The 57,671-nt window shown below is 65.8% G+C and carries 45 protein-coding genes (1 of these 45 running past the window's edge); 13 read left to right on the top strand and 32 right to left on the bottom strand.

The window, feature by feature from the left end:
- Positions 1 to 168: 168 nt before the first annotated feature.
- From CSC74_RS13030 to CSC74_RS13070, 10 genes are all read right to left on the bottom strand, one after another.
- The gene (locus CSC74_RS13030; protein WP_162314923.1) at positions 169 to 810 is read right to left on the bottom strand and encodes an AbiU2 domain-containing protein; all 642 of its coding nucleotides are present in this window, start codon (positions 808 to 810) and stop codon (positions 169 to 171) included.
- 130 nt (positions 811 to 940) lie between these two features.
- Entirely contained in the window at positions 941 to 1,201 is a 261-nt protein-coding gene (locus CSC74_RS13035; RefSeq protein ID WP_162314924.1) for a hypothetical protein, read from the bottom strand.
- A gap of 520 nt (positions 1,202 to 1,721) precedes the next feature.
- Positions 1,722 to 2,180, bottom strand: coding sequence for a hypothetical protein (locus tag CSC74_RS13040; RefSeq protein WP_162314925.1), 459 nt, complete (start codon positions 2,178 to 2,180; stop codon positions 1,722 to 1,724).
- A 74-nt stretch (positions 2,181 to 2,254) separates the two neighbouring features.
- On the bottom strand, positions 2,255 to 2,743 hold the full coding sequence (locus CSC74_RS13045) for an SgcJ/EcaC family oxidoreductase (RefSeq protein WP_162314926.1): 489 nt from the start codon (positions 2,741 to 2,743) through the stop codon (positions 2,255 to 2,257).
- 589 nt (positions 2,744 to 3,332) lie between these two features.
- The gene (locus CSC74_RS13050) at positions 3,333 to 3,680 is read right to left on the bottom strand and encodes a hypothetical protein (RefSeq protein WP_162314927.1); all 348 of its coding nucleotides are present in this window, start codon (positions 3,678 to 3,680) and stop codon (positions 3,333 to 3,335) included.
- Between the two features lie 616 nt (positions 3,681 to 4,296).
- The gene (locus CSC74_RS13055; RefSeq protein ID WP_162314928.1) at positions 4,297 to 4,593 is read right to left on the bottom strand and encodes a hypothetical protein; all 297 of its coding nucleotides are present in this window, start codon (positions 4,591 to 4,593) and stop codon (positions 4,297 to 4,299) included.
- Positions 4,594 to 4,650: 57 nt separating this feature from the next.
- Complete coding sequence (locus tag CSC74_RS17765; protein ID WP_425501463.1) at positions 4,651 to 4,956, bottom strand: DUF6980 family protein; 306 nt, start codon at positions 4,954 to 4,956, stop codon at positions 4,651 to 4,653.
- A gap of 700 nt (positions 4,957 to 5,656) precedes the next feature.
- A complete protein-coding gene (locus CSC74_RS13060; RefSeq protein ID WP_162314929.1) occupies positions 5,657 to 6,073 on the bottom strand; it encodes a hypothetical protein in 417 nt (138 codons plus the stop codon).
- A 554-nt stretch (positions 6,074 to 6,627) separates the two neighbouring features.
- Complete coding sequence (locus CSC74_RS13065; RefSeq protein ID WP_162314930.1) at positions 6,628 to 6,888, bottom strand: hypothetical protein; 261 nt, start codon at positions 6,886 to 6,888, stop codon at positions 6,628 to 6,630.
- A 972-nt stretch (positions 6,889 to 7,860) separates the two neighbouring features.
- Positions 7,861 to 8,163: a hypothetical protein gene (locus tag CSC74_RS13070; protein WP_162314931.1), complete on the bottom strand. Its 303-nt coding sequence runs from the start codon at positions 8,161 to 8,163 to the stop codon at positions 7,861 to 7,863.
- Between the two features lie 373 nt (positions 8,164 to 8,536).
- On the opposite strand from CSC74_RS13070, the gene CSC74_RS13075 reads away from it, so the two are divergent.
- From CSC74_RS13075 to CSC74_RS13090, 4 genes are all read left to right on the top strand, one after another.
- Positions 8,537 to 8,758 carry a SymE family type I addiction module toxin gene (locus CSC74_RS13075; protein WP_162314932.1) on the top strand — a complete coding sequence of 74 codons (222 nt, stop codon included), beginning with the start codon at positions 8,537 to 8,539 and terminating at the stop codon, positions 8,756 to 8,758.
- Positions 8,759 to 8,980: 222 nt separating this feature from the next.
- Entirely contained in the window at positions 8,981 to 9,991 is a 1,011-nt protein-coding gene (locus tag CSC74_RS13080) for an integron integrase (protein WP_162314933.1), read from the top strand.
- A gap of 195 nt (positions 9,992 to 10,186) precedes the next feature.
- Positions 10,187 to 18,946, top strand: a complete 8,760-nt coding sequence (locus tag CSC74_RS13085; protein ID WP_211369644.1) for a glycoside hydrolase family 94 protein — start codon at positions 10,187 to 10,189, stop codon at positions 18,944 to 18,946.
- Positions 18,946 to 19,164: a hypothetical protein gene (locus CSC74_RS13090; RefSeq protein WP_162314934.1), complete on the top strand. Its 219-nt coding sequence runs from the start codon at positions 18,946 to 18,948 to the stop codon at positions 19,162 to 19,164. The genes CSC74_RS13085 and CSC74_RS13090 overlap by 1 nt, the downstream gene beginning before the upstream one ends.
- Before the next feature lie 127 nt (positions 19,165 to 19,291).
- Here the strand turns inward: CSC74_RS13090 and CSC74_RS13095 are convergent, their stop codons facing one another.
- The 5 genes from CSC74_RS13095 to arfB form a co-directional block, all read right to left on the bottom strand.
- Positions 19,292 to 21,373: a TonB-dependent receptor family protein gene (locus tag CSC74_RS13095; RefSeq protein ID WP_211369645.1), complete on the bottom strand. Its 2,082-nt coding sequence runs from the start codon at positions 21,371 to 21,373 to the stop codon at positions 19,292 to 19,294.
- A 64-nt stretch (positions 21,374 to 21,437) separates the two neighbouring features.
- A complete protein-coding gene (locus CSC74_RS13100; protein WP_162314935.1) occupies positions 21,438 to 21,872 on the bottom strand; it encodes a DUF2946 family protein in 435 nt (144 codons plus the stop codon).
- A gap of 340 nt (positions 21,873 to 22,212) precedes the next feature.
- A complete protein-coding gene (dcp, locus tag CSC74_RS13105; RefSeq protein ID WP_162314936.1) occupies positions 22,213 to 24,360 on the bottom strand; it encodes a peptidyl-dipeptidase Dcp in 2,148 nt (715 codons plus the stop codon).
- A gap of 184 nt (positions 24,361 to 24,544) precedes the next feature.
- Complete coding sequence (locus tag CSC74_RS13110) at positions 24,545 to 25,105, bottom strand: lysophospholipid acyltransferase family protein (RefSeq protein ID WP_211369650.1); 561 nt, start codon at positions 25,103 to 25,105, stop codon at positions 24,545 to 24,547.
- Between the two features lie 38 nt (positions 25,106 to 25,143).
- Positions 25,144 to 25,578, bottom strand: a complete 435-nt coding sequence (gene arfB / locus CSC74_RS13115; RefSeq protein ID WP_162315095.1) for an alternative ribosome rescue aminoacyl-tRNA hydrolase ArfB — start codon at positions 25,576 to 25,578, stop codon at positions 25,144 to 25,146.
- 124 nt (positions 25,579 to 25,702) lie between these two features.
- Between arfB and CSC74_RS13120 the strand changes: the two genes are divergently transcribed.
- Positions 25,703 to 26,257, top strand: coding sequence for a DUF2059 domain-containing protein (locus CSC74_RS13120; RefSeq protein ID WP_162314938.1), 555 nt, complete (start codon positions 25,703 to 25,705; stop codon positions 26,255 to 26,257).
- A gap of 148 nt (positions 26,258 to 26,405) precedes the next feature.
- Here CSC74_RS13120 and ung read toward each other — a convergent pair whose 3' ends face one another.
- The 5 genes from ung to rhlB form a co-directional block, all read right to left on the bottom strand.
- A complete protein-coding gene (gene ung / locus CSC74_RS13125) occupies positions 26,406 to 27,140 on the bottom strand; it encodes a uracil-DNA glycosylase (protein WP_162314939.1) in 735 nt (244 codons plus the stop codon).
- Between the two features lie 99 nt (positions 27,141 to 27,239).
- On the bottom strand, positions 27,240 to 28,082 hold the full coding sequence (locus CSC74_RS13130; protein WP_162314940.1) for a response regulator: 843 nt from the start codon (positions 28,080 to 28,082) through the stop codon (positions 27,240 to 27,242).
- A gap of 10 nt (positions 28,083 to 28,092) precedes the next feature.
- Positions 28,093 to 29,043, bottom strand: a complete 951-nt coding sequence (ftsX, locus tag CSC74_RS13135; protein ID WP_162314941.1) for a permease-like cell division protein FtsX — start codon at positions 29,041 to 29,043, stop codon at positions 28,093 to 28,095.
- Positions 29,040 to 29,726 carry a cell division ATP-binding protein FtsE gene (gene ftsE, locus CSC74_RS13140; protein WP_162314942.1) on the bottom strand — a complete coding sequence of 229 codons (687 nt, stop codon included), beginning with the start codon at positions 29,724 to 29,726 and terminating at the stop codon, positions 29,040 to 29,042. Before ftsE ends, ftsX begins: the two co-directional genes overlap by 4 nt.
- A gap of 220 nt (positions 29,727 to 29,946) precedes the next feature.
- Positions 29,947 to 31,611, bottom strand: coding sequence for an ATP-dependent RNA helicase RhlB (rhlB, locus tag CSC74_RS13145; protein WP_162314943.1), 1,665 nt, complete (start codon positions 31,609 to 31,611; stop codon positions 29,947 to 29,949).
- A gap of 222 nt (positions 31,612 to 31,833) precedes the next feature.
- On the opposite strand from rhlB, the gene trxA reads away from it, so the two are divergent.
- Together trxA and rho are read left to right on the top strand one after the other, a co-directional pair.
- Positions 31,834 to 32,181, top strand: a complete 348-nt coding sequence (trxA, locus tag CSC74_RS13150; protein WP_162314944.1) for a thioredoxin TrxA — start codon at positions 31,834 to 31,836, stop codon at positions 32,179 to 32,181.
- A 271-nt stretch (positions 32,182 to 32,452) separates the two neighbouring features.
- On the top strand, positions 32,453 to 34,228 hold the full coding sequence (rho, locus tag CSC74_RS13155) for a transcription termination factor Rho (RefSeq protein WP_162314945.1): 1,776 nt from the start codon (positions 32,453 to 32,455) through the stop codon (positions 34,226 to 34,228).
- Positions 34,229 to 34,279: 51 nt separating this feature from the next.
- On the opposite strand, the gene CSC74_RS13160 is transcribed toward rho, so the two are convergent.
- Positions 34,280 to 36,265: a winged helix-turn-helix domain-containing protein gene (locus tag CSC74_RS13160; RefSeq protein WP_162314946.1), complete on the bottom strand. Its 1,986-nt coding sequence runs from the start codon at positions 36,263 to 36,265 to the stop codon at positions 34,280 to 34,282.
- Positions 36,266 to 36,540: 275 nt separating this feature from the next.
- On the opposite strand from CSC74_RS13160, the gene CSC74_RS13165 reads away from it, so the two are divergent.
- Both CSC74_RS13165 and CSC74_RS13170 read left to right on the top strand, forming a co-directional pair.
- Positions 36,541 to 38,298 carry a tetratricopeptide repeat protein gene (locus CSC74_RS13165; RefSeq protein ID WP_211369646.1) on the top strand — a complete coding sequence of 586 codons (1,758 nt, stop codon included), beginning with the start codon at positions 36,541 to 36,543 and terminating at the stop codon, positions 38,296 to 38,298.
- Positions 38,299 to 38,343: 45 nt separating this feature from the next.
- Positions 38,344 to 39,213 carry a DUF2306 domain-containing protein gene (locus CSC74_RS13170; RefSeq protein WP_162314948.1) on the top strand — a complete coding sequence of 290 codons (870 nt, stop codon included), beginning with the start codon at positions 38,344 to 38,346 and terminating at the stop codon, positions 39,211 to 39,213.
- Positions 39,214 to 39,353: 140 nt separating this feature from the next.
- Here the strand turns inward: CSC74_RS13170 and CSC74_RS13175 are convergent, their stop codons facing one another.
- Together CSC74_RS13175 and CSC74_RS13180 are read right to left on the bottom strand one after the other, a co-directional pair.
- Positions 39,354 to 41,159, bottom strand: coding sequence for an XVIPCD domain-containing protein (locus CSC74_RS13175; RefSeq protein WP_162314949.1), 1,806 nt, complete (start codon positions 41,157 to 41,159; stop codon positions 39,354 to 39,356).
- A gap of 302 nt (positions 41,160 to 41,461) precedes the next feature.
- On the bottom strand, positions 41,462 to 42,304 hold the full coding sequence (locus CSC74_RS13180) for an energy transducer TonB (RefSeq protein WP_246193253.1): 843 nt from the start codon (positions 42,302 to 42,304) through the stop codon (positions 41,462 to 41,464).
- 231 nt (positions 42,305 to 42,535) lie between these two features.
- Here CSC74_RS13180 and CSC74_RS13185 point away from each other — a divergent pair, with 231 nt between their 5' ends.
- A complete protein-coding gene (locus CSC74_RS13185) occupies positions 42,536 to 44,362 on the top strand; it encodes a monovalent cation:proton antiporter-2 (CPA2) family protein (RefSeq protein ID WP_162314951.1) in 1,827 nt (608 codons plus the stop codon).
- A gap of 221 nt (positions 44,363 to 44,583) precedes the next feature.
- On the opposite strand, the gene CSC74_RS13190 is transcribed toward CSC74_RS13185, so the two are convergent.
- Together CSC74_RS13190 and CSC74_RS13195 are read right to left on the bottom strand one after the other, a co-directional pair.
- Positions 44,584 to 47,871, bottom strand: a complete 3,288-nt coding sequence (locus CSC74_RS13190) for an ankyrin repeat domain-containing protein (RefSeq protein WP_162314952.1) — start codon at positions 47,869 to 47,871, stop codon at positions 44,584 to 44,586.
- Positions 47,864 to 48,136, bottom strand: coding sequence for a YcgL domain-containing protein (locus tag CSC74_RS13195; protein WP_162314953.1), 273 nt, complete (start codon positions 48,134 to 48,136; stop codon positions 47,864 to 47,866). The genes CSC74_RS13190 and CSC74_RS13195 overlap by 8 nt, the downstream gene beginning before the upstream one ends.
- A gap of 277 nt (positions 48,137 to 48,413) precedes the next feature.
- Here CSC74_RS13195 and CSC74_RS13200 point away from each other — a divergent pair, with 277 nt between their 5' ends.
- Genes CSC74_RS13200 through CSC74_RS13210 form a run of 3 tightly spaced genes read left to right on the top strand, consistent with a single transcriptional unit; the run spans position 48,414 to position 51,238 of the window.
- Positions 48,414 to 49,610, top strand: a complete 1,197-nt coding sequence (locus CSC74_RS13200) for a beta-ketoacyl-[acyl-carrier-protein] synthase family protein (RefSeq protein ID WP_162315096.1) — start codon at positions 48,414 to 48,416, stop codon at positions 49,608 to 49,610.
- Positions 49,607 to 50,404 (top strand): beta-ketoacyl synthase chain length factor, encoded by a 798-nt coding sequence (locus CSC74_RS13205; RefSeq protein ID WP_162314954.1) that lies wholly within the window; start codon positions 49,607 to 49,609, stop codon positions 50,402 to 50,404. Before CSC74_RS13200 ends, CSC74_RS13205 begins: the two co-directional genes overlap by 4 nt.
- Before the next feature lie 6 nt (positions 50,405 to 50,410).
- Positions 50,411 to 51,238, top strand: a complete 828-nt coding sequence (locus CSC74_RS13210; protein ID WP_162314955.1) for a glycosyltransferase family 2 protein — start codon at positions 50,411 to 50,413, stop codon at positions 51,236 to 51,238.
- A gap of 150 nt (positions 51,239 to 51,388) precedes the next feature.
- On the opposite strand, the gene fabG is transcribed toward CSC74_RS13210, so the two are convergent.
- The 7 genes from fabG to CSC74_RS13245 form a co-directional block, all read right to left on the bottom strand.
- Entirely contained in the window at positions 51,389 to 52,123 is a 735-nt protein-coding gene (gene fabG / locus CSC74_RS13215; protein WP_162314956.1) for a 3-oxoacyl-ACP reductase FabG, read from the bottom strand.
- A gap of 135 nt (positions 52,124 to 52,258) precedes the next feature.
- A complete protein-coding gene (locus tag CSC74_RS13220) occupies positions 52,259 to 52,699 on the bottom strand; it encodes a hotdog family protein (protein WP_162314957.1) in 441 nt (146 codons plus the stop codon).
- A 59-nt stretch (positions 52,700 to 52,758) separates the two neighbouring features.
- Positions 52,759 to 55,125: an MMPL family transporter gene (locus CSC74_RS13225; protein ID WP_162314958.1), complete on the bottom strand. Its 2,367-nt coding sequence runs from the start codon at positions 55,123 to 55,125 to the stop codon at positions 52,759 to 52,761.
- Positions 55,125 to 55,784, bottom strand: coding sequence for a LolA-related protein (locus CSC74_RS13230; protein ID WP_343037931.1), 660 nt, complete (start codon positions 55,782 to 55,784; stop codon positions 55,125 to 55,127). Before CSC74_RS13230 ends, CSC74_RS13225 begins: the two co-directional genes overlap by 1 nt.
- Positions 55,729 to 56,736, bottom strand: coding sequence for a lysophospholipid acyltransferase family protein (locus tag CSC74_RS13235; RefSeq protein ID WP_162314960.1), 1,008 nt, complete (start codon positions 56,734 to 56,736; stop codon positions 55,729 to 55,731). The genes CSC74_RS13230 and CSC74_RS13235 overlap by 56 nt, the downstream gene beginning before the upstream one ends.
- A gap of 13 nt (positions 56,737 to 56,749) precedes the next feature.
- Positions 56,750 to 57,043 (bottom strand): ApeI family dehydratase, encoded by a 294-nt coding sequence (locus tag CSC74_RS13240; protein WP_162314961.1) that lies wholly within the window; start codon positions 57,041 to 57,043, stop codon positions 56,750 to 56,752.
- 104 nt (positions 57,044 to 57,147) lie between these two features.
- On the bottom strand, positions 57,148 to 57,671 hold the 3' portion of the coding sequence (locus CSC74_RS13245) for a COG4648 family protein (RefSeq protein WP_162314962.1). It continues 223 nt past the right edge of the window; only the last 524 of its 747 coding nucleotides appear in the window; its start codon lies beyond the right edge, outside the window — the gene reads right to left on this strand; it ends in the stop codon at positions 57,148 to 57,150.

The following is a 57,671-nucleotide window of genomic DNA, read 5'->3' on the forward strand; positions in this document are numbered from 1 at the left end:
TCGTCATCGGCGAGCAAACCGATCGCGTGAAAGTTGAACACTATCCGGAGGCGACCCTAAACGCTGCGGCGGATTGGCCGAAGGAAGAACTACCGCAATATTGATTGCATTGCCGCCTAACGCCTGAATTAAGCCGACCCGCGAAGCGGGTTCGGCTTGAATGAATTGTTAGAGCGCACTCACCGGGGATGCAAGAAGCTCGAGCTTTTTGAGCTTTGCGACGAGCAGCCTGGCCCCACTCTCATCTACAAAGTCCTCATACATTACGGTTGTGTCCCGATAGTGCAGGTCGAGGCGATTCAGGACTTTGCGTAACGAAGCCAGCATGGTCTCAACACGCTCACGACTGACCCCACTCAGGGGATTGGACGCGCGGTCAGTAAGGTAGTCATGGTCCTGATGGGCAATGCGCTTGTTGCGATGCTCACGCGCAAATTCAGCCGCAGCCACGGCCTCGGCGCAAAGAGTCTCCACCTCCGCCTTGAGCGTAGGGTCACTAATCAAACTAGGCAGTGATTGGATGGTCAGGTTTTTCTTGTTACCGGTCTTGGGCGGGTCTGTCATCCTGGATATGCCGAGGAGGACGCTATCCCAAATTTCGTCTTGAATGATCTTGAAAAAGAGGCCTGCCATTCGGTTTAGTAGGTGAACGGTGTCACTATCCTTGCCAAAGAGCTGGCGGTATTGCTGCCAGACAATATGGAGCTCCATGAGCTTCCGGTAGAGCTGAAAGAACGCAGTGCCGAGATCTTCGCCCATGGAAGAGATGTAATCGTCTTTGACTTCTGCTTCAGTTCGCGTCGTGGTCATGTGTGCGCTCTAACGCCTGAGTTAAGCCGACCCGCAGCGGGGCGGCGACTGGATGCAATATAGCCGAAGGCCTGCAGTCAGGCGCCGCCCCGATGCGGGTTCGGCTTGAACGAATTGTTAGGCCTCAACGCTACCATGGCAGCTCCGCCCAGCTTTTTCCTTTCAGGTCGCGGTAGCGCCCAGAGAACTGACCGATGAAGTAGCTCAGGCTTGCTGCTGCGGCGGCAATCCAACAGATCACCATCAACCAAAAGCCTACACGGCCCGCGGCTTGCAGCCCGATGAAGTAAAGAGCAACACACAACCCGCCAAGCACAATTCCAGCGAGGCAGGCGACTGCAAAGACCAACCAGCTGCGCGGCTTACCAAGTTTTTGAATCAACGTTTGCATAATTGTTGGATTGAGGCCTAACGCCTGAGTTAAGCCGACCCGCAGCGGGGCGGCGACTGGATGCAAATATAGCCGAAGGCGTGCAGTCAGGCGCCGCCCCGATGTGGGTTCGGCTTGAACGAATTGTTAGGCGGCACCATCGGAACCTTCCGATCCAGATTTTCCGTCCCGTAACAGCCGGATAATTAGCTTTCCAGCGGTCAGATAGACGGCTAAAAAAATTAGAAGCAAGAACACGTAGTCAGTGAAATGAGCCGACATTTCAGCGATTGCGGGAATATCACGACGAGCTGCCCGATACGCAAGAGTAATCAAGACTAGAGCCGGGGCCATCCTCAGAAGAAGAGTAGAGAACATCTCTCTGTAACTGATCTTGTTGGTCGCCATACTCTTCTTGTGCCGCCTAACGCCTGAGTTAAGCCGACCCGCAGCGGGGTGGCGACTGGGTGCTAGCGTAGCGGAAAAGCACCCAGGCGGTGCCCCGATGCGGGTTCGGCTTGAACGAATTGTTAGGCCCCATCTACGGCTGGCACTCCGACCGAATAGACCTGACGGTGCCGGACTCTACGGCGATTTGCAGCCAGCAAGGAAAGTCCGACGTGGGGTAGTACTCCATGTAGCGGCCGTCCTCGCGCAGCGCCACCATAGGCTTGCCATAGAGCGCTTGCACCTTTGAGAACGGCTGCCCTGGGCATGCACCCTGCGGTGTGCAGTACTTTGGACTGGTGCTGAGAATCTCGCCAACTCGGCCGGCTTCGTCGAGCCAAACCGTAAAACCGGCATAGCGCATCTCGACAGGCAGGAAGTCGTCGGTTTGTCGCTCAGCAGACGGACTGCCAAGTACGGATTTGACGGAAGCCGCAGGTACGCCGAGCTCTATGCCGCCGAGGCTCAGCGCACTGTCAGGAACGATGGAGATCTCGGCGCCTGGCGCCAGAGTGCCCATAAGAATAAGTGAGATAGCCGCGCTGCTTGCCATGGGGCCTAACGCCTGAGTTAAGCCGAGCCGCGAAGCGGCTTCGGCTTGAACGAATTGTTATGCGTCACCCGCATCTAGTGAGCTGCCTGCTGTGTTTCGCGAGCGTCCGAAATGAGGTGACTGATTATTTGCCAATTGCCGTCAGTCTGTGCAAATACCCGCAGGTGGCTCGTGCGCCGCTGCCCAATCTCTTGTCCAGTGGGGTTGCGTTGTCCTTTGCGCTGCACCCGTGTGATAACCAGGGCGAGGTCTGGTTTGATAAAGCGGATGTCTTGAGCGACGGTCTCGCTGTCACCAGCCATGACAAAGGGCAGGGCAAACACCTCAGTTAGCAGCTTCTCAATTTCTACGCGGCCGACGCGACTCATGCCGAAGGCATTTGTCCAATCAGCGCTGTCCGAGTAGTCCTGTGCCGCCAATTTTGGATCTTTTATCTTCCAGGCAGCGTTCCAGTTCTCAATGGCGCGTTCGATTTCAGCCTGGTCAGGCGCCTGTTGATCTTCGGAGGCGCGTACGTTTGCCGTGCCGAGAAGAATGAGCAAGAAAAGCAACACGATTCTCATGGAATCTCCAGTGACGCATAACGCCTGAGTTAAGCCGACCCGTAGTGGGACGGTGATTGGGTGAAATTAGAACAGAAACCAGGCGCTTGAACGAAGCCAAGATGCGGGTTCGGCTTGAATGAATTGTTAGGTGCCATTGGGGCGAAGCTCTGAGAATCGCCCCAGCGCGAGCAGATATGACCAGCCAACTACAGCAAGCGAAATGAACGGTGCCCCGAACTCAAGCACTGCTTTGAGTGGCCCCATCGAGTAGATGTTGCCAGTCTTGATAGTGAAGGTATCTGCGTAGGCTTTGATCGCTATGGTTAGCAACACGAATAGTGATATGTACAAGACTCCAAAGAGCGTCGCATGACGAAAGGAGTGGCCAGCCGAGCAGGCGGCGCACCGAATTCTAGACGGCCAGCCTAAGATCACGCGTGAGTTGCGTATCTTTGCTCCACAAGACCTGCAGAAGAAGTTGGCCATGGCACCTAACGCCTGAGTTAAGCCGACCCGTAGCGGGGTGGCGACTGGGTGCTAGCGTAGCGGAAAAGCACCCAGGCGGTGCCCCGATGCGGGTTCGGCTTGAACGAATTGTTAGGCCTGCTCACGGGCTTTTGCCAAGCTGCTTGGACACCACAAATACCTGGACGCTACTCATTGAGCACTCCTCACTGGACGCGTTGCTGTGAGTTATTACCTCGATCATTCCACTAGCCTTAAGCCGAAACGTCACGCGATGGATCTGGCGGTACAGGTCTTTACCAATTTTCTGCTGCGCCAGAAGCTCAACATGAGTCTTGTTGAAATCTACAGCCGGGTTGTCGGTCAGACCAGCATTCTTTAGATGCACAAATGCCATGGTTGGTGCCCAGCTGTCTGGGGTAGAACATCCAAGGTCACGCGCATCAACGCTTGAGAGCGCAAGTAGGAGAAGGGCTGATCCGAGTTCCATGAATCTTCCTAAGCAGGCCTAACGCCTGAATTAAGCCGAGCCGCGAAGCGGCTTCGGCTTGAATGAATTGTTAGCCACCGGGCCGTACAAGCTGGACCACCGGCTTTTTATCAAGCTCCACCCGGACAACACTGGGGGGGAGGGCGACATTTTGTGAAACGCCAATAGCTACGCGCTGATAAGCCGAGCGAAGTTGCCCTTTATGGGCCGAGAAAGAAACCGAACGCACCCGATGATTGCATAGGTCCTCAACGACGGTCCCTTTGCCAGAGTACGTGTCGAACGCAACCGGAACAGAGAAGCGCCCCTTAGAGTCCGTTATCGCCAAGGCCGGGCCAGAGGGGCCGTCCCACTCCGACCACGAGATGCCAACCGACGCGCCGGACAGAGGTGCTCCGGCCTTATCAGTGACCTTGCCAGAGAATACAAAGAACTCTGAGGCGCACTTTGCGCTGGCAGGGTGCGCCGCTAGAAGGAGAACTGTGAGTGCGAGTGAATTTTTCACGGTGGCTAACGCCTGAGTTAAGCCGACCCGTAGCGGGGTGGCGACTGGGTGCTAGCGTAGCGGAAAAGCACCCAGGCGGCGCCCCGATGCGGGTTCGGCTTGAACGAATTGTTAGGCCGCAGGGCGACCCGCCCAAGCACTGAAGTCCTCAATGTCTGCAATGAATCCAATGACCTCGTCCCCAGAGCGCACAGAACTGACTCCTTGAATGTTGACGGTTTGCTGCAGATGCCAGGAAACAGTTTGGTCAAGATGATTTTTGTACACATGAGGCGGCTCGCCTTGAAGCGCAGCCTGCACGTCCTCGGGGCTAGGAAGTCTGAAGTAGCGCACTTGTACATCAATCGATCCGGTCGGAACGCCATCAATTTGGCATTGATAGGTAGCAATTGCGAGCCATCTATTCATGAGGCCTAACGCCTGAATTAAGCCGACCCGCGAAGCGGGTTCGGCTTGAATGAATTGTTAGGCACCGTACCACTCTCCTGTCCGGTAGCGGACTGGAAGATCAGGAGCGTCATCAGGATACTCGTAGCCCATGGCGCGCAGCTCATCGAACCAGCGGTCTCGTTTTGAATCCGGAAGCTTTGTGCCACACCAGGGGCAAAAGTGGATGTGGCTAACCGCCGGGGAGCCATGAATGATCAGGCCGTACTCATCAAACACGGCCGAGTAGTGAACGAGCGCGTCTGGGCACTCAAATGGATCAGGATGCTGATCGCATTGATGCGTCACTTGCCTCGTCATGACCCGACAGCAGTGTTCTTTCATTAGGTGCCTAACGTCTGAATTAAGCCGACCCGCGAAGCGGGTTCGGCTTGAATGACTTGTTATGCGGTAGATGCCCAGAAGGGTTGGAAACTAGCCAACACAACCGGGAACCACCGCCCCGTCGAAATACTACCAGCCTTTATGACCGGAGCTTTGGCAAGAACCCATCAGCCGAAGAACGGCCGAAGCCAAAGCCAATCGCAGCACCCAGATCAATCCGCCGACATCGAAGCGGCGGACGAATGGGCGTAATTAAGTTGGAAACAATTGTCCGGAGGCGACCCTGGACGATGCGGCGCATTAGCCGAAGGAAGAACTGCGGCAATATTGATCGCATTACCGCATAACGCCGGAATTAAGCCGAACCGCGAAGCGGTTTCGGCTTGAATGACTTGTTATGCGGTACTGGCCGAGTTGTCACCGAACCGCCCCCTTTTGCCGCCGTAGGCCGAACAGTATCAGCAACCTGGTCTGAGGGCATTAGCTTGAACCCGTGGCCCAAGGTGCGCCCGGAGCCAGCTAGGCGGACTGCGGGAATCACCCGCTGAGCGAGCAACTCTCAGACCCGGAACTTGCCGAAGCCGACGCTCGCAGCACGCATGAGCCGGACAAAAGAAGAAGCAGCGACTGCCCTGCCCCAGTAACCGCATAACGCTTGAATTAAGCCGACCCGCGAAGCGGGTTCGGCTTGAATGAATTGTTAGGCGTCATGCGGTGCTGGCGCCTGCTTGCAAACTGTTACCTCGTCTGCCCACCAACCACCCCGCTCATACGAGCAAAGCAGGAGATGGCCGCTTGCCGAAGAAACTTTCAGTACTTGGTTCTCAGGTGCTACGAAGTGCAGTGATACATCCTGCCCGATTAGGTCAGCCCAGGCGGCAGAGCCAGAAACGTCGAAGTCCGTAAGCTCGGCATCTGGCAGGAAGTGCGATGAGTCCTTGGTACCGATAGCGTACTGGACAGGCTCTCCAACCCAAGAAACAAAGAGTTCCCGGCCATCTTGGAAGGTCAGTGCGAGCTCTCCGCCAAAGTCATGAGTCTCGTCCCTCGCTGCCGCATCTACGGCAGACTCCTCGCCCTGAAAAAGTCTGTAACAGATCGCGGTGAGCTTGGACATGACGCCTAACGCCTGAGTTAAGCCGACCCGCAGCGGGGCGGCGACTGAATGCAAATATAGCCGAAGGCCTGCAGTCAGGCGCCGCCCCGATGCGGGTTCGGCTTGAACGAATTGTTAGATCGCGCCGCGACAATCCTTGCACGCCGATGCCTGATGCGTAGAACTACCAGCACAGCTAACGAACAGATAGCCAACCAAAGCGCGCCTGACACCCACAGACCCAAGTCAGTCGGAATGGGCCAACCATCGGGAGAGCCCTGAAGTGTCGGGTAGCCTTGATCCTCAAGCATCTCAAGGCCCACAACAGTAGGGAAATAGAGCAGCGCCCCTAGTGGCGGAAGAATACGGGCAACTCCCCAGAGAACAGCCAGCAATAACCCGCCGCCCAAGAGTGAGATGAGTGCTTGACGAGCAAAAGTTGCCATAGCGCGATCTAACGCCTGAGTTAAGCCGACCCGCAGCGGGGTGGCGACTGGGTGCTAGCGTAGCGGAAAAGCACCCAGGCGATGCCCCGATGCGGGTTCGGCTTGAACGAATTGTTAGGCCGCAGACGATTACGCGCGCCGCCGCCTAACCCGGATCACTGTAATGATGACGACCAATCCAATGGCTACCCAAATCAGCCCAAAGATTAGGTTGTAGAGCGGCTGTCCGAGCAAACCAAATAGAGCACGCTCGGTCGCACATTTGGCACCGCAATCAAGGATAGGAGCGGAGGGCTGGAGGAATAGTGTAATGGCGCCATAGCCGATCGCCACCAGGCCAAGAAATGTGCCGAATATCGTAATGAACCATGAAACGCGTTTTGCTTTCATGCGGCCTAACGCCTGAGTTAAGCCGACCCGCAGCGGGGTGGCGACTGGGTGCTAGCGTAGCGGAAAAGCACCCGGGCGACGCCACGATGCGGGTTCGGCTTGAACGAATTGTTAGGCCGCGCACCACTTACCGGCGCAACCCGTGTGACCTCAAAAGGTGTGGCGCGACCAGGAAAGGCAGTTGGCGGATAGTAGGCAACTCGGTACTCAAAATTGCCGAGGCAGGTATGAATAAACCATTGTTCGCTCCGGAGCCCGTTATTGCCAGTCACGACAGAGCCGACCTTTACGCGCTCAACGGCGCAAGACTCTTCGAAGTCAGCCTTGATGAGGCGCAGCCAGGATGCCTCCAACGTATTCGAAGCTTTAGCAGGCAATCCAACGCAGAGGAGCATCGCCGCAAGGGCCAACAGTTTGATGAAGTGCGTCATAGCGGCCTAACGCCTGAGTTAAGCCGACCCGCATCGGGGCGGCGACTGGGTGCTAGCGTAGCGGATAAGCACCCAGGCGGTGCCCCGATGCGGGTTCGGCTTGAACGAATTGTTAGGCGTGCGCTCTAGAGGTTGCCATGCCTCACGAAATCCAGAACACACGCCACCAAAGTAATGAGTCCTGCAGAAAGTAGAACGATTGAAGCTGCGGTTAAGAGCTTGTCGATGCGGCCTATATTGCGGAATTTCGATGGCGCCAAAAGGTGATAGACCCAAAATTGAGGTGCTCGCTGCCAAGGATTTATTTGCAGAGACTGATGTAATTCTGGCTGGCTTTGCTTGAGCCGATAGCCGAGCACACCAGCGATGATGGAAGAGCAAACCATAACTATCAGCGAGCTGATAAATAGTGTCATAGCACGCCTAACGCCTGAGCTAAGCCGACCCGCAGCGGGGTGGCGACTGGGTGCTAGCGTAGCGGATAAGCACCCAGGCGGTGCCCCGATGCGGGTTCGGCTTGAACGAATTGTTAGGACCCATGCTACTGGACCACACAGGTGCCATCCAAGAACTGAGCTACGAAAGCCTCTGGTCCGGTGTAGTGCTCAGGAGCCAGGGAAACGGAAAGAGAGCCGCCGTTGGAAAAGTGGATGGCCAACCCTTGGTCCGGAATGAGCGACACAGACTTTGCGGAGTTACCGACAAGAGAGCCTAGCGGCACAGAGCAGATGTGCTTGGTGAAGCTGCGAAAGGAACAGCCATCGAAACGCAGCCACATTGAGTCATCAGCTTCATCAACGGCAGTGACGCTCATGCCTACAAGATGATTGAGATAGCTACTCATGGGGCCTAACGCCTGAGTTAAGCCGACCCGCAGCGGGGTGGCGACTGGGTGCTAGCGTAGCGGAAAAGCACCCAGGCGACGCCCCGATGCGGGTTCGGCTTGAACGAATTGTTAGGCCCGTGCCCGAGATTTGACCGCAAGCCCATAGCCAGATAGATTTGCAGCAGGTGCTGAACACACCTTTCGTAGGCGGAAGCCGCTCCCGTAAGCCAAGCGGTTTTTTTGCGACCAGCGTTTGTGTCAATGGCCGGGTGGCGCGCAGCCATACAACACCCGAAAGGGGAAAGCTGCGGGCGGCCCTACGACCGTGTTCAAGCACCCGGCCGCCTCTCTGAACAGGAGGCGAAATTGAGCAAACTCGTAGGAGGCCGCAATGGCTGCAAATAAGAGAACGTTTCCGAAGCTGCGCTTTTTGACAGTTGGCTGTCAGTATTACGAGAGCCAGCGCAAAGACAAAGAATGCCGCACCCGACCACGACAAGTCCCATTCTTGCGTCTGAGTGGTGATTGGTTGCAAGCGGCAGGCTTTACGGTTGGCCAGAAAGCACGAGTGCAAGTGACTGACGACGGCATCATGATTGTTGCCGAAGAGTAAGCAAAACTATGCCGTGAACGGACAGATATCCGCTCACGGCATTCTGCTTTTTACGGGCCTAACTCTAAGTAGATCCCAAAAACGGGATATAGCGGGATGGTCTCTTTCCACAGCAGAGGCTGTCAATCAGATTAATCCTATCCCAAATCAAGAAGTTGCCCGATTTCCAGGACTGGGCACCAAGGGCAATGCTGCAGGCAACTAACGCATAAGCGAGTTGCTATGTCTTATCGCCCCAAGGATGCGGTGGTATCGGACGGTCAGGGCAAGGAAACACGGGCGCCCGGGTTGCTGGAGCGGGTTCGGGAGTGTTGCCGGGTACGGCACTACAGTTTGCGTACGGAGCGGGCTTACGTGGACTGGATCCGGCGTTTTGTGATGGCCAATGGCAAGCGCCATCCGCGGGACATGGGGGCGGTGGAGGTGGAGGCGTTCCTGTCACGGCTGGCGACGCAGGACGATGTGGCGGCCAGCACCCAGAACCAGGCGTTGTCGGCGCTGTTGTTCCTGTATCGCGAGGTGTTGGGCATCCAGTTGCCGTGGATGGAGTCGGTGGTGCGGGCCAAGCGTCCGCAGAAGATCCCGACGGTGCTGTCGCGTGCCGAGGTGACGCGCCTGTTGGCATTGATGGATGGGCAGGTCGCGCTGATGGCGTCGCTGTTGTACGGCACCGGCATGCGGCTGATGGAATGCGTGCGGTTGCGGGTCCAGGACGTGGGCTTCGACCGCAACGAGATCTGCGTTCGCAATGGCAAGGGCGGCAAGGACCGGCGGGTGCCGTTGCCGCGGCGGTTGCGCGAGCGCTTGCTGGAACAGGTCGAGCGCGTGCGGATCCTGCATGGCCAGGACCTGGCAGCGGGGGCCGGCGAGGTTTTCCTGCCGCATGCGCTGGCGCGCAAGTATCCGAACGCGGGGCGCGAGTTCTGCTGGCAATACGTGTTCCCTTCGCCACGCGAATCGAAGGATCCACGCAGCGGCATGACCCGGCGGCACCACGTGGATGAAGGCGTGCTGCAGCGCGCGGTCAAGGTCGCGCGGGACAAGGCCGGGATCGACAAGCCGGCCAGTTGCCATACCTTGCGGCATTCGTTCGCCACGCACCTGCTGGAATCGGGACAGGACATACGTACGGTGCAGGAGCTGATGGGGCACAAGGACGTGTCGACCACGCAGATCTATACCCACGTGCTGGGTCGCGGCGCCAATGGGGTGTTGAGTCCGCTGGATCATTGAAGGCCGAAGGAATCGGCGGAAGGAATGCGATCCGGTTTCGGTCCGGGTTTCATCGCTGATTGAATTTCGCGGGCGAGAGACGAAAGCGGCTTGGAAAATCTTCTTTAACCTTCCGCCAACGCCCGGCTTCACAAGCCACTTAGCCAACGGATGCAATGATTGCGATCCCCTTGGCTTCATGGCGACGGATTCGGAATGCCCACTGCCTGGCGGATCTTCGGTCGTTGGCTGCGCCTGCGCAGGCGCATCTGGCGTTGGCAGCGCGCAGCGACGCAGAAGCCGCTGCAATCGGAACCGCCGCTGCGCGCGCAGTTGTTCAGCGCCGAACAGATGGAACGGCACGGCAAGGCGCTGGCCCATGGGCATCGCCTGCACCTGCAGCCGCAGCCGGACCTGCTGCTGTCGCGGCTCAAGGAAAACGAAGGCCTGCTGGACGACGCCAACACCCTGCTCACGCGGATGGTCCAGGACGAGGTGCGGATCACCCCCGCGGGCGAATGGCTGCTGGACAACTACTACCTGATCGAGGAACAGGTCCGCACCGCGCGTCGGCACCTGCCGCGCAATTACAGTCGTGAACTGCCGTCGCTGGGCAAGGGGCCGTCGGCCGGGTTGCCGCGGGTCTACGACCTGGCCATGGAAGCGATCGCCCATGGCGACGGACGCGTGGATGCGGAGACGCTGAGCCGCTTCGTGGCCGCGTACCAGTCGGTCACGCCGTTGAAGCTGGGCGAATTGTGGGCGATCCCGATCATGCTGCGGCTGGCCCTGATCGAGAACCTGCGGCGCATGGCGGTGCGGGTCATGCGCGACGGCGTCGATCATCGCCTGGCCAGCGAATGGGCCCGCCTGCTCAACGACACCGCCGACAGCGATCCGAAGAACGTGGTGCTGGTGGTGGCGGATATGGCGCGTTCCGATCCGCCGCTGACCGGGGCCTTCGTGGCCGAGTTGACCCGGGGCATGCACGGACGCAGCGCGGTGCTGGCCATGCCGGCGAACTGGGTCGAGCAATGGGTGACCCACGGCGGTCACAGCATCGAGCAGTTGGTCCACGCCGAGAGCCAGCAGCAGGCATCGGACCAGGTGTCGATCAGCAACAGCATCGGCAGCCTGCGGTTCCTGGCCAACATGGACTGGCGCGAGTTCGTGGAGAGCATGAGCCTGGTCGACCGGACCCTGTGCGAGGATCCGGCCGGCACCTATGCGTCGATGGATTTCAGTACCCGTGATGCCTATCGGCACGTGGTGGAAAAAGTCGCCCGGCTCAGCGGCGCCGGCGAAATGGAAGTGGCGCGGTGCGTGCTGCAACTGGCGCAGGCGCATGCGATCACCCGCGGCACCCGCGCCCATGTCGGTTATTACCTGGTCGATGACGGCATCGCCGAGACCAAGGCCGCGACCGCCGGACTGGAGGGCGCGCGCAGACCGGTACGCCTGCGGCCAAGACGCATCCCGTTGCCTGCGTATCTTCTGCCTATCTGTCTGATCGCGGCCGGATTCACCTGGGCACTGGTCGCGGAAGCCAGTGCGGACCGGTTCGACTGGCGATGGCTGTGCCTGATCGGCGCGCTAGGGGTGATCGCCTTCAGCGAGCTGGGCATCGCCCTGATCAACTGGCTGGCGACCGTGCTGGTGCCGCCGCAACCGCTGCCGCGCATGGATTTTTCCGCAGGCATTCCGGCCAGCGCCATCACCCTGGTGGTGGTGCCGAGCATGATCGGCAACGTCCACGGCATCGATAGCCTGGTGGAAGGCCTGGAAGTGCGCTTCCTCGCCAACCGCGACCCGCACCTGCATTTCGCCCTGCTGACCGATTTCCTCGACGCGAAGGAACAGGTCCAGGCGAACGACCAGCCGCTGCTGGAGCACGCGGCGCAGCAGATCGAGCGCCTCAACGCGCGCTATGCGCCCGAAAGCAACGACCTGTTCTTCCTGTTCCACAGGCCGCGCCAGTGGAATCCGCGCGAAGGCGTGTGGATGGGCCACGAACGCAAGCGCGGCAAACTGGCCGCGCTCAACCGGATGCTGCGCGGCGGCGGCAGCGAAGCTTTCCTGCGGGTCGTCGGCAACACCGAAGCGCTGGCCAACGTGCGTTACGTGATTACCCTGGACACCGACACGCGGCTGCCGCGCGATGCGGCGCGCGAATTCGTCGGCACCCTGGCGCATCCGCTGAACCGGGCGCGCTTCGACGAAAAGCAGCGCCGGGTCACCCGCGGCTACGGCATCCTGCAGCCCAGCGTGGGCAGCAGCATGAGCGGGCGGATCGGTTCGCGTTACGCGCGCATGTTCGGCAGCGAGCCGGGCATCGATCCGTACACACGCACGGTATCGGACGTGTACCAGGACCTGTTCGGCGAAGGGTCCTTCGTCGGCAAGGGCATCTACGACCTGGATGCGTTCGAGCATGCGCTGGGGGACCGCTTCCCCGAGGACCGGATCCTCAGCCACGACCTGCTGGAAGGCTGCTATGCGCGCGCCGGGCTGGTCAGCGACGTGCGCCTGTACGAGGACTATCCCTCGCGTTACGTCGTGGACGTGAAGCGTCGCTACCGCTGGATCCGCGGCGACTGGCAATTGCTGCCTTGGCTGCTGCCGTGGGTGCCGCGCAAGGGCGGCGGGTTCGAACGCAGCACCCTGTCGTGGCTGTCGCGCGGCAAGCTGCTCGACAACCTGCGCCGCAGCCTGGTCCCGGCGGCGGCGACCGCGCTGTTCGTGATCGGCTGGGTGCTGGTGCCGCAAGCGCTGGCCTGGACGTCGTGGCTGCTGTGCCTGCTGTTGCTGCCGGTGCTGGTGCCGACCTTGCGCGATGTGTTCACCCGGCCGATGGACATGGCCCTGGAAACGCACCTGCTGCAGGTGCTGAAATCCAGCGGGCAGCAGCTGCAACGCGCTGCGGTGAACCTGGCCTGCCTGCCTTACGAGGCGTTCTTCAGCCTCGGCGCGATCGGGCGCACGTTGTGGCGGATGGCGATCAGCCGCCGCCACCTGTTGCAGTGGAATCCGTCCAGCGAGGTGGAGCGCAATCTGGGCAGCGGCAGCGGCGCCGAACTGCGCAGCATGTGGTTCGCGCCGGTATTCGCCGTCGTCATCGCGGCGGCGTTGTGGAAATCGAACCCGATGGCGCTGTGGGTGGCCATGCCCATCCTGGCTTTGTGGTTCGCATCGCCGGCGCTGATGGCCTGGCTGGGCCGGCCGCCGGGCCGGCGCCTGGCGCAACTGGCGCCGACGCAACTGGCTTTCCTCGGACGCCTGTCGCGGCGCACGTGGGCGTTCTTCGAGACTTGGGTCCGCGCCGAGGACCACTGGCTGCCGCCGGACAACATCCAGGAACACCCCGCCCTGGTCGTGGCGCGGCGCACCTCGCCGACCAACATTGGCCTGTCGCTGCTGGCCAACTTGTCGGCCTGGGACTTCGGCTACCTGCAGATGGGCGGGGTGATGGAACGCACCCAGCGGGTGTTCGCCACCCTGGAAAAACTGCCGCGGCACCGCGGGCATTTCTACAACTGGTACGACACCGAGACCCTGCAGCCGTTACCGCCGGGCTACATTTCCACGGTCGACAGCGGCAACCTGGCCGGGCACCTGTTGACCCTGCGCCAGGGATTGCTGGCGATGCCGGACGAACCGATCCTGGCACGGTCCACTTTCAACGGGCTGGACGACACCCTGGGCGTGCTGGAGGAGGCCCGGCGCGCGACGGGCGACGAGGCCGCCGAACTGACGGCCGCGCTCGCCGCTTTTCGCGAACGACTCGAGGCCGCGCGCGCGCAACCACCGGCCTCGCTGCAAGCGGCTGCGCGCATGCTGGCGTCGTTGCGAACGCAGGCCGACGCGATCGCAGCAGCGTGGCCGGCGCCGGAAGGAACCGCCGATTCCGGGATCGGGCCGCATTGGCCGGCTTCGCTGGCGGGCGCTTGCCGTTGCGCCTGCGAAGAACTGCTTTTCCTGGCGCCATCGCTTGCCGCCGGCACCGACGAAGGCGGCAGCGGATCCGCGCAAGCGGCGGCCGACGCACCCATGCCGACCCTGCGCGGGCAGAGCATGCAATCCGATGATGCGCTGGCGCGGGACCGCGCGCGCGCGCGGATCCAGGAACTCGAACGCCTGGCCCACGTCGCCGGCCAGTTCTCGCTGATGGAATACGACTTCCTCTACGACCGCGCCCGCCACTTGCTGTCGATCGGCTACAACGTGGACGAGCGCCGGCTGGATGCCGGCCATTACGACCTGCTTGCCTCCGAAGCGCGGCTGTGCAGTTTCGTCGCCATCGCCCAGGGGCAATTGCCGCAGGAAAGCTGGTTCGCGCTGGGTCGCCTGCTGACCGAAGTCGACGGCGACGCCACACTGCTGTCGTGGAGCGGCTCGATGTTCGAGTATCTGATGCCGCAGCTGGTGATGCCGAGCTACCCGGATACGCTGCTGGACCAGACCGCGCAGCATGCGGTGGAAGCGCAGATCGATTTCGGCGCGCGGCGTGGAGTGCCGTGGGGCATTTCCGAATCCGGCTACAACACCGTCGATGCGCGGATGAACTACCAGTACCGCGCCTTCGGCGTGCCCGGCCTGGGCCTGAAGCGCGGCCTGGGCCAGGACCTGGTGATCGCCCCCTACGCGACGATGATGGCGTTGATGGTGGCGCCGGAAGCGGCGTGCCAGAACTTGCAGCGGTTGAGCGCGCTGGGTTTCGGCGGGCGCTACGGCCTGTACGAAGCCATCGACTACACCCCGGGCCGGGTCCCGCGCGGGCAGGACCATGCGCTGGTGCGCTCGTTCATGGCCCACCACCAGGGCATGGGTTTCCTGGCCCTGGACTATCTGCTGGGCGACCAGCCGATGCAGAAGCGCTTCCTGGCCGATGCGCAATTCCAGGCCACGCTGCTGTTGCTGCAGGAACGCATCCCGCGCACCGGCGTGTTCCACCCGCACGAGGCCGAGGCCACCGGCGCACGGGTCGCGCCGGCGGCGGCGGAAACCCGCCTGCGCGTGTTCCGCAACCCCGATGCCGCGCGGCCGGCCGTGCAGATGCTGTCCAACGGCCGCTACCACGCCCTACTGACCAGCGCCGGCGGCGGCTACAGCCGCCTGCGCGACATGGCCGTGACCCGCTGGCGCGAAGACGGCACCCGCGACCATTGGGGCAGCTTCTGCTACCTGCGCGACGTCGACAGCGGCGAGTACTGGTCCGCCGCGCACCAGCCGACCTGCGTCCCGGTGGAGCAGTACGAGGCGATCTTCTCCGATGCCAAGGCCGAGTTCCGCGGGCGCAAGCACGGCTTCAACACGCACCTGGAAATCGCGATATCGGCCGAGGACGACATCGAGTTGCGCCGGCTCACGGTACGCAACCGTTCGCGGCGCACCCGCACCATCGAGATCACCACTTATGCCGAAGTGGTCCTGGCCTCGTCGATCTCCGACGAGATGCACCCGGCCTTCAGCAACCTGTTCGTGCAGACCGAGATCGCGCGCGACAAGCAGGCCTTGCTGTGCACCCGGCGCCCGCGCTCGCACGACGAAGTGCCGCCGTGGATGTTCCACCTGGTCGCCGCGCACGATGCCGACATCGATTCCATTTCCTACGAAACCGACCGCGCGCGCTTCCTCGGCCGCGGCAATACTCCGCGCGCGCCGCAGGCGCTGTCTTCGCTGCAGGCGTTGTCGGATTCGGCCGGTTCGGTGCTGGATCCGATCGTCGCGATCCGCTGCCGCATCACCCTGGCCCCGGAACAGACCGCGATGGTCGACATGGTCACCGGTGTCGGCGCCGATCGCGAGGACTGCGCCGCGTTGATCGACAAATACCGCGACCGGCGCCTGGCCGACCGCGTGTTCGACCTGGCCTGGACCCACAGCCAGGTGGTGCGCCGCCAGATCAACGCCTCGCAGGCCGACGCGCAGCTGTACGAGCGGCTGGCGGGATTGATGGTGTATGCGCACCCGTTATTGCGCGCCGACAGCGCGGTGCTGATGCAGAACCGGCGCGGGCAATCCGGGTTGTGGGGACATTCCATTTCCGGCGACCTGCCGATCGTGCTGCTGCAGATCGCCGATGCGGCCAACATCGAACTGGTCCGGCAGATGGTCCAGGCGCACGCCTACTGGCGCCTGAAGGGACTCAACGTGGACCTGGTGATCTGGAACGAGGACCAGGCCGGCTATCGCCAGCAGTTGCAGGAACAGATCCTGGGCCTGGTTTCGGCCGGACCGGAAGGCAACCTGCTGGACCGGCCGGGCGGCATCTTCGTGCGCCCGGCGCAGCAGATCTCGCAGGAGGACCGTGTGCTGCTGCAAACGGTGGCGCGGGTGATCGTCAGCGACCAGCGCGGCACCTTGGCCACGCAGATCGGCAAGCACATGCCGCCGGAGCGCAGCATCCCGCCGCTTTTCGCCGATGGCGCGCCGATGCTGGCGGAACCCGCGCCCGGCGATGGCGACGGTCTGTCCGGCCTGCCGGCGAAAGTGGAATCGGGCGACGACGATCCCTGGCCGTTCGAAGCAGTGGCCGACGAGTTCCTGTTCGACAACGGCACCGGCGCGTTCGCCGCCGACGGGCGCGAGTACGTGATCGTGATGGGCGAAGGCGCGCCGACGCCGGCACCCTGGTCCAACGTGATGGCCAATCCGAAACTGGGCTGCGTGGTCAGCGAAAGCGCGCCGGGCTATACCTGGTTCGAGAACGCGCACGAGTTCCGGCTCACGCCCTGGCACAACGATCCGGTCGCGGACACGGGCGGCGAGGCGTTCTACCTGCGCGACGAGGACAACGGCCGGGTCTGGTCGCCGATGCCCCTGCCCCGTCGCGGCACCGGCGCGTACCGCACCCGCCATGGCTTCGGTTACAGCGTGTACGAACACGTGGAAGACGGCATCGCCAGCGAACTGTGGGTATACGTGGCGCTGGAGGAGGCGGTGAAGTTCTCCGTGCTCAAGCTGCGCAACCTGTCCGGACGCGCGCGCAGGCTGTCGGCGACCGGCTATGTGGAATGGGTGCTGGGCGACATCAAGGCCAAGTCGCAGATGCACGTGGTCAGCGAACTGGACAACGCCAGCGGCGCGCTGACCGCGCGCAATCCCTACAACACCGAGTTCGGCGGACGCGTCGCCTTCTTCGACGCCGATGGCTCCGGCGCGGACGACGCGGGCATGGGCGATACACGCCCGCGCAGCTTCACCGCCGACCGCAGCGAATTCCTCGGCCGCAACGGCAGCCTCGCCGATCCGGCGGCGCTGAAGCGCGAAAAACTCTCCGGCAAGCTCGGCGTGGGCCTGGATCCATGCGCGGCGATCCAGTTGCCGGTGGACCTGGCCGATGGCCAGGCCGGCGAAGTGGTGTTCCGCCTGGGCGCGGGCGGCGACCCGCGCAGCGCCGTGCAACTGGCGCAGCGGATGAAGGGCAGCGCCGCCGCGCACGACGCGCTGGACAATGTGCGCATCCATTGGCTGGACGTCCTCGGCGCAGTGCGGGTGAAGACTCCGGACCCCGGCGTGGACGCGCTGGCCAACGGCTGGCTGCTGTACCAGACCCTCGCCTGCCGCTATGTCGCGCGCAGCGGCTATTACCAGTCCGGCGGCGCCTTTGGTTTCCGCGACCAGCTGCAGGACGTGATGGCCCTGGTGCATGCGAAGCCGGCGCTGACCCGCGAGCATCTGCTGCTCAGCGCCGCGCACCAGTTCCCGCAGGGCGACGTGATGCACTGGTGGCATCCGCCGCAGGGACGCGGCGTGCGCACGCGCTGTTCCGACGACTACCTGTGGCTGCCGCTGGCCGCCTGCCGCTACCTGCAGGTGACCAGTGACCTCGGCGTGCTGGACGAGAAGGTGCGCTACATCGAGGGACGGCCGGTCAATGCCGACGAGGAGTCGTACTACGACCTGCCGGTGGCTTCCAACCTGCAGCAGTCGTTCTACGACCATTGCGTGCTGGCGTTGAAGCGCGGCACCGAACTGCTGGGCGGACGCGGCCTGCCGCTGATCGGCACCGGCGACTGGAACGACGGCATGAACCGGGTGGGTGAAGCCGGCAAGGGCGAAAGCGTGTGGCTGGGTTTCTTCCTCTACGACGTGCTGGAACGCTTCGGCGACGTGGCGCTCGCGCGTGGCGACGAGGCATTCGCCACGTACTGCGCCGGGTCCGCGCAGAAGCTCCGCGACAACCTGGAAGCGCATGCGTGGGACGGCGAATGGTACCGGCGCGCCTGGTTCGACGACGGCACGCCGCTGGGTTCGAGCCAAAGCGACGAATGCCGGATCGATTCGATTTCGCAGAGCTGGTCGGTGCTGTCCGGCGCCGCCGACCCAACGCGTGCGCGGCAGGCGATGGCCTCGCTGGACAGACACCTGGTCAAGCGCGAAGCGGGCCTGATCCAGTTGCTGGAACCACCGTTCGACAAGACCACGCACGACCCCGGCTACATCCGCGGCTACGTGCCCGGCGTGCGCGAGAACGGCGGCCAGTACACGCATGCGGCGGTGTGGTCGGCGATGGCCTTCGCCCAGCTGGGCGATCGCGGCAAGGCCTGGGAACTGGCCGGCATGATCAACCCGATCCACCACGCCGAAGACGCTGCCGCGGCGCAGCTCTACAAGGTCGAACCGTACGTGCTCGCCGCCGACGTGTATGGCGTGGCGCCGCACGTGGGACGTGGCGGTTGGACCTGGTACACCGGTTCGGCCGGCTGGATGTATCGCCTGCTGACCGAATCGCTGCTCGGTTTGCATCGCGAAGGCGACCAGCTGTCGCTGAAGCCCTGCATCCCCGCCGACTGGACCGAATACAGATTGCACTACCGCTACGGCGGGAGCATGTACCTGATCACCGTCACCCAGGTCGACAGTGGCGAAGTGGTATTGAGCGTGGATGGCTTCGTGCAGAAGGGCCTGCGTTTCCAGTTGGTGGATGACGAATCCATCCATCACGTCGAGGCGACCTGGCCGAGGCCCGCCTGATGGACACACGCCTGCAACTGGAAGCCGAACTGGAGAACCTGGAGCGGATGCTGCCGCACTGGCGCGAGAAGCTGCGCCACGAGTCGCAGTTCTGGCCGCAGTTCGACGTGCTGGCCAAGGAAATCCTGGCCCGCGCCGATCCCGCGGACCGCGACTACGCGCAGCAGCGCCTCGACGCGATGCTGGCGAAGCATGGATTGAACCCCGACCGCGACTGACCGCAGCCGACGTAGGAGCGACGTGAGTCGCGAAGGCTGGATTCATAGACGCCTCTTTTACGACTCATGTCGCCCCCACCTGGTCTTCCCTTCGCGACTCACGTCGCTCCTACGCTTTGCCGGATCGTCAACGCATCCGCCACTCCACTCCCACATAGACCGAACGTCCATCGCCCGGCAGGAAATTCGCGCCGTCACGGCCACCCGCATCGGCCACCACGTTGGTGGTGGCGATCCATTTGCGGTCCTGCAGGTTGCGCGCATCCGCGAACCAACTCCACCGATCACCGATGCGGCCACCCAGCTTCAACCCGATCAAAGCGTGGCCCGGGGCACGGAAGCTGTTGGCGTGATCGACGTAATAATCATCGGGCGTCCATTCCAGGTTCGGCGTGGCGTAGAAGCGCCCGCTCGGTTGCCAGCGCAGTTCGGCACGCAGTTGTTGCGGCGGCACGCCGGCCAGCTCGTTGTCGCCATAAACCGGATCGTCGTCGAATTCGAAGTCGTTCCACAGATAGTTGGCGGACAACTTGAGCGCTGCGGCGAGCTGCCAGGCCAAACCGAATTCCAGGCCCTGGTGGATCGTGCGTTTCGCATTCACGGTCCCCAATGGGTTTCCTGCACCGTCCGTCAACGCCAGCAGCTCGTCGTCGACATGGGCGAGGTACAAGGCGAGATCGATCGAGAGGTCATCGCGCTGCGTGCGCAAGCCGAGTTCGACGGTGGTGGCGCGCTGCGCATCGACCTGGCTCACTCCCGGCCCGCCGGTCAGCTCGCCGAAGCTCGGCGGTTCCAGGCTGCGGCTCAGATTGCCGAAGAACCGTGTCTGTGGATCGAGCTGGTAAAGCACGCCGATCTTCGGGCTGAAACCCGAGTAGCCGACATCGAAGCTTTCATCGTTGCCGCCGGTGACGAGGAGGTCGCGTGAGCGACGTTCGGATCTGAGCGCCTGTGCGCCCAGCGACAGCGCCCATCGCTCATCCAGCCAGGCCTGGTTCTCGACATAGGCTTTCGCATTGCGCGCGCGTTGCTCGAACTTGTTGGTGCGCGCGCCTTCGCGGCCGGCGACATTGACGAAACGGTCGTCCTCCCCATCGCCCTGGGCCAGGGTAACGCCCGCAACCAGCAGGTTGCGACGACCGGCCAGCACGCCTTCTCCGCGCCAGCGCAGGTCGACGCCGTAGTCCTGCGTGTCCTGGTCCAGCACCTGGAAGATCGGATGGTGCAGCGACTTGTCCGAATGGAACGCGGAGAACACCAGGCGCTGTCCTTCGGCCGGTGCCCAGGCCAGCTTGCCGGCGATGCGGTCGAGGGTGAAATCGCGGCGCTGGTCCAGGGCGATGTTGCCTGCGGCAGCGCCCGCGGGATCGTCCAGCGACTGCGCGAGCGTGAGGTTTCCCGGCAGTTCCGAATGCGTGTCCACATGGGTGAGGTATACGCGGCCTTCCAGCGCATCGTTGAAGCGGAAACCCGCGTTGCCGGACAAGCGGTAGGTTTCCTGCCTGGCATGGTCGCGGTAACCGTCCTGGGCGAAACCGGTTGCGCTCAGGTATCCATCGGCGCGCTGGCCGGCGCCGGCCAGCGCGATCTGTCCGCGCGCATAGCCGAAGCTTCCACCTTCCAGTCGCACTTCCATCGCTGCCGCGTCGTAGCCGGTCGGCGAGACGAAATTGATCGCGCCACCCAGCGTGGCCGCACCGTACTCCAGTGCGTTGGCGCCGCGATAGACCTCGATGTAACGCGCCGACAGCGGCTCGACCGCCTGGAAATCGACCGCGCCGTCGGCCAGGTTCAAGGGACTGCCGTCCTGCAACAGGTCGATGCCGCGCCCATGGAAGGTGCGCTGGAGACCGGAGCCACGGATCGACAGCCGCGCCTCTTCCGCACCGAAACGCGACTGGACGAAAACGCCCGCGGCCTGGCCCAGCGCATCGGTCAGCGTGCCGACCCGGCCGCCACGGTAGGATTCGCCATCGACCATGCCGGCGCCGCCGGCACGCAGGTCCAGTCGAGCCTTGGCCTGTTCGAGATCTTCAACGGTCAGGGGACGCACGGCTTCGCCGATGACTTCGACCTTCTCGAGGGTCATGGTGTTTGCATCGGCGTCGGAAACATCGGCGGCAATAGCCGAAGCGAAGGGAAAGAGCGCGGCAAGCACGGCCACGGACAGGCGCGACGAACGCATCGCCGCACGAACGGAAATAGGCATGGGAACTCCAAAAGCGCAAGTAACGCGGCAGCGACGCCGCGCGTAGGGAATCAGGACTTGTGTTTCAGAGGGCGAGCGGTGGACCGCGGGAACCGAGTCCCGGGAAAACGGAGGAAGACCGGAAGGAAAGCGGCAGCGACGCGGGAACAAGGTTCGCCAGGACCCGCGGGAACAGCAGCGCAAGCGTCAGCAGCAACAACGCGGTGCCGGCGAGCAGCGTGCAATAGGCGCAGTCCGCGTCCATGCCGAAATGATCGGGCGCCGGTACCTTGCCGATGCTGGTGCTGGTGCTGGTGCTGGTGCTGCCGCCGCCCAGCCATGCGGCGACATCCACGCTTTTCAGGCCGGCGGCGGTGCAGATCCCGGTCAGTCCCGGCACCAGCTGCTGCAGCGAATCGCCTTGCGTCCAACGACTGATCGCCGGGGCGAACGCCATCAGCAGCACGGCGAGGAACGCCAGCCGGGACATGGATCGCTGGAAGGTGCGGTGGCGCAGCATGCCGCGGATTCTACCGCGGATGCGCCGCACATTCGTCTGTGGGAGGGGCGCTCTTCCAGTCGTAGGAGCGACGTGAGTCGCGAAGGAAACGCCCGTGGAGTTCGGCTTCGCGACTCACGTCGCTCCTACGCCAGATTGCCATGGCTGCGGCATGTAGAGCATCGGGACTGAAGCCCCTCCCACAGGGATCTAGTCGCGAGGGAAACGTCCATGAAGCCTGCCTTCGCGACTCACGTCGCTCCTACGCCAGGTTGCGCTGGCACAGGAACGAAAGACTCCGCAAAAAAACGGGATGGCTTCGCAGCCATCCCGTTCGTCGATCACGAGTCGTGTACAGCGATCATTTCAGGCCGCGATTCTCCAGCAGCGGCTCCACGCTGGGATCCTTGCCACGGAAATCGCGATACAGCGTGGCCAGGTCGACGGTGTTGCCGCGCGAGAGGATCTTGTCGCGGAAGATCTGCCCGTTCTCGGCGGTCATGCCGCCGTGCTCCTTGAACCATTCGAACGCGTCGTCATCCAGCACTTCCGACCAGAAGTAGGCGTAGTAGCCGGCCGAGTAGCCGCCGCCCCAGATGTGGTCGAAGTAGCTGCTGCGGTAGCGCGGCGGCACTTCGGCCAGGTCGACCTTGAACTTCTTCAGCGCCTCGGCCTCGAACTGGTCCACGTCCTGCAGCGGCGCATCGGCCGGCAGCGTGTGCCAGGCCAGGTCGAGCAGCGCGGCCGACAGGTATTCGGTGGTCGCGTAGCCGCTGTTGAACTTGCCGGCCTTCTTGATCTTGTCGACCAGCGCCTGCGGCATCGGCTCGCCGGTCTTGTAGTGCTTGGCGTAGTTGGCGAACACCTTCGGATCCTCGGCCCAGTGCTCGTTGAACTGCGACGGGAACTCGACGAAGTCGCGCGAAGTGCTGGTGCCGGCGATCGACGGATACTTCACCTTCGAGAACATGCCGTGCAGCGCGTGGCCGAACTCGTGGAACATGGTGGTGACGTCGTCGTAGCTCAGCAGCGCCGGCTGTCCTGCCGCCGGCTTGGTGAAGTTGCAGACGTTGTAGACGACGGGCTTGGCGCCGGTCAGGCCGTCCTGCTCGACGAACACGTCCATCCACGCGCCACCGGACTTGCTGTCGCGCTTGAAGTAGTCGGTGTAGAACAGGGCCAGCGAGCTGCCGTCCTTGTCGAACACTTCATACACCTTCATGTCCGGGTTGTAGGTCGGGATGTCCTTCCTTTCCTTGAAGGTGATGCCGTACATCTGCGTGGCCGCGTAGAACACGCCGTTGTGCAGCACGTTTTCCATCTCGAAGTACGGCTTGATCTGCGATTCGTCCAGGTCGAACTCGGCCTTGCGCACCTGTTCGGCGTAGAAATCCCAGTCCGAGGCCGCGAGCTTGAAACCGCCCTTCTGTTGATCGATGACGGCCTGCATCTTCGCCGCTTCGCCACGCGCCTTGGCGGTGGCCGCCGGCACGGTATCGGTCAGCAGCTTCAGCGCCTTGTCCGGGGTGATCGCCATCTGGTCGGCAAGGCTATAGGCGGCGTAAGTGTCGAAGCCGAGCAGCTTGGCCTTCTGCGCGCGCAGCTGGGCCAGGCGCTGGATGATCTTGCGGGTGTCGTTGGCGTCGCCGTGTTCGGTGCGGGTTTCCGAGGCTTCCAGCACCTTGGCGCGCAGCTCGCGATCCTTCAGCGAGGCCAGCACCGGCTGCTGGGTGGTGTTCTGCAATGCGAGCAGCCACTTGCCGTCGAGCTTGCGCGCGGCCGCATCCTGCGCGGCCGAGGCGATGTCGCCTTCCGACAAACCGTCGAGCTTGGCCTTGTCGTCGACGACCACCGCACCGGCGGCCGCGGCGGCGACCAGCTTGGTGTGGAATTCGGTCGACAGCGTGGTCTCTTCCACGTTGAACTTGCGCATCCGGTCCTTGTCGGCATCGGACAGCTGCGCGCCGGCGCGAACCAGTTCCTGGTAGTCGCGTTCGACCAGGCGCAGTTGCTCCGGATCGAGTTTCAGCGTGGCGCGGGCGTCGTAGACCGACTTCACGCGTGCGAAGAGTTTCGGATCCAGCGCGATCTCGTCCTGGTGCGCGGCCAGCTTGGGCGCGATCTCTTCCTGGATCTTCTGGCGTTCCGGATTGGTGTCGGCCTGGACCAGGCCGAAGAAGATGCGGGCGACGCGGTTGAGCGTCTCGCCGGTGCGTTCCTGGGCCTCGATGGTGTTCTCGAAGGTGGCCGGTTCCGGGTTGTCGGCGATCTTGCGCATCTCGGCGAGGTGCTGCTTCATGCCTTCCTCGAACGCGGGCAGGTAATCGCTGTCCTTGATCTTGTCGAACACCGGCGCGCCGAACGGCAGCGTGCTGGCGACCAGCAGCGGGTTCTCGGCGGCGGCGGGCGTGGCGGCGGGGGTAGTTTCGGTCACGGCTTCGGGTTTGTTTCCGGTGCAGGCCGCAAGGGCCAGGCTGATGGCGGCGGCGAGGACGACGGTACGCGACATTTAAGCTTTCCAGGGTCGGGGAACAAGCCGGCTACCCTAGCGCGATGGCGCCGCGAACGCATGTGTCGAAGATGCGAACCGATCCGCCATTCAGCAAAAAAGGGCCTGTCTGTGGGAGCGGCGTAAGCCGCGAAGCCTTATCGCATCACTTTCGCGGCTTACGCCGCTCCCACACCCCATCGCCTCAAGTCGTGCCGCGGTTGCGGCCTTGCCAGGGACGGTACCACTCGCGGATCCGGGCCATGTCGGCGGCGGCGTCATCGGTGGGGTGGAACACGTCGCCGATGCCGATGGTCTTCTCCGGATAGTGGAAGTAGGCCATCACGATGGGCACCTCGGCGGTACGCGCGATCTTCCAGAAACCGCTCTTCCACTTGTCCACGCGCTTGCGCGTGCCTTCCGGGGTCAGGGTGAACCAGATCCGGTCGAAGTCGCGGATGATCGCGACCGCCTGCTCCACCGTGCCCTGCGGCGAACTGCGGTTGACCGGGATCGCTCCCAGCCGGCGCAGCAGCGGTCCCAGCGGCCACCAGAACAACTGCGTCTTGCCCAGCACGCGGACTTCCAGGCCCAGCGCGATCTTCGCCGCCATGCCCCAGTATCCATCCCAGTTGGAGGAATGCGGGGCCACGATCAATACCGCCTTGGCCAGGTCGGGGATCGGGCCGACGACACGCCACCCGCCCAGCCTGAGCGCGGTGCGGCCGAGCCAGCGGGTGAAACGGTTGGGCTTCACCTGCGGCATGCGCGGCGGGATGGCCGGGATAACGTCTGTCGCCTCGCTCAATCGATGTCTCCCTTGGTCGAACGTCCCCGCTTGATTTCTCCGCGGCCGCGCTTGGCGTCGAGCCTGCGCAGTTTCGAGCCGTACGAGGGCTTGGTCGCGATGCGTTTCTTCGGCGCGACCAGGCCGGTGGCGATGAAGGCCGCGAGGCGCTCGCGCGCGTCCTGGCGGTTGCGGTCCTGGGTGCGGAAACGCTGCGCGTCGATCACCAGCACACCGTCGTCGGTGATGCGCCGGTCGCGCTTGGCCAGCAGGCGCTCGCGCACCGGTTCAGGAAGCGACGGCGAGCCGGCCAGGTCGAAACGCAACTCGACCGCGGTCGAAACCTTGTTGACGTTCTGCCCGCCGGCGCCACTGGCGCGCACGAAGCGTTCGACCAGTTCGGTGTCCGGTATCGTCAGCGCGGGTGTGATCTCGAGTGCGTCGCTCCCCATCGGCCAATTGTAGGCAATGCCGGCGTCGCTGGCATGCATGGGACTTCGGCGCACGCCGGTTTAACCGGTCGTTTACCAAAAGCTAGGCAAACTCCGCGCTCGCTCCACGCTTCCGGATTCCCGCATGTCCCACCGATCTCCGTTGCCGCGCCTGCTGCTGGCTGCCTGTCTGGCCCTGTCCGCCTTCGCCGCCACGGCCGCGCCGCCATCGGATGCCGACATCGAGCGGCTGCTGACCGCATCGCGCGCGCAGGGCATGCTCGACGCGATCCTGCCGCAGATGGAAGCCATGCAGAGCCAGCAGTTCGAGCGGATCACCGCCGGCAAGGACCTCAGCGCCGAGCAGAAGGCGGAGATCGAGCGACTGCACGCGCGCACCAGCGACATCCTGCGCCGCTCGCTGAGCTGGGAAGAAATGCGTCCCCTGTACATCGACGTGTACAAGAAGACCTTCACCCGCGAAGACGTCAGGGCCATGGCCAAGTTCTACGAGAGCCCGGCCGGCAAGTCGCTGCTGGACAAGACCCCGGCGCTGATGCAGAACCTGATGGGCGCCGTGCAACAGAAGGTGCTGCCGTTGCTGGAACAACTGAAGACCGAACTGGACACGGTAGCGGTGGAGCCGGTCAAGGCCCCCGAGGTCACCCCGCCCCAGCCGCGCAGGAAAAAGAAGAAATAGCCCCTCCCGTAGGAGCGGGCCTTGCCCGCGATGCCCTTGCCGTTGCATTCGTGGATCCGAGCTTGCTCGGATGCTCTTGATCTTCGCGGAAAGCATCCGGGCAAGCTCGGATCTACGAAACCACAAGCATCGTGGGTAAGGCCCGCTCCTACGCCCCGGAGGAAGTTCCCTTGGGAGACAGGCGCAATTCCGCCTTCGGCGGCAGCCGCCAGTCGATCGGCGCCTTGCCTTTCTGGGCGAGGAACTGGTTGGTCGCCGAAAAATGCCCGCAGCCCATGAACCCACGATGCGCCGACAGCGGCGAGGGATGCGGCGCGCGCAGCACGCGATGGCGGCGCGCGTCGATGACTTTGCCCTTGGCCTGCGCATAACTGCCCCACAGCAGGAACACCAGGTCCTCGCGCTGCGTCGCCAGCGTTTCGATCGCATGGTCGGTGAAGCCTTCCCAGCCCTTGCCCTGGTGCGCCCCGGCGCGGCCTTCCTCGACCGTCAGCACCGAGTTCAGCAGCAGCACGCCCTGCCGCGCCCACGGCAGCAGGCAGCCGTGGTCCGGACGGGCGATGCCCAGGTCGCTTTGGATTTCCTTGAAGATGTTGTCCAGCGATGGCGGAACCGGCACGCCCGGCAATACCGAGAAACACAGGCCGTGCGCCTGTCCCGCGCCGTGGTACGGATCCTGGCCCAGGATCACCACTTTCACTTCGTCGAACGGAGTCGCATCGAACGCGGCGAAGATCTGCGGGCCCGGCGGGAAGATCCGCGCGCCGGCCTGCTTGCGCTGGCGCAGGAACGCGGAGAGCTCGCGCATCTCCGGACGCTGCAGCCAGTCGCCGATGCGGGCTTTCCAGGAGGGCTCGAGTTTGATGCGTTCTTCTTCGGACATGGCGGGGGGAGGAGCGAGGAACGAGAAATGAGAAGTGAGAAGTGAGAAGTGAGGAAAGCCTTGAGTTTTTTGCCCTCTTTGGAAAGGGGCAAGAGGAACTCAAACCAGCGCGCGCGTCTCGCCCATGCTGGATACGCGCAGCTGGAACAGGACCTTGGTGATCAGCAGGCGCTCCTCGATCGGCTTCAGCACCAGATCGTTGGCGCCGGCCTGCAGCAGCTCGGACTGGTTGTCGCGATTATCGTCGCCGGTCATCACCAGGATCGGCAAGCGGCGCTTGCCGTAGCCGAAATCGATGCGCACGCGCTGGACCACGTCGCGGCCGCTCAACTCGCCTTTCAGGGTCACGTCGGTCAGGACGATGTCGAAATGATGGGTGGAAAGGCCCAGCGACTCGGCGGTCAGCAGGGCGAAGGCGTCCTCGGCCTTGAGCACGTGGACGACGTTGAGGTCGTGGCGCTCGAGCATGCGCCTGGTGGTCTCGGCGACGACGCGGCTGTCCTCCACGTACAGCACGGTGGCGCCGGCGACGGGGGCCGGCTGCACGTAGCCGCGGATGAACACCGCCAGTGCTTCGTGGCCCAGCGATTTGTCGAAATAGTCGGTGACGTATTCGGTGAAGCGGCGCTCTTCCAGGTGTTGTTGCGCATCGCCGGAGACCACGATCACCGGCACGTAGGCCTGGCCGGCGGCTTCGCGGACCGCGCGCGCGATCTCCAGGCCATCGCCATCGGGAAGCGCCAGGGAAGTGGTGACCAGGTGCACCGCACCCGCGGCCAGCGCCGCGCGCGCCTCGGCGATGCTGGCGCAACCGATCACCTCGACGCCGGGCAGGTCGCGCTTGAGCACATCGGCGATCATCTTGCGCACCATCTTCGACCCGTCGACCACCATCACCCGGGGTGCGTTGCTGATCAGGTGGCGAAGTTCCTGCGAATGCATAAGGAAAACTCTAGGTTTCGGTCGGTCGGGTTTGACGCAGGAAATGTCCGGTCACCAGCCATGCACCCAACCAGCCGACCGCCGTCGCCGCGAGCACGAAGCCCGCGGCGCGCAGGGGATCGAGTCCGCCGAGCGCGAAACCGCTGCCATAGCTTTGCGCCAACGCGTGCAGCGGCGCGCGCAGAGCATACGCCGCCGCCGCCAACAGCCCCAATGCCAGCGCACCGGCGGCCAGGCCATACCAGGCGCCGAGATAGATGAAGGGCCGGCGGATGAAGCCGTCGGTGGCGCCGAGCAGCTGCAGTACGCCGATTTCCTCGCGCCGCGACTGGATGTCCAGGCGCACGGTGTTGCCCACGACCAGCAGCGCGCCGAGGCCGAACAGCGCCGCCAGCACCCAGGCCAGGCGCGCGCCGAAACCGAGCCAGCCCTGCAGCCGTTGCCGCCAGGCCGCGTCGTGCTGCAGCAGGCCGGTTTCGGGCAGGCGCTCCAATGCCGCCACCAGGCCGGCCTCGTCGCCGCTCGGGGTCACGATCAACAGGCTGGGCAACGGGTTCTCTTCCAGGGCACCGATCGCATCACCCAGGCCGCTGCGCGCGCGGAATTCGGCCAAGCCTTGTTCGGGAGTACGCAGTTCCAGTCTGGCCACGTCGCCGCGGCCGCGCAGTTCGGCCGCCAGCGCCTGCGCGCGGGCGACATCGATACCCGGTTTCAGGAACAGGTCGATCTCGCGCGACTGCTCCACGCTGCCGGCGAAATGCCGCAGATTGTCCAGGGCCAGGCCCAGGCCCAGCGGCAAGGCCAGCGCCACCGCCATCACCCCGATGGTGAGCAGCGTGGTCCACGGCCGGCGCAACACCCGGCCGAGGCTGGCGACGAAACTGTAGAGGTGCTGGTCCAGCCAGATGCCGAAACCGGAACGCGAAGCCTCGACCTTGCTGTTTTCAGGCGTGGCAGTCATTCGGCCAGGTCCGCCGGGGAAATGTCGTCGGTCAGCCGGCCATGGTCGAGGATCAGCACGCGCTTCTTCATGCGCTTGATCAGGGCCAGATCGTGGCTGACCACCAGCACGCTGGTGCCGCGCTCGGGCATGGACGCGAACAGCGACATGATTTCCGCGGCCAGGGTCGGGTCGAGGTTGCCGGTGGGTTCGTCGGCGACCAGCAGTCGCGGCTCGGCGACGATCGCACGGGCGATGCCGACGCGCTGCTGCTCGCCCGCGGAAAGCTGCGAAGGCAGCGCTTTCTCGCGATGGCCCAGGCCCATGCGCGCCAGTACTTCGCGCACGCGCTTGCCGATGTCGGCGCGACGGTCGCCGCGCAGGATCAACGGCAGGGCGACGTTCTCGGCGACGGTGCGTTCGGAGAGCAGCCGGTGGTCCTGGTGGACGGCGCCGACTTCGCGGCGATGCAGGGGAACGCGGCCGCCGCGGACCTTCAGCAGGTTGCGTCCCGCGAACACGACCGCGCCCCGACTAGGGCGTTCGCTGAGATGGATCAATTTCAGCAAGGTGCTCTTGCCGGCGCCGGAATGGCCGGTGACGAACAGCATCTCGCCCTGCGCGACCTCGAAACTCACGTCCGCCAGCGCCTCATGGCCGCCGGGGTATTGCTTGCTGACGTTTTCGAATCGGAGGACGCTCATGGCCGGATTATGCCTTGTTCTTGCATCCTTCTCCCTCCGGGAGAAGGTGCCCGAAGAGCCTGCCCCGTACTTGATACGGGGGCGGAAGAGGGAAGGAGCCATCGGCTGCAGAAATGCTGAATCTTCCGCACCACGCCACTCTTCCCTCACACCCCAAGGGTGCTTGCCGCGCAGCGTCCGGCGCTGCGCGCCATCTTCTCCCGGCGGGAGAAGGAAGCTTTTACGACCCCGACACCAGCGACTTGAGCTTGCGGCCCAGCTTGGTGAGGAACGACGAATTGTCGCCGGCCGATTTCGCGGCAGCCTGCGACGGCGCCTGCTGCGACGACACGGCAGCGGGTGCGGCGGCGCCTTCGACCGGCACGCCGTGGCGACGGCGACGGCGCTTGCGCGGCGGGCGTGCGCCTTCCGGTTTCGCGGCCTCGACCGCGGCTGCAGCGACGACGGGGTTCGCGACCGCGGGCGCCGCGGTTTCGCTGCGCGGCGGACGCGGAGCGCGTGGCTTGCCATCGGCGGAACCGGAACGCGGACGCGGACCTGCGCCCGGACCGCTGCGACCGCCGCTTCCGCCACCCGGACGTCCACCGCGACGCTGCTCGTCGGCGATGCGCTGTTCGCGCGCTTCCTTGAAGATCGCGCCGATGCTCTCGCCTTCGTCCTCGTCCACTTCGGCGCCGGGTTCGGGCGCCGCGCGCGGTGCGCGCGGGATCGCGGTCAGCAGTTCGGTGGTCACCGCTTCCACCGGCAGCTTCTGCGCGATGTAGGCCTCGATCTCCGGCAGGCTCTGCGCGTAGATCTCGCAGGCGAAGCTGATCGCGTCGCCCTCGGCGCCCAGGCGCGCGGTGCGGCCGATGCGGTGCACGTAGTCTTCGGCATCGAACGGCAGGTCGTAGTTGTAGACGTGCGACACGCCGTCGATGTGCAGGCCGCGCGCGGCCACGTCGGTGGCGACCAGGATCTCGAGCTGGCCGGCCTGGAAGCGCCGCAGCAGGCTTTCGCGCTTCTTCTGCGGCACGTCGCCCGAGAGCACGCCGACGCGATAGCCGGCCTTCTCCAGCGAACGCGCCACGCGCTCCACCCAGGCCTTGGTGTTGACGAAGATCATGGTGCGCGCGCCTTCGCTGCGCGACAGCAGGCCGATCAGCAGCGGGATCTTTTCCTCGTTGGCGGGGAAATAGACCTTCTGCCGGACTTTGGTGGCGGTGATGAATTCGGTTTCGACCACGAGCTTTTCCGGCTCGTTCATGTGTTCGTAGGCCAGCTCCAGCACGCGGTGGCTGAGCGTGGCCGAGAACAACAGGGTCTGGCGCGTGGTCCGTTCGGGCATCTTGCGCAGCAGGAAGCGGATGTCCTTGATGAAGCCCAGGTCGAACATGCGGTCGGCTTCGTCCAGCACGCAGATCTCGCACGCGTGCAGCGAAACCACCCTGCTCTGCTTGACGTAGTCGATCAGGCGGCCAGGCGTGGCGATGATCACGTCGACGCCCTGCTGCAGCAGTTCGCGCTGCTTGTCGTAGTCGACGCCGCCGTAGATCAGGGCGAAACGCAGGCCGAGATCGGCGCCGAACTTCACCGCATCCTTGTGGATCTGGATGGCCAGTTCGCGGGTCGGGGCCAGGATCAACGCGCGCGGATCCTCGGGCTTGCGGTCGGCCAGCGCCGGCTTGGTCAGCAGGCGGTTCATCACCGTGATCAGGAACGCCAGGGTCTTGCCGGTGCCGGTCTGGGCCTGGCCGGCGACATCGCCGCCCGGCAAGGCGACCGGGAGGGTCAGCGCCTGGATCGGGGTGCAACGCGAGAAGCCGGCGGCTTCCAGTCCGGCGAGCAGCGCCGGTTGCAGGTCGAACGAGGAAAAGGTGATGTCGGTTAGCGGCTTGTCGCTCATGCTTTCTTCTTTGCTGGGCTTCTTTGATAGAGGCTATGGCACGCGCAACGCGCGGGTCGATGCGCTTGCATCGTCGTCACCGGCGTCGCACACTGCGTTCCATGCCGGTGTATGCGAATCCTGGGCTAAGCCCTTGAACGGAATCGCGGAACGCCCCAGTTTACAGCAATGCGGCGACCATTCCGGTCCCGCTGTCCGCGGACCCCGCAGGAGACCCCTAAAGTGAGCGATAAGGTGACACACGTCGGCGACGCCGATTTCGACGCGGCCGTGCTGCAGTCCGACGAACCGGTACTGGTCGATTTCTGGGCCGAATGGTGCGGCCCCTGCAAGATGATCGCCCCGGTGCTGGACGAACTGGCCCAGACCTACGAAGGCCGGTTGAAGGTGGTCAAGCTCAACGTCGACGACAACCGCGCGACCGCGATCAAGTACCACGTCCGCAACATCCCGCTGCTGCTGCTGTTCAAGGACGGCCAGGTCCAGGCCACCCAGGTCGGCGCCGTGGGCAAGGGCCAGCTGACCCAGATGATCGAAAAAGGCATCGGCTCGGCCGCTTCGACCGCCTGAACCGCAATCCCGCGTAGGAGCGCCCCTTGGGCGCGATGCCTTCCTCCGGATGCCCAGACCAGAGCATCGCGCCCAAGGGGCGCTCCTACGAATCTGAACGGGTTTCCGTGCGCGGCGCTTGCCGCAGCCGCTTCCCGGTGCTAGTTTCAGCGCTATCCGGCGCGGGGGTCAGCGCCGCACCCATCTGATGGCACCCCTCCCAAGCACCACCTCTTCCACCCGCCTCGCCGGCATTCGCCGGCGCTCGCAAACCTAGCGAGGAATCGCACCTTTGTCCGATAACACCCCTGAAGCCGGCGACGCCGGCGCTCCTGCCGAGAAGCGTGTGCGCAACCCGCGCGTCGCCAAGGCCGCTCCCGCCTCCGAAGCGCCTACCGCCCCGGCCCCTGCTCCCAGCACGACTCCTCCGGCTTCCGCCGCGCCGCAAGCACCGGCGCCGCGATCCGAACCCCAGCAGCCTGCCGCCGTACCGGCGCAGCCCGCGTTGTCGCAGCCGCAATCCCAAGGCGGCAACACCGCGGAAGGCGGCCAGCCGTCGCAGAATGCGCAAGGCAACCCCCAGGGCGGCCAGCAGCAGGAGGGCGAGCCGCGCGACAGCAACAACCAGAACCGCTTCCAGAACAACAGCGGCGGCGGCGGCAACAACAACCGCCGCGACCGTTTCCGCAACCGCCGCGATCGCGACCAGCAACGTCCGCGCAACGACGGCCTGCCGGCCGACAACGGCGCCAACGAAGTATTCGTGCCGCGCGGCCCCGCGCCCGGCGTGCCGGAAGGCTTCCCGCAGTATTCGCTGAGCGACCTCAAGCGCATGCCGGCGCAGAAGCTGCTCGACATCGCCGAGCAGCTGAGCATCCACGAAGGCGTGGCCCGCGCGCGCAAGCAGGACGTGATCTTCGCCCTGCTGAAAGTGCTGACCCGCCATGGCGAAGGCGTCGCCGCCGACGGCGTGCTGGAAATCCTGCCGGACGGCTTCGGCTTCCTCCGCGCGGCCGAGGCCAGCTACCTGGCCGGCCCGGACGACACCTACATTTCGCCCAGCCAGATCCGCCGCTTCAACCTGCGCACCGGCGACCACCTCAGCGGCCGCATCCGCTTCCCCAAGGACGGCGAGCGTTACTTCGCGCTGTCGGTGGTCGACACGATCAACGGCGAACCGATCGAGGCCAGCAAGGGCAAGGTCCTGTTCGAGAACCTGACCGCGCTGTTCCCGCGCCGCCGCTTCACCCTGGAGCGCGGCAACGGTTCCAGCGAGGACATCTCCGGCCGGATCATGGATCTGATGGCGCCGCAGGGCAAAGGCCAGCGCGCGCTGATCGTGTCGCCGCCGAAAGCCGGCAAGACCATCCTGATGCAGCAGATCGCCACCGCGATCACCACCAACCATCCCGACGTGCACATGATCGTGCTGCTGATCGACGAGCGTCCGGAAGAAGTCACCGAGATGCAGCGCACGGTGCGCGGCGAAGTCATCAGCTCCACCTTCGACGAACCGGCCGCGCGCCACGTGCAGGTCGCCGAAATGGTGATCGAGCGGGCCAAGCGCCTGGTCGAACACAAGAAGGACGTGGTGATCCTGCTCGACTCGATCACCCGCCTGGCCCGCGCCTACAACAACGTGGTGCCCAGCTCCGGCAAGGTGCTCAGCGGCGGCGTCGACGCCAACGCGCTGCACCGCCCGAAGCGTTTCTTCGGCGCGGCGCGCAACGTCGAGGAAGGCGGTTCGCTGACCATCATCGCGACAGCGCTGGTCGAAACCGGCAGCAAGATGGACGAGGTGATCTACGAGGAGTTCAAGGGCACCGGCAACAGCGAAGTGCATCTGAACCGCCGCATCGCCGAGAAGCGCGTCTATCCGGCCATCGACATCAACCGTTCCGGCACCCGCCGCGAGGATCTGTTGATCGAACCGGAACTGTTGCAGCGGATCTGGATCCTGCGCAAGCTGCTGCACCCGATGGACGAGATCGCGGCGATGGAATTCCTGCTGGACAAGATGAAGAACACCAAGTCGAACGACGAGTTCTTCAGTTCGATGAAGCGCTGAGCCAGCAGCGGAACCCAAGAAAAAACGCCCCGCGACGCGGGGCGTTTCCGTTCACCGGCACTGGAAATCGTCGGCGCCCACCGGTCCGCAACCGTCACCCCAGCGTCCCGTCTGCCGCCAGTAATCGACCACGCCGGCCTCGGCCAGCAGCCTCTTGAAATCCGGGTGCGCGCGCACGCCGGAATACGGCGCATTCCAGAACGCGACATACGGGAACTGGGCCATCGCGCCGTCCTTGAATCCGCCCTGTGCTTCCAGCTCCCGGCGCAGTGCCGTCATGGCCAGGTCCGTGTCCCCCAGTGCATCGGCCACGTTGGTCCACATGTAGGAAGCCTCGTTGTAGCCGCCACCGTAGGCCTCGTCCGCGAGCGCCTTGCGCACCAGGGCGAGCATGGCCTCGCGCTCGTCCAACACCGCACCCAGATCGCGGAAGAACGGGGTGTCGAAGTCTTTGGAATGTTTCAGCAGGCGACCGTGCAGCTCGCGCAACTGCGCCAACCCGCCGGGTCGCTTGCCCGCCAGCTGACGGATGAAGGCGACATAGTCCGGCTCCAGCTGGCTGCCTTCCAGTTGCCGGCCGCGCTGGTATTCGGCTTCGGCATCCCGGTAGCGGCGCGCGGCGGTGTAGTCGTATTGCAGGTCGCGGGAAAGGAACAGCGCCATCGGCTCTACTGCGCGCACCTGTTCGATCAGCGCCACGGCTTCCTGCAGATGGCCCATGGCATAGAGCATGTAGCTGTAGTCCCAGACGCGCTCCTTGGTCGGCGGGCCGGAATCCACGATCTCCTTCGCAAGGGCGATGGCCTCGACGCGCCTGCCTTGGCGCCACAGCGCATTGGAGCGGTCCCGCCTGGCCACCCAGCTGTCGGGCGCGATGCGGGCAATGCGCTCGCGGACCTGCAGCGCTTCGGCGCGCAGCTGGTCGGCCTGGGCGCCGCGCAATTCCTGCGCCATGGAATTCAACGAACCGGCCAGCGCATCCCAGCACAGCACGCATTGCGGATCCAGCGCGACCATTTCGCGGGCCAGTTGCAGGCGTTCGCGGTCATGCTCGAAATCGAACTGTTCCCGCATCACGATGCTGCGCCAGCGCAGGAAACGCTCATAGGCTTCGACATGGGTGGTGCCGCCCTGTCCGCGGTTGAACCTCGCCACATCCAGTTTCACGCTCAAGGCCTGCGCCACGTCGCGCGAGATTTCCTCCTGCACCGCGAACACGCCGCGCAGTTCGCGCGCGTAGGTCTTCGACCACAGATGGGTACCATCGCCGGCACCGACGAGTTGGGCGGTGACGCGCAGATGCCCGCCGTCCTTGCGCACGCTTCCCTCGAGCAGATAGGCGACGCCGAGTTTCCGGCCGATGGTGCGCAGGTCTTCGTTCTTGCCCTTGAACGAGAAACTCGACGTGCGTCCCACCACCCGCAGCGCCGGCGCTTGCGCCAACTGGTTGAGGATTTCCTCGGCCAGTCCATCGGCCAGGTATTCCTGGTCCTGCGCTTGCGAAAGATCGGCGAACGGCAGCACCGCCAGCGAAGGCGGTGCCGGGACCGCAGGCACGGCGTCCGGCGCGGCACCATCGTCCTTGTGCAGCAGCCATGCGACGGCGGTCGCCGCCAGCAGCGCCGCCGCGGCGCCGGCGGCGAGCCGGGGCCAGCGCGTGCGCACCGGTCCAGCCAGTGGCTGCGTCGTCGAGCGTGGCGCGTCGGCTTCCGCCATCGGCAGGGGCGGGTCGAAGCGGTAGCCGACCCCATGCACCGTGCGCAGCAGGCGCGGATGTTGCGCATCCTCGCCCAGCGCCTGACGCAACACGCTCATGATCCGGTTCAGCACGCTCTGGGTGACGTGCCGGTGGCCCCAGACCGCGTCCAGGATTTCTTCCCGGGCAACCACCCGGCCAGGGGAACCGGCCAGCAGCGTGAGCACGGCGAAGGCCTTGGGTTCCAGCGCCTGTTCGCGGCCGCCGCGCGACAACCGCCGGCCGGCGAAGTCGATGACCACGTCGTCGAAGGCCAGGTTGCGCGGCACGGGCTTCGGCATGCGGTTCCCAGGCGGGGAAATCCCGCCCGATCAAGTATAGGTGCATGGCCGCCGCGGCTGGCCTAAGCCTTTTCTGAGATTTTCCTCACCGATCTGCGCATTGTCTGCGGCTTTCCTCAAGACTCGTCCGCGCCGCAGCGGCAAGCTGGCCAGGCAGGCGCGATCCGCGCCGCCACGCCGGGAAAGCGCGGCGAATCGATCACTCTCCCCGGCAGCCAGCTCTCCTTGAGGCACTTCCCATGAAAAAGCCTTCGCTTCGCATCCTCGCCCTTCCCGTGGCGCTCGTCGGCCTTTGCGGCTCCAGCCGCCTGATGGGGAGGACCGACATTGCGCCGGCGGCGTTCGATCCGCTGCTCGATCCCATCGGCGCAGTGTGTTCGCCGGCTACAGCCGGCCGCCCCGCGCTGCTCGACGCCCTGGTGCTCGCGCAAGCCGAGACCCGGCCCTTCCCGGTGCAGCCGATGAAAGCCGCGGGCGGCGCCGTGCCGCTTTACGGCAACCTCGGCCAGCTGACCCTCGCGGTGGGCACGAAGCGCGCGAAAGCGCAGGCGTATTTCGACCAGGGCCTGCGCTGGGCGTTCGCGTTCAACCACGCCGAGGCCCAGCGCGCGTTCCAGGCGGCGCAGCAGGAAGACCCCACGCTGGCGATGGCGTATTGGGGCGAGGCGTTCGTGCTGGGGCCGAACATCAACGCGCCGATGCTGCCGGGGGCCGTGGCGCCCGCATTCGCGGCGCTCACCAAGGCGGTGGAACGGGCGGCCACCGCGCCGGCGAAGGACCGCGCGCTGGTCGCGGCCCTGCAGAAGCGCTATTCCACCGACCCCGGCGCCGACCGGACAGCGCTCGACGCCGCTTTCGCGGACGCGATGCGGGTCGTGGCCACAACGTATCCGGAGGACGACACGGTGCAGACGCTCTACGCCGAATCCATCATGGACACGCAGCCGTGGGATTACTGGGAAGCGGCGGGCACCAGGCCCAAGGGCCGTGCCGGCGAAATGCTCGCGGTGCTCGAAAAAGTCCTCGCCCGCAATCCCGAGCACCCGGGCGCGATCCACCTCTACCTCCATGCCGTCGAGGCTTCCGCCACCCCCGAACGCGGCCTGCCCCACGCCAGGCGCCTCGCCGGACTGATGCCCGGCGCGGGGCACATCGTGCACATGCCCGCGCACATCTACTATCGCGTGGGACTGTTCAAGGAATCGATGGAAATCAACAAGCGCGCGATGGCCGTCGACGAGGCGTATTTCGCCACCTCGCCGTCCGACCCGCTCTACAAGTCGGCCTATTACCCGCACAACATCCATTTCGTACTGGTGTCCGCGCAGATGGGCGGCGACGGCAAGACCGCCATCGACGCGGCAGGCAGGCTGGAGGCCTCGCTTGGCGACGACGTCGTCGCGGAATATCCGCTGCTCGAACCCATCAAGGCCGCGCCCTACCTGGCGCACGCCATGTTCAGCGCGCCCGCGGAGATCCTCGGCCTGGAAGCCCCGCCGGAAAACCAGGTGCTGGTGGCGGCGCTCGCGCACTACGCGCGCGCGCTGGGCTACGCCGGGAAGAAGGACTTCGAAGGCGCGAAGCGCGAAATCGCCGCCATCGCCGCCATCGAGCGGAACGCCGACTTCAAGCCTTACGTCGACTGGTACGTGCCCGGCCAGGAGATCGTGCGGACCGCGCGCCTGGTCGCCACCGCCCGCCTCGTCGACGCGCAGGGCGACCTCGACGCGGCGGAAAAGGCCTACGAAGACGCCATCGCGGTGGAGGATTCGTTCTCCTACATGGAACCGCCCTATTGGTATTACCCCATCCGCCAGTCGCTGGGTTCGGTCTATCTGCGCCAGGGCAAGCTCGACGCAGCGGAGAAGGTATTGCGCGAATCGCTGCTGCGATCGCGCGGCAACGGTTGGGCGCTGGCGGGATTGACGGAAGTCTACAAGCGCAAGGGCGACAAGGCGGCGGAGAAGGCGACGCGGCGGGCGTACGACAGGGCGTGGTTCGGCGGCGAAGCGCCCGATGTCGCCCGGTTGTAGGCCACGCGATTCTTCCGGCAACTCCGGAAAGAGGAAAACGCCGCCATGAACGAGCAAAACAGGCTGGCCATGGGCCGGACAACAGCGCGGCCGGTCCCCGCCGAAGAACGCCTGCTGCGCTGGACCGGCCGCTTCTTCTACTTCGCGGCCCTGGCCGGCCTGGGGGTCTTCGGCACCTACATCGTCCTTCGCGCCACCGGCGCCACCTTCAGGAATTTCGAACAGTGGCACGAGCTGGTGGCGGGCCTGTCGATGCCGACGGCCTCCATCTGGATCGCCAATCTCGGTATCGGCCTGCACTTCGTCATGGGAACGATACTGGTACTGGCCTGGCCGATCCTGCTTTCATCAAAAATTCGCGCCCGCCATCGCGCCGTGCATCGCTGGACCGGCCGGGTCTACGTGACCGCGGGCTTGCTGGCGGGTATCGGTGGCATGTCCTTCATCCTGACCCACGGCGCATACCTCCGGGCGGCGTCCGTGGCCTTCGGCATCTGGGGTACGGTGCTGATGCTGAGCGCGGTCATGGCCTATGTCCACGCGCGCGCGAAACGCTTCGACCTGCACCGGGCATGGGCCATCCGCCTATTCGCGATGGTGCTGGGTTCATGGGTGTTCGATCTCGAATTCCGCGCATGGAAGGACCTCACGGGCGGCATCGGCATCAGCGAAAGCGAAACGCCCGGCGTGTTCGACTACGCGCTCCTGTACCTGTTCTTCGTCCCCAACCTGCTGGTCGCCGAATTCTTCATCCGCAACAAGCACAAGCGCATCGCCCTGCCGCGCAAGCTGAAATGGCCGATGGTGGCCGCGTTCGCGGCCGCCGGCCTGGTGTTCGCCTATGCGATCTTGGCGGTCAGTGCCACCCACTCCGGAAAGTACGGGAAGCACCTGCTGCAGCTCGTGGCCAACTGAGCACAGGATGTCGGCGGATCGCTGGAAAAGTTTTCCGTGGATATTCTCGGGCTCCTGATCGATTCCATCGGCAACCGGAAAAGGAAACGCCCCGCGAGGCGGGGCGTTCTCTGCACGCACGGCGACGGCGTGTCGGCCGATCAGAACCCGCGTCCGCCGGGTGAAGCCTGCACGGCCTGCGCCGGCGACGAGGCGTCGGCCGTCGCGTGCCGGGCGGCGAGCTGGCTGCTGGTTTCCACGCTCTGCCGGGAACCGGAAGCGAGCTCCAGGGACACCATCTGCGAGGCGGGGGATTTCGGATCGCCCTGGACGGCGAAGACCTTGCTGCCGTCGCGGCTAAGGAACAGGTGGTCGACGCCGCTCATGCCCCCTTCGCGCGCCAATGGCACCAGTGCGGCGGCCAGGTTTTTCTGCTGTTGCGCATCGAGCTTGCCGGCGCCGGGAGCTTCCTGGACCTTGCCGAGCAATTCCTTGTACAGGCCGTTCAGGGCATGCGCGCCGCTGGTCAGAATGGCCGCCGTGCGCAACCCCTCCTCCAGCGCGCCACCGACGCGGCCGCCGTTGCGGTTGACCGCTTCCTTCGCGGTTGTGGAAGGCAGGTAAGCGCCGCGCTCGCGTTCGCCGTCGTGATCGCGCAGGTAGCGCTTGACGTCCTTGAGCTCCAGGTCGAGGAAATCCTTCGCGAAACCCTTCGCCGCCTGCGCCAGCTGCATGGCCTGCTCCGGTTTGAGGCGGTCCAGTCCCTTGCCCGATGCAAGCGCATCGATCAGCGAATCGGGATCGACCTTCTGCTTGAGGAAGGCGAGGAAGCGTTCGCGCGTCTCCGGGTTCTGCCCGATGCCCTCGAGAATGCGCGTGGCCGTGGACAGGGCGTTGCCGGCATCGGTCGGCATGCCCGCGATCTGCCGCATCACCCCGCTGATCGCGTGCTTGGGTTCCATGCCCACGGCGAAGGGGAAACGTTCGCGGAACTCGTCCCAGCGCGGCGCCAGCAGGGCCTCGCGCGCGTGCTTGATCAGCTGATAGGCGCCGGCGGCGAACGCGACGATCGCGATACCGACCGGAGCCACGCCAACCAGTGCGCCGACCAGTCCGGCATTGCGTGCGCCCATCATCAGGGCGACATTGCCTGCGTTGCCGGCCAGCTTGAAGCCGCCATTGAGCAGGTCGAAGGCGGAGTCCACGCGCTGGTCGGTATTCAGTGCCTTGCCGGTGATCGGATCGCGCCCGTTGAACACGCGCCCGGCGTTCTCGCCCAGGTGCCTGGCCTCCTGGGCCACGTCCTTGATTGCGCTGTAGCGTTCGAGGATTTTCGCCGCTTCACGCTCGCGACCGCTGCGGGTGGCGAACTCGAGTACCGCCGCCATCGCCACCGAATCCAGTGGCTTGCCGTCGCGATGGGCGACGCTGCCGGTCTCGATCGCGGCCTGGATCGCGTCCAGCGTGTCGAAGACCTCGTGTTGCCCGTCCTTGCGCGCCAACCCCTTGAGTTCGGTCAGCGCGCCATCGACCGGAGCTGGAGGCTGCGCGTCACGCTGCGCCGACCACTGCGTGGCGTAGGCGACCAAAGACGACTGCAATTCCGTAGGCATGTCCACGGCGTAACCGTGGAAAGGCGGCGCCATGCGGCCGTCGTCGCGGGTCTCGCCCGGATGCAGCTTCCACGTCGACGCGGTGCCTGCCAGCGCACCGCCGGAGCTGTCGAATGAGGCGATGGTCGCCTCCAGGGTGTCTTCGTCCACGACCAGGCCGTTGCGTTGCAGCGCATCGGCAACGACCGCGCGCAGCACCGTGTCGCGCGACCACTCATCGTCGGCGGGCAGTAGGCTGGTGTAAGGCCGGGGGCGATCCTGGATCCCGCCCTGGCCGGCGTAGCGGCGCGGGATCCCATCGATCGCGTCCTGATTCCCGGTGACGGCCCGGCCCGATTCGACTGTCGCATCCATATGCACTTGCTCCTTGTTAGAGAGGGCAGATTCCTGCTGCCTTGGTCGGCGGAAGTCAGCCGCCGACGGGCGAATCATGCCTCCAAAGGAGAAGGGGAGCAAATCGGAACATCATTTCCGCCACGCATGCCACTTCCCCGGCACGATCCACGTACAGGAGAACGTCCGTGGGCTGCGGCGTAGCAAGATAAAGAACACCAGTTCGAATGATGAATTCTTCAGTTCGATGAAGTGCCGAGGCAGGTTTCTTCGGCGCCACAAAAAAAGCCCCGCGAGCGGGGCTTTTTCAATCGGCCGACCGCTCATCCTGGCTGCAGTGGCGTCAATAGGCGCAGGCTGTTGCGCGCGTCGTATAGAACGCCGGCGATCATTGCGTCGGGACTCTGGGCGCTGTCGAATCCCGTGTCCCACGGCGCGCGGCGGATAGGGCCTGGCACATAGGAATCCCATTGGCCGTAAGAGGGCCGTTGGTAGCCATGGAACTGGAAGTCGACCGGAACGCGTACCACCCAGGTTTCTTCCTTGGCGTTTTCGCCAACGGCAGGCAGCTGGAAGGTCCATTTTTTTGCCGCGTTCAACGCGGACTTGGCCAGCATATCGCGCATGCGGTCCATTTCATTCTCGCTGCCTATGACCTGCAGGTTGACCTGTTCGGCGAACAATTCCTGCACGGCGCCTTCGCGCCCGATCTTCAGCACCACATAGACGGTTCCGCGCGCGCCTACCTTCCATGCGCTCTCTGGATAGATCGGCGGCTTCATTGCGATGGGCTTGATCGAATCCGCTCGCGCGAGGCGTTCCTCCGGAGTCATGGCTTCCTCGCCGAAGTAGCCGCTGCGAATGCCGACCTCGTAGCGTTCGGCGTCGATCTTCTTGGCGGCGATCCGCAGACTCATCCGCGCCCTGGCCTTTCGCGCTACGCCATCGATCAGCAGCGGTTCAAAACGCCAGGACGCGCCCGCCTGCTCGACCAGCGAGAGCACGCCCGTGGGAAGCTTGTCCGGTTCGTCGAGCTCGAGCTTGCTGATACTGCCGTCGGTCGCAATCAACACCCACCCGGTCACCAGCATGCTGGACTCTACCGTCTTGCGTACTGCGCGAGGGCCTGCCGCGTGGCTCGCGAATGCAACCAACAGCCCCAGCATCAACGCCACTATTCGATTCATTACGCCTCTCCCTGCGAAGTTGTCGAATGGTCAGCCTATCCACTGGGACGACCCTTGCCAACCAGGGCGGCGCCGGGGGCCGCACAGGGCGAGTGCGTACAACCAACCCGGGAGGCCCATTGCCTTCGCTGAGCCGATCGCTACCCCGACTTACGCGGGTCGGGCTCACGAACGATCAACCCCGCATAATGAAACCCAGGAGGTGCGCCCATGCACGGCAGCGGTCTGGAACTCGCCCTGGTCTTCCTGCTGGCCGCGGTGCTGGCGGTGCCCGTGTTCAAGAAATTCGGCCTGGGCGCGGTACTGGCCTACCTGGTCACCGGTGCGGTGCTGGGTCCCTATGGGCTGAGGCTGGTGCGGGATGCGGACCGGATCCTCAACGCCGCCGAGATCGGCGTGGTGATGATGCTGTTCGTGATCGGCCTGGAACTGTCGCCGTCGCGGCTGCAGGTGATGCGCAAGCCGGTGTTCGGCACCGGCGGGGTGCAGGGCCTGCTGACCGCCCTGGTCCTGGGCGGACTGGCGCTGCTGGCCGACCTGCACTGGAAGACCGCGTTGGTCATCGGCCTGGGACTGGCGCTGTCCTCGACCGCGGTCAGCCTGCAGTTGCTGTCCGAGCGCAAGGAACTGACCAGCGATTACGGACGCCAGGGATTCGCGATCCTGCTGTTCCAGGACCTGGTCGCGATCCCGCTGCTGGCGGCGATCCCGCTGCTGGCCGGGGCCAAGAACCAGACCCTGACCTGGGCCATGGCATTGCAGGCGGTGGGCGCGGTCGCGGTGGTGGTGCTGGGCGGCCGCCTGTTGTTGCGACAGCTTTTTCGTGTGGTCGCGCGCACGCGCATGCCGGAAGTGTTCACCGCGACCGCCTTGCTGGTGGTGCTGGGCACCGCCTGGTTCATGCAGTTGGCCGGCCTGAGCGCGGGCCTGGGCGCGTTCCTGGCCGGCGTGCTGCTGTCGGATTCCGAATTCCGCCACGAACTGGAATCGCAGATCGAACCGTTCAAGGGCCTGCTGCTGGGCCTGTTCTTCATCGCCGTGGGCATGGACATCGACCTGGACCGGGTCGCCGCCGAACCGCGGATCATCGCCGCCGGCGTCGCTGTGCTGCTACTGGTGAAGTTCGGCATCCTGTTCCTGGTCGGATTGCGGCCGGGCAAGCTCAACCCGCGTTCGGCGCTGATGCTGGCCAGCGTGCTCTGGCTGGGCGGCGAATTCGCCTTCGTGGTGTTCAGCGAAGCGGTGCGTGTGGGCCTGCTGGACGATCCCACCCGCGACCGCCTGGTGGCGATGGTCGGCGTGTCGATGGCGTTGACCCCGTTGTTGCTGATAGCGATGTCGCGCCTGCTGGCGCACTACAAGGCGGAGAAGAAGCAGCCGCGCGAGTTCGACGCCATCGACAGCGCCGACGCGGTCGACGGACAACGACCGCAGGTGCTGATCGCCGGCATGGGCCGTTTCGGCCAGATCGTGGCGCGGCTGCTGACCGCGCAGCGCATTCCCTTCGTGGCCCTGGAACACAGCCCGGAACAGGTCGAGGACATGCGCCGTTTCGGCAGCCGCATCTATTACGGCGATCCGACCCGGCCGGAACTGCTGCGCGCGGCCGGGGCGCAGCACGTCAAGGCGTTCGTGATCGCGATCGACGACACCGAGACCAACATCAAGGCCACGCGCCTGATCCGGCGCATGTACCCGAAGGCCACGGTCTTCGCCCGCGCACGCAATCGCCAGCACGCCTGGCGCCTGATGGACCTGGGCGCGCAGGCGTTCCGCGAGACCTTCGGCTCCAGCCTGGAGATGGGCGAGAAGGTGCTCGAGGCGCTGGGCCTGCCGCCGGAAGTGGCGGCCGACCATGCCCGTCGTTTCCGCGTCCACGACGAGAACCTGCTGCGCGCCCAGCACCTGGTCTACGACGACGATGCAGCGGTGGTGCAGACCGCGCGCGACGCGCGCGGTGCGCTGGAGGCATTGTTCGAGGCCGATGTGAGCGACAGCGATCCGGTGGACGACGCGGATTCGGCGAAACCGATTTGATGTTGGCGATTGTTCCTTCCCTTCTCCCACCGGGAGAAGAGCTTGCCCCCGCGAAGGCGGAGGTGCCCGGAGAGCTTGCCCCTCGAACGCTCTAGTCGGGGGACGGATTAGGGAAAGACAATTCAGAATTCAGCTTGCAATGAAAGTCCGTAGGCAAGTCACTCCCATTCCCTCATCCGTCGCTTCGCGCCACCTTCTCCCGGAGGGAGAAGGAAGCCACATCACCGCGGTTCGCGCAGGAACCTGGCCATCGATGCGCCCGGCACGGCCGGGGCGAATTCGGCGGCGACGTCGACGAAGCCGCGCATCACCGCGACCTCGCGCGGGGTGCGGTTGAGCGCGTCGCGCAGATCGGGGTCGGCGCCGGTGCGCAGCAGGCGCTGGACCACGCGCAACAGGCCATGCAACGCGGCCAGGTGCAGCGGACCGAACCCGCGCGGATCCTGCACGTCCAGCGAGACCTCTTCGTCCAGCAGGCGTTCGAGTGCGGCGAGCACCACTTCCTCGTCGCAGGCGGTGCCGGGTTCCGCACGCGCGCCCAGCAGCAGCAGCAGCGGAGTGACCGCGCCGGCGGCGATGGTTTCCGGTTCGGCGCCGGCCAGCAGCAGGGTGTCGAACAGCGCGACCAGGCGCGGCTTGTCGCGGGCGATGAAACCGAACAGGGCCGCGCAATGCAGCGGAGTCAGGCCCTGCGCATCGCTGGCATGCACGTTGGCGCCGGCGGTCAGCAAACGCGCGGTGATGTCCGGCAGGCCCAGCGCCGCGGCCAGCATCAGCACGGTGACCCCGCCCGGCAGGCGGTGCTCGATCTGCGCGCCCGCGGCCAGCAGGTCGTTGACGATATCGGCCTGGCGCATGCTCACCGCCGCCGACAGCGGCGTGGCCCCGGTGTTGGCGGCGTGTTGCGGATCGGCGCCGCGCCTGAGCAGCAGGTCGACCGTGGCGCGATGGCCGCCACCGGCCGCGCGCAGCAGCGCGGTGCAACCTTGCGCATCGGGCGAATCCACGGCGAAACCGAGATCGAGCAGGCGACGCACCGCGTCGGCGTCGCCGGCCATCGCCGCGGCCGGCAGGTCGGCGGCGCGCAATACGCGCCTGGGCAAGGGCCAGCCGCGCCAGTCCAGCCAGTCGGCCAGGTCGCGACGGCCGCTGGCCAGGGCCACGCCGAGCGGCGTCTGCCCATCGGCGGCGCGGGCATGCGGGGAAGCGCCCTTGGCGATCAGCTGCTTGAGCACGGCTTCGCGGCCGAGCGCGGTGGCCAGGTGCAACGCCGACATGCCATGGCCGTCGCGCGCTTCGCGATCGACGCCGAGATCGAGCAGGCGATCGAGCAGGCGCGTCCAGCCCAGCCGCACCGCGAGCGACAGCGGCGGATCGTCGACGCGGGAAACGGCGAACGGATCGGCGCCGCGTTCCAGCAATTCCAGGGCGAAGGTTTCCGCGCCCGCGATCGACGGGTTGCCATGCAGGCAGGCGGACAGGAACCGGGTCAGGCCGCCGGCACCGGCCGGGGAGACGCCACGCTGCAACAGCGCGCGCAGCACCGGCATCGCTTCCGGCCCGCGCGACAGCAGCGCGAACAGGGGTACATCGCTGACGCCGTCGCGCACTTCCGCATCGGCGCCGTGCCGCAGCAGCCATTCGACGCGCGCGGGCGAGGCGACGATGCCGGGATCGTGCAGCAGGCTGCCGAGTTCCGATGCCGAGCAGAGTCTGGCCAGCGCTTCCAGGCCGTCATGCCGGTCGGCATACAGGCCATCGCGGACCAGGCCCAGCGGCGCGCGGTCCGGCGGCGACTGGTCTTCCTCGTTCTCGGCCACCGCCGCAGGCAGCGCATAGTCCGGATCGAGCGCGGAGACGATCGCCCAGCGGCCGGCTTCGGCGGCCAGGTCGACGGCGCGGCGGCCCTGCCGGTCGGCGTGGTCCGGATCGACGCCCAGTTCCAGCAGTCGCCGCACCAGCGGTACCGGCACCGATTCGCCGGTGCAGGCCAGCATCAGCGCATTGCGCGCCTGGTTGTCTTCATCGCCGATGCGGGCGCCGGCAACGGCCAACGCTTCCAGCGCGGCGATTTGACTGCCGCGCGCGGCCGCCAGCCACGGCGTGCGCCCGGCATCGTCGCGGCCATGCACATCGGCGCCGGCCGCCAGCAGCACGGCCATGATCTCGACATGCCCGGCGTAGGCGGCCTCATGCAAGGCGCTGCGACCCAGGCTGTCGCGGGTGTCGACCTTGGCCTTGTGCTTCAGCAGCAGTTGCACGCCGACCGGATCGTCTTCCTCGGTCGCGGCCGCCGCCAGCAACACCGGTTGGCCGCCCGGGGGTTCGGCCTTGGCCCCGCGCTCCAGCAGGAACTTGGCCAGCCGCCAGTTGCCGGCCACGCAGGCCACGCCCAGCGGGGTGATGCCTTCGGCGTTGAGCGCATCGGTTTCGGCCGCGGCATCGCGCAGTAGCGCGGCGACGCCGGGATCGGAACTGCGCGCGGCATGGTGCAAGGGCGTGTTGCCTTCGTTGTCGGCGGTGCGCGGATCGGCGCCGTTGGCCAGCAGCGTGGTCACCGCATCCGGACGGCCGTGCCAGCTGTCGCGGGTCGCGGCCAGCAACGGGGTCATGCCGGCCTGGGCCTGGTTGAGGTCGATGCCGTGCGCGATCAACGCGCGCAGCAGGCGCAGGTCGGGCAGCACCGCGGCCAGCGTGGCCAGGCTGCGCTGGTCGCGCGGATCGGTGGGAACGGCGCGCGGATCGGCGCCCGCCTCTAGCAATTCGAGCGCGCGTTCGACACGTCCGGCGCGAGCGGCGGCGAACAAGGCGCCATCGAGATCGTCTTCCGCGGCGGGCGTCGCCGCTTCCGCGGAATGGTTTTCGACCGGCGTTGCCGGCGCCATGATCACGACCGGCAAGGCCCGGGCCACCGAACTGCGCTGCAGCGCCCAGTGCAGGACCGGCAGCAACAAGGCGTAGGCGACACCGACCGCGACGTGCAGGTGGTCGGACACGATGCCCGGCCAGGCCAGCGCACCGCCGAGGCCGATCGCCAGCGCCACCAGCGCGGCCACGCCCAGGCCGTGCCAGGCGTGGATATCGCGCTCCGGCAAGCCGTGCCAGTGCGCCGCCAGGGTGCCGCCTTCGCGCTCCAGCGCCTGCCACAGCGGCCAGGTGCGCCACAGCCCGATCAACACCGCTCCGACCACCGCGCTCAGGCCCAGCGCCGCCGGCAGGCTGCCGCTCTGGCGCAACGAGGCCAACGGCCAGGCCACCAGCAAGGCGGAGGCGGCGAAGCCCAGCGCCCACAGCGCCAGCAGGGCCACGGCTTCGCCACGCAGGATCGCGCCCGAAGCGCGCGAACGGGTGCCGCGCCACCAGGAAACCGCCAGCGCCAGCAACGGTTGCGCCAGCAGCGCGCCGGCCAGGGCGACGATTCCACCGAACACGGTCGATGCGGCCAGGGCGACGCCCAGCGCCAGCGCGATCCAGTGCGCGTGCCTGGCCAGGGAAGCGGACCTAGCCATCGTCGCGCCCGGTATCGGCGTCCTGCAGCTTGAAGATCTGCGGCGGGAACTGCAGGTGGAAGCCGTTCGCGGCCAGGTTCTGCCGCACCACTTCAGGGTTCTCGCGGGCCAGCTTGCGTTGCGGAGTCAGCGCCACTTCCAGCACGAACGCCAACTCGCCGAGCTGCGCACGCAGGGGTTCGGGGATCTTTTCGAAATCGTCGCGTGCGGCAAGGTAGACGAAGGTATCGGACTTGCGCTGGCTCTTGTAAACGAAGGCTTGCATCCGCGCGTGACGCATCCTGCAGGGGGGTGGTGCGGATTGTGGCCGAAACCCGGACATAGCGAAACCCGCGCGGCGTTTCCGCCGGGCGCGCATTGACGCGTTTTCACCGGCGTTTTCCGCCGTCGCGAGCGCTGCCCTGCGCATGCCGCTCACATCGCTGAACCCTGCCGGCGGCAGTCAGCAATGTCCATGCCATGCGAATCTGGCCCGATCCGCCACTGGCTATACTTCCGCCACATCATCGTCGGAACAACGCGTGCCCGTATCGCTTTCACCCATGCCCGCACTGGCGATACGCGCCTATACCGCCACCACCGCGCTGGGCCGCGGCCGCGATGCCCAGGCCGATGCGCTGAACGATCGACGCAGCGGGCTGCGCCGCAACGACTTCGGTGGCGACGAACGCCTGGATTGCTGGATCGGCCGGGTCGACGGGCTGGAACAATCGCCTCTGCCCGCGGCCCTGGCCGGATGGGAGTGCCGCAACAACCGCCTGGCCTGGCTGGCCCTGCAGCAGGACGGCCTGATGGCGGCGATCGACGCGGTCGTCGCCCGCCACGGCGCAGGACGCGTGGCGGTGGTGATGGGAACTTCCACCTCCAGTATCGGCGCCACCGAGGAGGCTTACACGCGCCTGTCGGGCGAAAGCGGCGAACGTCGTTTCCCGCCGGACCTGGATCGCCCGATCATCCACACCCCGCATTCGCTCGGCGATTTCGTCCGCCAGGCCACCGGTTTGGGCGGCCCCTGCGCGACTGTGGCCACCGCCTGCTCTTCCAGCGCCAAGGTCTTCGCCCAGGCCGCGCGCCTGATCCAGTCCGGACTGGCCGATGCCGCCGTGGTCGGCGGCGTGGACACCTTGTGCGGCAGCGTGTTGTTCGGTTTCAACGCCCTGCAACTGGTATCGACCGAGCCGTGCAGGCCGTTCGACGCCGCACGCAGCGGCCTGTCGCTGGGCGAAGCCGGCGGCTTCGCGGTGCTGGAGCGAAACGACGATGGCGATCGCGCCCCGTTGCAATTGCGCGGCTATGGCGAATCCAGCGACGCCCACCACATGTCCGCGCCGCACCCGCAGGGCCTGGGCGCGAAACTGGCCATGGCCGATGCGCTGGCCCGCAGCGGCATCGATGCCGACGAGGTGGGCTACCTCAACCTGCACGGCACGGCCACGCCGGCCAACGACCCGATCGAGGCGCGGGCGGTGGCGGAGATGTTTCCTGATGCACTGCATGCCGGTTCCACCAAGGGCTGGACCGGACACACCCTGGGCGCGGCGGGCATCGTCGAATCGGTGATCGCGCTGCTGGCGCTGGAACGTGGATTGTTGCCGGGCACGCTCAACAGCACCTCGCGCGATCCGGCCTGCGGCGCGCAGATCCGTTTCGACAATGCGCGGCGCGACATCCGTTATGCGATGAACAATTCCTTCGGCTTCGGCGGCAACAACGCCTCGCTGGTCTTCGGCCGCGCATGACCACTTCCTCGCTGTCGGCCGGCATCGCCGGAATCGGGTTCTGGGCGCGCGGGCTGCCCTCGTGGCAGGCCGCATGCGCGTATCTCGCCGCCGACGCCCTGCCCGTCGATGCGCCGACCCGCCCTTCCCCGCAACTGCTGGCGCCCAACGAACGCCGGCGCGCACCGGAAACGGTGGCGGTGGCATTGGAAGTGGCGCTCGCGGCCTGCATCGCCGCCGGCCGCGACCCGGCCACGCTGCCCTCGGTGTTCGCCTCCACCCATGGCGACCTCAACATCACCGACTACATGTGCGAGACCCTGGCCAGCGAACCGCGCAGTCTCTCGCCCATCCGCTTCCACAATTCGGTGCACAACGCGGCCGCCGGCTACTGGACCATCGGCGCGGGTGCGATGGCGCCGGCGACCGCGATCAGCGCCTCCGATGCCAGCTTCGCCCAGGGCCTGCTCGAAGCCCTGGCGCAACTGGCCACCGGCACCGAGGCGGTGTTGCTGGCGGCCTGCGACGGCCATGCCACCGGGCCGGTGGCGCGGGTGTCGCGCAGCCAGGGATTGCTGGGAGCCGCCTTGCTGCTGGTCCATGATCCGGCGCCGGGAATGCCGCGCCTGCAGGTGCGCGTGGAAGAAGAACCCATGGACCCGACGCAGGCCGACGGACCGCTGTCGCTGTTCCTCGCCGGCAACGCGATGGCGCCGATGCTGCCGTTGTTCGAGGCGCTGGCGCTGCGCCGCGCCCAGGTCGTGCTCGGCGCCGGCCACGGCACGTCCCTGCGGATCGGCATCGTCCATGATTGAACCCACATGACCGCATCGAAACACCTCGGCCGCGACGATGTCGCCGTGCTGGTCCCGGCCCTGAACGAATCGCTGCGGATCCGCGAAGTGGTGCTGGGCGCGCTGGAGCAATGCCCGAACGTGATCGTGGTCGACGACGGTTCCAGCGACGGCACCCACGCCTGCATCGCCGACCTGCCGGTGACCGTGCTGCGGCATGCGCAACGCAAGGGCAAGGGCGAATCGTTGCGCGACGGTTTCCGCGAAGCGGCGCGGCGCGGTTACCGGGGCGTGCTGACCATGGATGGCGACGGCCAGCACTCCGCCGGCGACCTGCCGCGGTTGCTGGAAGCGGCCAATCGCCATCCCGGCTGCATCATCATCGGCGCGCGCCTGCGCAAGCGCGCCGCGCAGCCGACCCACCGCCGGCTGGCCAACGAATTCGGCGACTGGGGTATCGCCTGGGGCACCGGCTACCAGGTCGCCGACAGCCAGAGCGGCCAGCGCTTCTACCCGGCCGAGGTGATCGCGCTGCAGGACGTGCCCGGCGAAGGTTTCGTGTTCGAGGCGCAGATCGTGATTTCCGCGGCGCGCTCCCTGGGCACGCGTTGCGTGTCGGTGCCGATCGAGTCGCGCTACCACTGCGCCGGCAGCGACGAGAAATTCCGCGCCAGCCATTTCCGTCCGCTGAAGGACCTGTACAGCATCACCAGCCACATCGTGCTGCAGGCATTACGTTACGGCGGCCTGCCGGCGGTGTATCGCAGCATCCAGGCCAATCCGCCGATCATCGATGATCCCAGCGGCGAGTTCGCCACTGCCCCAATGGCGCAGGGAACCGGAAAGGCCACATGAACCATAGCGCGGCTGCGCTTCTGTGGGAGGGGCTTCAGCCCCGACGCTTTTCCCTGGCTGCGTTCGTCGGGCTGAAGCCCCTCCCGCATTCAGCACTGCAGACAGGTTCGCGAAGCTGGCCAGGTTTCTTCCAACAAGCCAACCTGTTGGCTAGCCCATTCCGCCGTTGACGCCGATCACCTGGCCGTTGAGGTAGCCGGCCTCCTCGCCGCACAGGAATCCGACCAGTGCGGCGATCTCTTCCGGCTTGCCGGCCCGACCCGCGGGCACCAGCTGCTTGATCGTTTCCAGCGGGAACGCATCGGCCGCCATGCTGCCCTCGATCACCCCCGGCGCGACCACGTTGACGGTGATGCCGCGGCCGGCCATCTCCCGCGCCAGCGATTTCGACGCGCCGTGCAACGCGGCCTTGGCCGCCGCGTAGTTGCTCTGGCCGCGGTTGCCGAGCACCGCCGCGACCGAGGACACGCTGACGATGCGGCCCCAGCGGGTGCGCGCCATGGGCAACAGCAAGGGCTGGGTGACGTGGAAGAAACCGTGCAGCGACACGTCGATCACCCGCTTCCACTGCGTTTCCGACATCCCGGCCATGGGCGCATCGTCGTGGATGCCGGCGTTGTTGACCACGACCTGGATCGGCCCGGTTTCGAGCAGGCCCTTGATCGCCGCGCGCGTGGCCTCGCCATCGGCCACGTCGAAGGCGATGGCTTCGGCGCTGCCGTTCGCGGAAACGATCTCCGCTGCGAGTGCTTCGGCACGCGCCAGGTTGCCGTTGGCGTGGACGATGACATGCAGACCGTCATTGGCGAGCCGGCGGCAGATGGCGCCGCCGAGGTCGCCGCTGCCGCCGGTGACCAGTGCGCGCTTGCGTGGATTGGCATTCATGGCGCAATCCTAGCGGATGCATCATCGCGCCGGTGATTCGGAGAGAGCAAAGCACTCGTAGGAGCGCCCCTTGGGCGCGATGCCTTTCGGCCAGGTCGCGGAAGAGCGGAAGAGCATCGCGGGCAAGGCCCGCTCCTACGCCTGCGGATCGTCCTGCAGCATCACCGCCGCACGGCCTTCGGCGAGCAGGGTGCCGGCGTGGCTGATGCGGAAGGCGTATTGCTGGCTGCCCTCGCCTTCGGCCAGCACCTCGGCTTCGCATTCGAGCGCGCCGGACAGGTCGTCGATGCGCAGGCAATGCAGCTCCACGCCGCGCAGCGCGACCAGCACTCCCGGCCTGGCGGTTTGGCGGCCTTCGCGCGCGCGCAGGCCGCCATGCACGGCCATCGCCTGGGCGCCGTATTCGCACAGGTGCACCGCGCGCAATCGTTCGTGCGAGCGCAGCGGATGGGCGGGATCGCGGTGGCTCGAGGAGCGCAGGCGGATGCGCTGCGGATCCCAGTCGACGACTTCGCCCCACAGGCACATCGCGCCCTTGTGCGGGATCAGCGCTTCGATTTGATCATGCCCAATCATGAGAGCTCCAGCTACAGGGGGGCTGACCTTGTGGGAGGGGCTTCAGCCCCGACGCCTTATCAGATGACATCGCTTCCCCCGGAAAGCGTCGGGGCTGAAGCCCCTCCCACAACAACCGGTTGTCGCGAGATCAACAGCGCCAGCACGAAGTTGGAGAACACGCCGATCGCCACGGTGCTGCCGATCGCGCGCAACACCGGGATCGAGGACAGGGCGAGCAGGAAGAACACCAGCAAGGTCATCAGGCTGCACACGATCAGCGCGTGCAGGGTGCGCAGCTGGTCGGCGCGGTCTTCGCCGGCATGGTCGAAGAACAGCGCGTAATCCAGGCCCAGGCCGGCGGCCAGGATCAACGCGACCAGGTGGAACAGGTTCAGCTCCACCCCGCAGCCGCGCAGGATGGCCAGGATCAGCAGCGTGGTCAGCGCCATCGGCAGCAGCACCCGCAACACCCGGCGTGGCGTGCGCAGGGGAATCCAGACGGTGATCACCAGCAGCACCGCGGCGATGCCGAGCGCGGCCAGCACCCGGCCGCGATACGCGGCAACCAATGATTCCGAAGCCTGTTTCAGGTCCAGCAGCTGTGCGCCGTTGGCGGCGGCCACGCGCGACACGGCGTTCGGGTCGCGCAAGCCGTTCAACGACACCAGCGCAGTGGCGTGGCCGGGGGAACCGAGCAGCAAGCCGGCGACGCTGGCCGCCAGCGGCGAGCCCTGCAATCCCGATGCGGTCAATGGCGGCGCGCGCCGGGCCGCCTCGATATCGGCGAGGAACGGATCGAAGGCATCGCCATTGAACGGCGTCTGCGCGACCACCGCGTCGAGCATGGTGCGCATGCGCTGCGCCGACGGCAGCCTCGCCTGGCGCGCGCGCTGGACCGCGGCGCTGGGCAAGTAGCGCGCGGCCAGGTCGTAACCGGCGAGCGCTTTTTGTTCGACCAGTCCGTCCAGCGCCGGACGCAACCGCTCCGAAGCCTGCAGCACCTGCTCATTATCCTTGCCGCTCAACGCGAGGACGTAACGCACGTCGGGCGCACCGAGTTCAGCGCGCAACACTTCGTCGCGCGCCAGCGCATCGGCGGGAACGGGGGTGAGTTTCGACAGATCGTTCTGCCAGAACGGACCCGGCGCGAACACCGTCACCGCCAATGCGAGCACCGCGACCACGGCCAGCGACCAGCGCGGGCGCGGCAGGCGGGCGATGCCGTTCCACAATTTCGCCAGCAGGCGCGAATCGGCGAAGTCGCGCGGCGCCGGATCGATCAGCGCCGGCAACAGCAGACGCGTGCTCAACGCCGCCGCGCCAAGGCCGGCGATGGTGAACACCGCCAGTTGCTTGAGTCCATCCACGCCGGAGAACAGGAAGGTGACGTAGGCGATGCAGGTGGAGGCCACGCCGGTGGCCAGAGTCGGCCACAGCGCGCGCGCGTTGGCCCACGGCGACACACCCGGGCGCTGGTGGCTGAAAAGATGGATCGGATAATCCTGGACCACGCCGATCAGGGTGAAGCCGAAGGCCACGGTGATGCCGTGCACGCCGTCGAACAGCAACACCACCGCGCCGAGGCCGGCGAGGCCGGCGCTGGCCAGCGGCAACGCACCGAGGATCGGCATTTTCCAGCTGCGATAAGCGACCCACAGCAGCAGGATCAGGCCGATCGTATCGATCATGCCGATCCACTGCGCCTCGGCCGCGGTGCGGCCGCCGATCTCGACCGAGAACGCGCCCGGCCCGGTCAGCACCAGTTCGCTTTTCGTTCCCGCCACGACCCTGGCGAAGTCGGCATGGATCGCGTCCACCGCCGCCTGCTGCCCGGTCGGATCGAAACCCGCCGCGCGGGTCTGCGCGACCAGCAAGGCCTTGTCGTCGGCGCGATCGAACCAGACGTCGTGCAAGCGCTGCGGCGCGTTCGCCGGTTGCCAGCGCTCTGCCAGCTTCAAGGTTTCCAGGGTGGGATCGGAAGGCAGCAGCGGCTCGACCAGCGCCGCGGCGGGCGAGCCCAGATCCTGCACGCGCGCCTCGAGTTCTTCGCGCAGGAAGGCTTCATCCAGTGCCTGGGTATCGAAAGTATCGGTGAGCAGGTAACGGTACGGACGCAGGCGTTCGGGAACCGCGTCGAGGCCGGCATCGCCGCCGTTGGCGACCAGGGCGAATTCGGGACGCGCCGCCAGGGCTTCGCGCAAGGCCTGCGACTGCGCCGCCAGCGTCTCTGCATCGGCACCGGAGATCGACATCAGCAACAGGCGCGAGCCCGGACCTTCGCCGAGTTCGTCGATCAGCAGTTTCTGCGCCGGCGTTTCCGCCGCCGGCATGAACTTGCGCAGGTCGCCGCTGAGCTGCAAACGCTGGCCGATCGCCCAGCCCGCCACCGCCAGCAAGGCCAGCCACAGCAAGGCCAGGGCAAGGCGGCTGCGCCCCGTCAGCATCAGTGCGCGCTGCCCGCGCGGCACAACACCGCCAATGCCTCGGTCGTGCTGGTGCCGGCAGCCTCATGCGCGGCGCCGGCCAGCAGGGTGCGTTGCAGGTCGCCTCTGGCCGGACGCGTCTCGATGCAGCGCAGTTCGGCGCCGTGCCCGTACAGGGTGATGTCGCGCACGCTGCCCTGCAGTTTCGCGTCCTTCGGCGTCAGCGACAGCGTCCACTGTTGGCGCGTGCCCTGCGGCGCGAGCCGGTAATGCTTTTCCAGCGACACACGATCGCCGGACAACAGCGCGCCGAAGCTGGCCTGCAGTCCGGCCAGTTCGGGAACGCGCGCCAATGAAAATTTCCGCGGCGCCTTGCCGGCACGGACGATGGTCGCTTCGCCATTGCGCAAGGTGGTGGTCTCCGCATACGGCGAACGCACTTCGCGGACCAGGCTGTCGTTGTCGGGACGCTGGTATTCGCCTTCGATCCGCAGCGGCGCCTTCAGCAGCGGCGAACCGCGCAGCTCCACGAACGCGGTGCGCACCGGCGCCGGACGCGCCAACGCGCGCAGGATCCAGCCCGCATCGACTTGCTGCGTCGCGGCTTGCTGAGCGACGCCGGGCTCAGGCGCCGCGGCGCAAGGCAGTGCGGCGCTGCACAGCAGCGTCAGCATCGGCATGATCGATCGCCACGATGCACGGCGGGTCGGTCGCCGTCGGCGTGCTGCCTTCATCTTCACCACCCCAGAAATCATAGAAATTGAACCAGTTGTAAGGCGCGTCGCGGACGTGATGCTCCAGCCTGGCGGCATAACGCTGGATAAGCGCGTGCACGGCCTGGGCGCGCTGTTGCCGCGGCACGGCGATGCCGTCGCTGAAAGGCTCGAACTGCAGGTCGTAGCGGTTGCCGCCGCGGTACAGGCCGAAAGCCAGCACCACCGGCACTTTCAGCGCGGCGGCGACCAGCCATGGCGCGGTCGGGAAAGGTGCATCACGGCCCATGAACGGGATATTCAATGCCGGTTCGCCGGCGCGCGCGCGATCCACCAGCAACGCGACCAGCGCGCCGTCGTCGGTGGCCTGCTTGATCGCCATGACGATCGAGGGGCCATCCTGTCCCGCATCGATCACGCCGGCGGCGATTTCCGGATTCAACGCGTCCAGCAACTGGGTCATCGCCGGGTTGTGGGCCTTGTCCAGGACCACGCGGATCCGGTAGTCGGGCTGCTGCTCGGCCAGCACCCGCAGCACTTCGAAGCTGCCCAGGTGCGAGCCGAACAACAATGCGCCCTGGCCCCGGTCCAGCGCTTCGATCAGTGGCGTCAGACCGGCGACGCGCACGTCGAAACCGGCGAAGCGCCCGCCGAGCAGGAACACGCGGTCGAGGATGGTCGCAGCGAAGGTGTGGATGTGCCGCGCCACCGACCGCAGGCCGACTTCGCGGCCCAGCGCCCGTGCCAGATAACGGCGCGAGGCACGGCGCTCGGGGCCGCGCACCAGCAGGAAATACAGGGTGATCGGATACAGGAAGGCGCGGCCCAGGCGTCGCCCGCCATGACGGGCGATGCCGCGGATCAACCAGATCGCGAAGCGGCCGCCGCCTTCCGGTCGCTGCTTCCAGTTCGCACTCATGGCCTGTTCGCGCTCATGGCGTGGCCGACGGCCCGGCGACGATCTCGCCGCTGGCCAGCAGCTCGTCGCCACGCAGCACGCGGAAACGCCAGCGCGGCGCCTGTCCTTGCAAGTCCACCGATACGAGTTGTCCAGGCAACAGCGGCTTGAGGAATTTGATCTGCGGCAGGCGCAGGGGAGGCAACGCGCCATGCATCGCTTCGATGGCATCGACGACGCGATCCAGCACGACCACGCCCGGCACGATCGGCCGGCCCGGGAAATGTCCCGCCAGGCTCGGATGGTCCGCTGGGATGATGAACTGCATGCTGCTGGTATTCCTGCCCGGGCGAACGCGATTCCCTGCCGCCTAGGATACCGGAGCGCCCGTCGTGGCAGGCCGGGCCGTGGTTTCAGACATCCTGCCGCCAGTCAGCGCATCAACCGGCTCCAGAAGCCCGGCCCCAGCCGCGCCATCTGTTGCAGGAACTGGAGGAAATTGCGGTACGGCCGCTGCGGGAACAGACGCTTGCGCCACAGGTACTCGCCGCAGAAAAGCGCGGCGACGATGCCGTAGTTGAGGAAATTGGCCACCCACGACCACTGCTCATCCGACACCGTCAGCGGCGGCCGGTAGCCGAATTGCGCCAGCATGCCGCCGGGGACCGCGCACAGCGCCAGCAGCAGGTTGACCAACGCCAGCACCGCCAGCAGTACAGCCCACACCGCGGTCAAGCGACGGGTATAGCGGTAAAGGTCGGGCGTCATCGGCAGGCCGGCCTGGGCGTTCAGCGCTTCCACTATCCGCGTGATCAGCGGCACCCGTCCCGGCCGCAGCGTGCGCCCGAAGAACCAGCCGACCAGGCCAAGGAACAGCATCGGCGGCAGCAGTAACGGCAATAACGCGTAGCGCGAAAGCGAGATCCACCACAGGACAAGCAGAGACGATGCCAGCA

This window comes from Pseudoxanthomonas yeongjuensis, from assembly GCF_010093345.1.
In the GTDB taxonomy this organism is placed as follows: domain Bacteria; phylum Pseudomonadota; class Gammaproteobacteria; order Xanthomonadales; family Xanthomonadaceae; genus Pseudoxanthomonas_A; species Pseudoxanthomonas_A yeongjuensis.

Excerpts from the sequence above, each read along its gene's own strand:
- CSC74_RS13195 (WP_162314953.1), bottom strand. The coding sequence starts at position 48,136 with ATGCAAGCCTTCGTTTACAAGAGCCAGCGCAAGTCCGATACCTTCGTC.
- ftsX (WP_162314941.1), bottom strand. The coding sequence starts at position 29,043 with ATGACTGCCACGCCTGAAAACAGCAAGGTCGAGGCTTCGCGTTCCGGT.
- arfB (WP_162315095.1), bottom strand. The coding sequence starts at position 25,578 with ATGGGGAGCGACGCACTCGAGATCACACCCGCGCTGACGATACCGGAC.
- CSC74_RS13085 (WP_211369644.1), top strand. The coding sequence starts at position 10,187 with ATGCCCACTGCCTGGCGGATCTTCGGTCGTTGGCTGCGCCTGCGCAGG.
- CSC74_RS13110 (WP_211369650.1), bottom strand. The coding sequence starts at position 25,105 with ATGCCGCAGGTGAAGCCCAACCGTTTCACCCGCTGGCTCGGCCGCACC.
- CSC74_RS13045 (WP_162314926.1), bottom strand. The coding sequence starts at position 2,743 with ATGAGAATCGTGTTGCTTTTCTTGCTCATTCTTCTCGGCACGGCAAAC.
- ftsE (WP_162314942.1), bottom strand. The coding sequence starts at position 29,726 with ATGAGCGTCCTCCGATTCGAAAACGTCAGCAAGCAATACCCCGGCGGC.
- CSC74_RS13230 (WP_343037931.1), bottom strand. The coding sequence starts at position 55,784 with ATGCCGATGCTGACGCTGCTGTGCAGCGCCGCACTGCCTTGCGCCGCG.
- CSC74_RS17765 (WP_425501463.1), bottom strand. The coding sequence starts at position 4,956 with ATGAAAGAACACTGCTGTCGGGTCATGACGAGGCAAGTGACGCATCAA.
- CSC74_RS13095 (WP_211369645.1), bottom strand. The coding sequence starts at position 21,373 with ATGCCTATTTCCGTTCGTGCGGCGATGCGTTCGTCGCGCCTGTCCGTG.
- CSC74_RS13035 (WP_162314924.1), bottom strand. The coding sequence starts at position 1,201 with ATGCAAACGTTGATTCAAAAACTTGGTAAGCCGCGCAGCTGGTTGGTC.
- CSC74_RS13080 (WP_162314933.1), top strand. The coding sequence starts at position 8,981 with ATGTCTTATCGCCCCAAGGATGCGGTGGTATCGGACGGTCAGGGCAAG.
- CSC74_RS13185 (WP_162314951.1), top strand. The coding sequence starts at position 42,536 with ATGCACGGCAGCGGTCTGGAACTCGCCCTGGTCTTCCTGCTGGCCGCG.
- CSC74_RS13050 (WP_162314927.1), bottom strand. The coding sequence starts at position 3,680 with ATGGAACTCGGATCAGCCCTTCTCCTACTTGCGCTCTCAAGCGTTGAT.
- CSC74_RS13120 (WP_162314938.1), top strand. The coding sequence starts at position 25,703 with ATGTCCCACCGATCTCCGTTGCCGCGCCTGCTGCTGGCTGCCTGTCTG.
- CSC74_RS13090 (WP_162314934.1), top strand. The coding sequence starts at position 18,946 with ATGGACACACGCCTGCAACTGGAAGCCGAACTGGAGAACCTGGAGCGG.
- CSC74_RS13200 (WP_162315096.1), top strand. The coding sequence starts at position 48,414 with ATGCCCGCACTGGCGATACGCGCCTATACCGCCACCACCGCGCTGGGC.
- CSC74_RS13100 (WP_162314935.1), bottom strand. The coding sequence starts at position 21,872 with ATGCTGCGCCACCGCACCTTCCAGCGATCCATGTCCCGGCTGGCGTTC.
- CSC74_RS13040 (WP_162314925.1), bottom strand. The coding sequence starts at position 2,180 with ATGGCAAGCAGCGCGGCTATCTCACTTATTCTTATGGGCACTCTGGCG.
- CSC74_RS13160 (WP_162314946.1), bottom strand. The coding sequence starts at position 36,265 with ATGCCGAAGCCCGTGCCGCGCAACCTGGCCTTCGACGACGTGGTCATC.
- CSC74_RS13065 (WP_162314930.1), bottom strand. The coding sequence starts at position 6,888 with ATGAAAGCAAAACGCGTTTCATGGTTCATTACGATATTCGGCACATTT.
- rhlB (WP_162314943.1), bottom strand. The coding sequence starts at position 31,611 with ATGAGCGACAAGCCGCTAACCGACATCACCTTTTCCTCGTTCGACCTG.
- CSC74_RS13235 (WP_162314960.1), bottom strand. The coding sequence starts at position 56,736 with ATGAGTGCGAACTGGAAGCAGCGACCGGAAGGCGGCGGCCGCTTCGCG.
- CSC74_RS13075 (WP_162314932.1), top strand. The coding sequence starts at position 8,537 with ATGGCTGCAAATAAGAGAACGTTTCCGAAGCTGCGCTTTTTGACAGTT.
- CSC74_RS13130 (WP_162314940.1), bottom strand. The coding sequence starts at position 28,082 with ATGCATTCGCAGGAACTTCGCCACCTGATCAGCAACGCACCCCGGGTG.
- CSC74_RS13205 (WP_162314954.1), top strand. The coding sequence starts at position 49,607 with ATGACCACTTCCTCGCTGTCGGCCGGCATCGCCGGAATCGGGTTCTGG.
- CSC74_RS13055 (WP_162314928.1), bottom strand. The coding sequence starts at position 4,593 with ATGAATAGATGGCTCGCAATTGCTACCTATCAATGCCAAATTGATGGC.
- CSC74_RS13190 (WP_162314952.1), bottom strand. The coding sequence starts at position 47,871 with ATGGCTAGGTCCGCTTCCCTGGCCAGGCACGCGCACTGGATCGCGCTG.
- dcp (WP_162314936.1), bottom strand. The coding sequence starts at position 24,360 with ATGTCGCGTACCGTCGTCCTCGCCGCCGCCATCAGCCTGGCCCTTGCG.
- fabG (WP_162314956.1), bottom strand. The coding sequence starts at position 52,123 with ATGAATGCCAATCCACGCAAGCGCGCACTGGTCACCGGCGGCAGCGGC.
- CSC74_RS13175 (WP_162314949.1), bottom strand. The coding sequence starts at position 41,159 with ATGGATGCGACAGTCGAATCGGGCCGGGCCGTCACCGGGAATCAGGAC.
- CSC74_RS13070 (WP_162314931.1), bottom strand. The coding sequence starts at position 8,163 with ATGAGTAGCTATCTCAATCATCTTGTAGGCATGAGCGTCACTGCCGTT.
- CSC74_RS13225 (WP_162314958.1), bottom strand. The coding sequence starts at position 55,125 with ATGCTGACGGGGCGCAGCCGCCTTGCCCTGGCCTTGCTGTGGCTGGCC.
- CSC74_RS13030 (WP_162314923.1), bottom strand. The coding sequence starts at position 810 with ATGACCACGACGCGAACTGAAGCAGAAGTCAAAGACGATTACATCTCT.
- CSC74_RS13170 (WP_162314948.1), top strand. The coding sequence starts at position 38,344 with ATGAACGAGCAAAACAGGCTGGCCATGGGCCGGACAACAGCGCGGCCG.
- CSC74_RS13060 (WP_162314929.1), bottom strand. The coding sequence starts at position 6,073 with ATGTCCAAGCTCACCGCGATCTGTTACAGACTTTTTCAGGGCGAGGAG.
- ung (WP_162314939.1), bottom strand. The coding sequence starts at position 27,140 with ATGTCCGAAGAAGAACGCATCAAACTCGAGCCCTCCTGGAAAGCCCGC.
- CSC74_RS13180 (WP_246193253.1), bottom strand. The coding sequence starts at position 42,304 with ATGCTGGGGCTGTTGGTTGCATTCGCGAGCCACGCGGCAGGCCCTCGC.
- CSC74_RS13210 (WP_162314955.1), top strand. The coding sequence starts at position 50,411 with ATGACCGCATCGAAACACCTCGGCCGCGACGATGTCGCCGTGCTGGTC.
- CSC74_RS13220 (WP_162314957.1), bottom strand. The coding sequence starts at position 52,699 with ATGATTGGGCATGATCAAATCGAAGCGCTGATCCCGCACAAGGGCGCG.
- CSC74_RS13240 (WP_162314961.1), bottom strand. The coding sequence starts at position 57,043 with ATGCAGTTCATCATCCCAGCGGACCATCCGAGCCTGGCGGGACATTTC.